General features: G+C 71.2%; 38 protein-coding genes and 1 pseudogene. 37 read left to right on the top strand and 2 right to left on the bottom strand.

What is annotated here, in order from left to right:
* The 3 genes from rho to prmC all read left to right on the top strand — a co-directional run.
* Positions 1-2,035, top strand: a 2,035-nt coding sequence (gene rho / locus HWD93_RS12080; protein WP_261646945.1) for a transcription termination factor Rho, incomplete at its 5' end; no start/stop codon positions are given.
* Between the two features lie 3 nt (positions 2,036-2,038).
* On the top strand, positions 2,039-3,121 hold the full coding sequence (gene prfA / locus HWD93_RS12075) for a peptide chain release factor 1 (RefSeq protein ID WP_070416296.1): 1,083 nt from the start codon (positions 2,039-2,041) through the stop codon (positions 3,119-3,121).
* A 20-nt stretch (positions 3,122-3,141) separates the two neighbouring features.
* Entirely contained in the window at positions 3,142-4,029 is an 888-nt protein-coding gene (gene prmC, locus HWD93_RS12070; RefSeq protein ID WP_071296353.1) for a peptide chain release factor N(5)-glutamine methyltransferase, read from the top strand.
* Between the two features lie 33 nt (positions 4,030-4,062).
* On the opposite strand, the gene HWD93_RS12065 is transcribed toward prmC, so the two are convergent.
* Positions 4,063-4,710, bottom strand: coding sequence for an HAD family phosphatase (locus HWD93_RS12065; protein WP_254790918.1), 648 nt, complete (start codon positions 4,708-4,710; stop codon positions 4,063-4,065).
* Positions 4,711-4,747: 37 nt separating this feature from the next.
* Here HWD93_RS12065 and HWD93_RS12060 point away from each other — a divergent pair, with 37 nt between their 5' ends.
* The 23 genes and pseudogenes from HWD93_RS12060 (at position 4,748) to HWD93_RS11955 (ending at position 32,556) form a co-directional block, all read left to right on the top strand.
* Entirely contained in the window at positions 4,748-5,422 is a 675-nt protein-coding gene (locus tag HWD93_RS12060; protein ID WP_070416294.1) for an L-threonylcarbamoyladenylate synthase, read from the top strand.
* Positions 5,419-6,645 (top strand): MraY family glycosyltransferase, encoded by a 1,227-nt coding sequence (locus tag HWD93_RS12055; RefSeq protein ID WP_070416293.1) that lies wholly within the window; start codon positions 5,419-5,421, stop codon positions 6,643-6,645. The genes HWD93_RS12060 and HWD93_RS12055 overlap by 4 nt, the downstream gene beginning before the upstream one ends.
* Positions 6,642-7,121: a hypothetical protein gene (locus HWD93_RS12050; RefSeq protein ID WP_229085036.1), complete on the top strand. Its 480-nt coding sequence runs from the start codon at positions 6,642-6,644 to the stop codon at positions 7,119-7,121. The genes HWD93_RS12055 and HWD93_RS12050 overlap by 4 nt, the downstream gene beginning before the upstream one ends.
* A 104-nt stretch (positions 7,122-7,225) precedes the next feature.
* On the top strand, positions 7,226-8,086 hold the full coding sequence (gene atpB, locus HWD93_RS12045) for a F0F1 ATP synthase subunit A (protein WP_374115161.1): 861 nt from the start codon (positions 7,226-7,228) through the stop codon (positions 8,084-8,086).
* Between the two features lie 67 nt (positions 8,087-8,153).
* Positions 8,154-8,390 (top strand): ATP synthase F0 subunit C, encoded by a 237-nt coding sequence (gene atpE / locus HWD93_RS12040; RefSeq protein ID WP_070416292.1) that lies wholly within the window; start codon positions 8,154-8,156, stop codon positions 8,388-8,390.
* Between the two features lie 9 nt (positions 8,391-8,399).
* Entirely contained in the window at positions 8,400-8,963 is a 564-nt protein-coding gene (locus HWD93_RS12035; protein WP_070416291.1) for a F0F1 ATP synthase subunit B, read from the top strand.
* 2 nt (positions 8,964-8,965) lie between these two features.
* A complete protein-coding gene (locus HWD93_RS12030) occupies positions 8,966-9,760 on the top strand; it encodes a F0F1 ATP synthase subunit delta (protein WP_070416290.1) in 795 nt (264 codons plus the stop codon).
* 107 nt (positions 9,761-9,867) lie between these two features.
* Complete coding sequence (atpA, locus tag HWD93_RS12025) at positions 9,868-11,496, top strand: F0F1 ATP synthase subunit alpha (RefSeq protein ID WP_070416289.1); 1,629 nt, start codon at positions 9,868-9,870, stop codon at positions 11,494-11,496.
* On the top strand, positions 11,497-12,399 hold the full coding sequence (locus HWD93_RS12020; RefSeq protein ID WP_070416288.1) for a F0F1 ATP synthase subunit gamma: 903 nt from the start codon (positions 11,497-11,499) through the stop codon (positions 12,397-12,399).
* Between the two features lie 47 nt (positions 12,400-12,446).
* Positions 12,447-13,901 (top strand): F0F1 ATP synthase subunit beta, encoded by a 1,455-nt coding sequence (gene atpD, locus HWD93_RS12015; protein WP_022905457.1) that lies wholly within the window; start codon positions 12,447-12,449, stop codon positions 13,899-13,901.
* A gap of 1 nt (position 13,902) precedes the next feature.
* Positions 13,903-14,166, top strand: coding sequence for a F0F1 ATP synthase subunit epsilon (locus HWD93_RS12010; protein WP_022905458.1), 264 nt, complete (start codon positions 13,903-13,905; stop codon positions 14,164-14,166).
* Complete coding sequence (locus HWD93_RS12005; protein WP_306577246.1) at positions 14,163-14,936, top strand: YaaA family protein; 774 nt, start codon at positions 14,163-14,165, stop codon at positions 14,934-14,936. The genes HWD93_RS12010 and HWD93_RS12005 overlap by 4 nt, the downstream gene beginning before the upstream one ends.
* A 109-nt stretch (positions 14,937-15,045) precedes the next feature.
* Complete coding sequence (locus HWD93_RS12000) at positions 15,046-15,603, top strand: hypothetical protein (RefSeq protein ID WP_261646944.1); 558 nt, start codon at positions 15,046-15,048, stop codon at positions 15,601-15,603.
* Positions 15,604-15,657: 54 nt separating this feature from the next.
* Entirely contained in the window at positions 15,658-16,566 is a 909-nt protein-coding gene (locus tag HWD93_RS11995) for a hypothetical protein (RefSeq protein ID WP_261646943.1), read from the top strand.
* A 3-nt stretch (positions 16,567-16,569) separates the two neighbouring features.
* Positions 16,570-17,391, top strand: coding sequence for a PP2C family serine/threonine-protein phosphatase (locus HWD93_RS11990; RefSeq protein WP_070416284.1), 822 nt, complete (start codon positions 16,570-16,572; stop codon positions 17,389-17,391).
* A gap of 129 nt (positions 17,392-17,520) precedes the next feature.
* On the top strand, positions 17,521-18,933 hold the full coding sequence (locus HWD93_RS11985; RefSeq protein WP_071296246.1) for a serine/threonine-protein kinase: 1,413 nt from the start codon (positions 17,521-17,523) through the stop codon (positions 18,931-18,933).
* The gene (locus tag HWD93_RS11980) at positions 18,930-24,782 is read left to right on the top strand and encodes an Ig-like domain-containing protein (RefSeq protein ID WP_261646942.1); all 5,853 of its coding nucleotides are present in this window, start codon (positions 18,930-18,932) and stop codon (positions 24,780-24,782) included. The genes HWD93_RS11985 and HWD93_RS11980 overlap by 4 nt, the downstream gene beginning before the upstream one ends.
* Before the next feature lie 98 nt (positions 24,783-24,880).
* Complete coding sequence (locus HWD93_RS11975) at positions 24,881-25,852, top strand: MoxR family ATPase (RefSeq protein ID WP_070416281.1); 972 nt, start codon at positions 24,881-24,883, stop codon at positions 25,850-25,852.
* Positions 25,849-27,264 carry a DUF58 domain-containing protein gene (locus tag HWD93_RS11970; protein ID WP_261646941.1) on the top strand — a complete coding sequence of 472 codons (1,416 nt, stop codon included), beginning with the start codon at positions 25,849-25,851 and terminating at the stop codon, positions 27,262-27,264. The genes HWD93_RS11975 and HWD93_RS11970 overlap by 4 nt, the downstream gene beginning before the upstream one ends.
* The gene (locus HWD93_RS11965) at positions 27,261-29,759 is read left to right on the top strand and encodes a DUF3488 domain-containing protein (RefSeq protein WP_261646940.1); all 2,499 of its coding nucleotides are present in this window, start codon (positions 27,261-27,263) and stop codon (positions 29,757-29,759) included. Before HWD93_RS11970 ends, HWD93_RS11965 begins: the two co-directional genes overlap by 4 nt.
* Positions 29,756-29,824 (top strand): annotated as a pseudogene (locus HWD93_RS19635) (zinc-ribbon domain-containing protein); the annotation flags it as partial. The gene HWD93_RS11965 and the pseudogene HWD93_RS19635, both read left to right, overlap by 4 nt.
* 3 nt (positions 29,825-29,827) lie before the next feature.
* Positions 29,828-31,597: an FHA domain-containing protein gene (locus HWD93_RS19515; protein ID WP_261646939.1), complete on the top strand. Its 1,770-nt coding sequence runs from the start codon at positions 29,828-29,830 to the stop codon at positions 31,595-31,597.
* A gap of 98 nt (positions 31,598-31,695) precedes the next feature.
* On the top strand, positions 31,696-32,556 hold the full coding sequence (locus HWD93_RS11955) for a hypothetical protein (RefSeq protein ID WP_261646938.1): 861 nt from the start codon (positions 31,696-31,698) through the stop codon (positions 32,554-32,556).
* Between the two features lie 32 nt (positions 32,557-32,588).
* Here HWD93_RS11955 and HWD93_RS11950 read toward each other — a convergent pair whose 3' ends face one another.
* Positions 32,589-33,581, bottom strand: coding sequence for an asparaginase (locus HWD93_RS11950; RefSeq protein WP_071296251.1), 993 nt, complete (start codon positions 33,579-33,581; stop codon positions 32,589-32,591).
* A gap of 33 nt (positions 33,582-33,614) precedes the next feature.
* Between HWD93_RS11950 and HWD93_RS11945 the strand changes: the two genes are divergently transcribed.
* The 11 genes from HWD93_RS11945 to HWD93_RS11895 all read left to right on the top strand — a co-directional run.
* Positions 33,615-34,091, top strand: a complete 477-nt coding sequence (locus tag HWD93_RS11945) for an OsmC family protein (RefSeq protein WP_254789568.1) — start codon at positions 33,615-33,617, stop codon at positions 34,089-34,091.
* Between the two features lie 6 nt (positions 34,092-34,097).
* Complete coding sequence (locus HWD93_RS11940; RefSeq protein WP_261646937.1) at positions 34,098-35,069, top strand: FKBP-type peptidyl-prolyl cis-trans isomerase; 972 nt, start codon at positions 34,098-34,100, stop codon at positions 35,067-35,069.
* A gap of 2 nt (positions 35,070-35,071) precedes the next feature.
* Positions 35,072-36,157 (top strand): 1-deoxy-D-xylulose-5-phosphate reductoisomerase, encoded by a 1,086-nt coding sequence (gene dxr, locus HWD93_RS11935; protein ID WP_261646936.1) that lies wholly within the window; start codon positions 35,072-35,074, stop codon positions 36,155-36,157.
* 127 nt (positions 36,158-36,284) lie between these two features.
* Positions 36,285-37,619 carry an RIP metalloprotease gene (locus HWD93_RS11930; protein WP_175496072.1) on the top strand — a complete coding sequence of 445 codons (1,335 nt, stop codon included), beginning with the start codon at positions 36,285-36,287 and terminating at the stop codon, positions 37,617-37,619.
* A gap of 35 nt (positions 37,620-37,654) precedes the next feature.
* Entirely contained in the window at positions 37,655-39,100 is a 1,446-nt protein-coding gene (locus HWD93_RS11925; RefSeq protein ID WP_092386971.1) for a cytosine permease, read from the top strand.
* Positions 39,097-39,657 carry a cysteine hydrolase family protein gene (locus HWD93_RS11920; protein ID WP_261646935.1) on the top strand — a complete coding sequence of 187 codons (561 nt, stop codon included), beginning with the start codon at positions 39,097-39,099 and terminating at the stop codon, positions 39,655-39,657. Before HWD93_RS11925 ends, HWD93_RS11920 begins: the two co-directional genes overlap by 4 nt.
* A 74-nt stretch (positions 39,658-39,731) precedes the next feature.
* The gene (ispG, locus tag HWD93_RS11915) at positions 39,732-40,862 is read left to right on the top strand and encodes a flavodoxin-dependent (E)-4-hydroxy-3-methylbut-2-enyl-diphosphate synthase (RefSeq protein WP_070419067.1); all 1,131 of its coding nucleotides are present in this window, start codon (positions 39,732-39,734) and stop codon (positions 40,860-40,862) included.
* Between the two features lie 210 nt (positions 40,863-41,072).
* The gene (locus HWD93_RS11910; RefSeq protein WP_071296257.1) at positions 41,073-42,824 is read left to right on the top strand and encodes a proline--tRNA ligase; all 1,752 of its coding nucleotides are present in this window, start codon (positions 41,073-41,075) and stop codon (positions 42,822-42,824) included.
* A gap of 173 nt (positions 42,825-42,997) precedes the next feature.
* Positions 42,998-43,993 carry a transcription termination factor NusA gene (nusA, locus tag HWD93_RS11905; protein WP_070416270.1) on the top strand — a complete coding sequence of 332 codons (996 nt, stop codon included), beginning with the start codon at positions 42,998-43,000 and terminating at the stop codon, positions 43,991-43,993.
* Positions 43,994-44,059: 66 nt separating this feature from the next.
* The gene (locus HWD93_RS11900; protein WP_083403468.1) at positions 44,060-44,377 is read left to right on the top strand and encodes a YlxR family protein; all 318 of its coding nucleotides are present in this window, start codon (positions 44,060-44,062) and stop codon (positions 44,375-44,377) included.
* 74 nt (positions 44,378-44,451) lie between these two features.
* A partial coding sequence (locus HWD93_RS11895; protein WP_261646934.1) for a translation initiation factor IF-2 N-terminal domain-containing protein occupies positions 44,452-45,233 on the top strand: 782 nt, incomplete at its 3' end.

The following is a 45,233-nucleotide window of genomic DNA, read 5'->3' as shown; positions in this document are numbered from 1 at the left end:
GGAGGATGCGCGCCCCACGCGCGAGGCCCCCCCCGCGGGCCGCGCCGCCCCCGCGGCCGGGCCCCCCGCGCCGGCCCACCCGACGCTGCCGGAGCCGACCGAGGCACCCGCTGCCGAGGCCCCCGCCGAGCAGCCGGCGTCCTCGCGGGCCCGCCGTTCGCGCCGTGCCTCGTCCGGCGGCACCGTGAGCGCCGCGCCGACCTCGGCCGCCGAGCACACCAACCACGGTCAGACCGGCACCGAGGACCTCCTCGCCGGGCTCGACCAGGTCCGCGCCGAGAAGGACGCCCAGGAAGCCGCGCAGACCGGCGGCCAGCGTCGTGGCCGCGGGCAGCGCGACCAGCAGAACGGCCAGCAGGCCGAGCGCACCGAGCGCTCCGAGCAGACGTCGGACCAGGCCGAGCAGCCGACCCAGCAGGACGCCGCGGGCGACCAGCAGGAGCAGTCCGCGCACGGCACCGAGTCGGGCGACCAGAACGACCAGCAGGGCGAGGGCGGCTCGCGCCGCGGTCGTCGCAGCCGTGGTCGCGGTCGTGGCCGTGGCCAGAACGCCGAGAACGGCGAGCAGGGCGGCGACCAGAACGGTCGCGACAACGCCCCGAAGACCGACGCGGCCCAGAAGAACGGCCAGAACGGCCAGGGCCAGCAGGGCGACCAGAAGAACGCCCAGCAGGACGACAAGAACGAGCAGAAGCAGAACGGCCAGCAGCAGAGCGGCCAGCAGAAGCAGCAGAGCCAGCAGGGTCAGCAGAAGCAGCAGCAGGCCCAGCCGAACGCCGACGAGACCGAGGGCGGCCGCAGCCGTCGCCAGCGTGACCGCAAGCGCGGCCGCGGCGGGCAGAACGACGAGTTCGAGCCGGAGATCACCGAGGACGACGTCCTCATCCCGATCGCGGGCATCCTCGACGTCCTCGACAACTACGCCTTCGTGCGCACGACCGGCTACCTGCCGGGCCCGAACGACGTCTACGTCTCCCTCGGCCAGGTGAAGAAGTACCACCTGCGCAAGGGCGACGCGGTCGTCGGTGCGATCAAGCAGCCGCGCGACAACGAACAGCAGAGCCGCCAGAAGTACAACGCGCTCGTGAAGGTCGACTCGGTCAACGGGCAGACCGCCGACGAGGCCGCCGCGCGCGTCGACTTCCAGGACCTCACCCCGCTGTACCCGAACGAGCGTCTCCGCCTCGAGACCGAGCCCTCGAAGCTCAGCACGCGGATCATCGACCTCGTGTCGCCGATCGGCAAGGGCCAGCGCGGCCTGATCGTCTCCCCGCCGAAGGCCGGCAAGACGGTCGTGCTGCAGGCCATCGCCAACGCGATCGCGAAGAACAACCCCGAGGCGCACCTCATGGTCGTCCTCGTGGACGAGCGGCCCGAAGAGGTCACCGACATGCAGCGCACGGTGAAGGGCGAGGTCATCGCCTCGACCTTCGACCGTCCGGCAGAAGACCACACCACGGTCGCCGAGCTCGCCATCGAGCGTGCGAAGCGCCTCGTGGAGCTCGGCCACGACGTGGTCCTGCTCCTCGACTCGATCACCCGTCTGGGCCGCGCCTACAACCTGGCGACGCCGGCCTCCGGTCGCGTCCTCTCCGGTGGCGTCGACTCGTCGGCCCTCTACCCGCCGAAGCGCTTCTTCGGCGCCGCGCGCAACATCGAGGACGGCGGTTCGCTGACCATCCTCGCGACGGCGCTCGTCGAGACCGGGTCGAAGATGGACGAGGTGATCTTCGAGGAGTTCAAGGGCACCGGCAACATGGAGCTCCGCCTCAACCGTCACCTGGCCGACAAGCGGATCTTCCCGGCCGTCGACGTCAACGCGTCCGGCACCCGTCGCGAGGAGCAGCTGCTCTCCGCCGACGAGGTCAAGATCACGTGGCGCCTGCGACGTGCCCTCGCCGGGCTCGACCCGCAGCAGGCCCTCGAGATCGTGCTGCGGAACCTCAAGGAGACGCAGTCGAACGTCGAGTTCCTGGTCCAGGTGCAGAAGTCGGTCCCCACGACCGGTGGGCACCACAACGGTCACCAGGAGTAACGCGTGTTCGAGTCGGTGGCAGGGCTGCTGGCGGAACACGAGGACCTGACGCAGCAGCTGTCGGACCCCGCGCTCCACGCCGATGCGGCCCGGGCGAAGAAGGTGAACCGGCGGTACGCCGAGCTCAACCAGATCAAGTCCGCGTACGAGTCCTGGAAGGCGGCGGGGGACGACCTCGCCGCCGCCCAGGAGCTCGCGCGTGAGGACGAGGCGTTCGCGGACGAGGTCCCGGCGCTCGAGGAGCAGCTGTCGGAGCGCCAGGAGCGTCTCCGCCGGCTGCTCATCCCGCGCGACCCCGACGACGGGCGCGACGTGATCATGGAGATCAAGGGCGGCGAGGGCGGCGAGGAATCGGCGCTCTTCGCGGCCGACCTCCTGCGCATGTACTCGCACTACGCCGAGTCCAAGGGCTGGAAGATCGAGATGCTCGAGCGCACCGAGTCCGACCTCGGTGGCTACAAGGACGTCCAGGTCGCGATCAAGTCGAACGCGACCGATCCGTCCCAGGGCGTCTGGGCGCACCTCAAGTACGAGGGCGGCGTGCACCGTGTGCAGCGGGTGCCGGCGACCGAGTCGCAGGGGCGCATCCACACCTCGACGACCGGCGTGCTCGTCTTCCCCGAGGTCGACGAGCCCGAAGAGGTCCAGATCAACCAGAACGACCTCAAGATCGACGTCTACCGGTCCTCCGGCCCCGGGGGACAGTCCGTCAACACGACCGACTCCGCGGTCCGCATCACCCACCTGCCCACGGGCATCACGGTCGCGATGCAGAACGAGAAGTCGCAGCTGCAGAACCGCGAGGCCGGCATGCGCGTGCTGCGTGCCCGCATCCTCGCGCGCCAGCAGGAGGAGCTCGACGCCATCGCCTCGGACGCGCGCAAGTCGCAGATCCGCGGCATGGACCGTTCGGAGCGCATCCGCACGTACAACTTCCCGGAGAACCGCATCGCGGACCACCGCACCGGGTACAAGGCGTACGACCTGGACCGCGTCATGAACGGTGCGCTCGAGCCCGTCATCCAGTCCGCCATCCAGGCGGACGAAGAGGCACGACTGGCCGCCATCGGCGACCAGGACGCGTGAGCGACGTCCCCTCGGACGGCCTGGAGGCGCGACCCGCCTCCGACACGCCCGTCGCGTTCGCCGCGGACCGCCTCCTGCGCGAGGCGGCCGCGGCGTTCGACGCGGCCGGCGTCCCGACCCCGCAGGTGGACGCGGAGCTGTTGCTCGCCTGGGCGACCGACACCTCGCGCGGCGCCGTGCAGGCCCGGGCGATGACCGGCGGCGCGATCGCCGCCGAGCACGTCGAGCGCTTCCGGCACGCCGTCGCCCGACGCGCCACCCGCGAGCCGCTCCAGCACATCACCGGCGAGGCGTACTTCCGGGCGCTGACCCTGGCCGTCGGACCCGGCGTGTTCGTGCCGCGGCCCGAGACCGAGGGCGTCGTGCAGTTCGGCATCGACGCACTCCGCGCGGTGCCCGTGGCGTCCCCGGTCGCCGTCGACCTCGGGTCCGGCAGCGGCGCGATCGCCATCGCCATGGACACCGAGGTGCCGAACGCGGTCGTGTACGCGGTCGAACGCTCGCCCGAGGCGCTCCCGTGGACGCGGCGCAACATTGATGCCCACGGCGGGACGGTCCGCCTCGTCGAGGGCGACCTCGCCGACGCACTGCCCGAGCTCGACGGCACGGTGTCGGTCGTCGTGTCGAACCCGCCGTACGTGCCCGACGACGCGGTGCCGATCGACCCCGAGGTCCGCGACCACGACCCGGCCGTGGCGCTCTACGGCGGTCCGGACGGACTCGACGCGGTGCGTGCCCTCGCCGACACCGCGTGGCGCCTGCTCGTCCCCGGGGGAGTCCTCGTCATCGAGCACGCCGAGCCGCAGGGCGCCGGCGTGCGTGAGGTCCTGGCGCGCCGGGGGTTCCGTTCCCCGGAGACGCACGTCGACCTGACGGGACGCGACCGCACGACCACGGCGACGCGCTAGGCGGGGTCGAGCCGCGCCTCCTGGACCCGGTGTCTAGACGCCAGCCGTCTCGTGCTGTTCCGCGACGAAGGCGAGGACGGCCTCGCGCAGGTCGGTGTGCTCCTCGACGAGCACCGCGTGGATGCCGACACTCTGCGCGCCCTCGACGTTGATCGGCATGTCGTCCGCGAAGAACGTGCGCTCGGCGGGCACGCCGTGGTGCTCGAGCGCGCGCCGGTAGACCTCCGGCTCGGGCTTGCGCGCCCCGAAGTTGCTCGTGGTGTCGAGGTGCTCGCCGAAGACCGGCGCGAGGGACGGCGCCCAGCGGTGGATCCACCGGCCGGCCAGCGGTCCGTTGTTCGTCAGGAGGCCGACGCGGCCGTGCTCGCTCGCGACGCGAACTGCCTCGATCCGGTCGGGCAGCTCGGTCATCGCGGCGCCGCGGATCCGCGCCCACTCGGTCTCGGGGACGTCGCAGCCCATGGCCTCGGCGAAGGCGGCGAGGTACTCGTCGCCGTCGGCGTACCCGCCTGCCTCGGCGCGCTGCTCGTTGCCGCAGTCCCACCACCGGCGACGGAGCTCCGCGAACTCGTGCCCGGTGAACTCGGCGAGTGCGGCCATCCGCACCTGCCAGTCGTACCGGACGAGGACCTCGTCCATGTCGAAGAGGAACAGGAGGCGGGGCGCAGGGGACTCGTTCACGATGCCACCCATTGTGTCGCACTATCATCGTCGAGTCATGGCATCCCGATACGACTGCACCGACTCCGACGGGCTCCTGACCGGGATGCGGCTCGCACGTGCCGCACTCGGGCGCGGAGAGCTCGTCGTGGTCCCCACCGACACCGTCTACGGCGTGGCCGCGGACGCCTTCAGCGCGGCCGCCGTCCAGCGACTGCTCGACGCGAAGGGACGCACCCGGCAGTCGCCGCCGCCGGTGCTCATCCCCGGACCGCCGACCCTGGACGCGCTCGCGAGCGACATCCCGCAGCAGGTGCGCGACCTCGTCGACGAGTTCTGGCCCGGCGGCCTCACCGTGATCCTCCGTGCGCAGCCGTCCCTCGACTGGGACCTCGGCGAGACACGCGGCACCGTGGCGCTCCGGATGCCGGACTCGCGGATCGCGCTCGAACTCCTGCAGGAGGTCGGTCCGCTCGCGGTGTCCTCGGCGAACACGACGGGGGACCCGGCCGCGATGGACGCCGACCAGGCCGAGGCGATGCTCGGCGACAGCGTCGCGGTGTACCTCGACGGGGGCTCGCTCGAGCCGCACGAGGGGTTCGCGGAGTCGACCGGTTCGACGATCGTCGACGCCACGGGGCTCTCCGACGGCGGGAAGCTCCGGATCGTCCGCCACGGTGTGATCCCGGACGAGGAGATCACCAGGGTCGTCGGAGCCGACCTCGTCGGATGAAGTACTACCTGCTCGCCGGGGCCATCGCGGCCGTGGTGAGCTTCTGCGTCAGCTGGATCGTCTGGAAGCTGGGGCTGAAGTACAAGTGGTACCCGAAGGTCCGCGAGCGGGACGTGCACCGCACGCCGACGCCCCGGCTCGGCGGCATCGCGATGTACATCGGCGTCATCGTGTCGCTGCTCGCGGCGTGGTTCCTCTTCCCGTCGATCGCCGGTACCGACTACTTCCGCTTGGTGTTCTCCGAGCCGGGTCGTGTGCTGGCGGTGCTCGGGGGAGCGACCATCATCGTGGTCCTCGGCGTCGCCGACGACATCTGGGACCTCGACTGGATGACGAAGCTCGCCGGGCAGATCATCGCCGCGGGGATCCTCGCCTGGCAGGGCGTGGCGATCGTGTCGCTGCCGATCGGCAACACGCTCGGGGTCGGGTCGTCCTACATGAGCCTGATCTTCACCGTGCTGGCGGTGGTGCTCGTCATGAACGCGGTGAACTTCATCGACGGCCTCGACGGGCTCGTCGCCGGCGTGGCGATCATCGCCGGCGGCGTGTTCTTCCTCTACACGTTCTTCATCAACCGCGTGGTCGTGCAGACGGAGTTCTTCTTCAACCTGCCGTCACTGCTCACCGCTGTGCTCGTCGGTGCCTGCTTCGGCTTCCTCATCCTCAACTGGCACCCCGCGAAGCTCTTCATGGGGGATGCCGGCGCCCTGCTCGTGGGCTTCCTGATGGCCACCAGCGCGGTCTCGGTCACGGGCAACATCGACCCGGCTGCGGTGCAGACACGCCAGGCGCTGCTGCCGGCGTTCATCCCGATCCTGCTGCCGTTCGCGATCCTCATCGTGCCGATCCTCGACTTCGGGCTCGCGGTCACGCGTCGGCTCAGTGCGGGCAAGTCGCCGTTCTCGGCCGACCGGAAGCACCTGCACCACCGCCTGCTCGACATGGGGCACTCGCACTTCCACGCCGTGCTCATCTTCTACGCGTGGACGGCCACCGTGGCGATCGGCTGCCTGCTGTTCCTCTTCGTGGACTGGTACTGGGTGGTCGTCTTCGTCGCCGTCGGCTTCATCGTCTGCGCCGTCGCCACCTTCGCCCCGCTCGGCCGCAAACGCGCCGAGTTCGCCGCACAGGTCGCCACCCGGTCCACCGCCGTGGTGGACGCCAGCCTCGACCCGCTCGACCGGGCCGCCAACGACCGCTCGATCCCAGGAGACAACTCGTGACCGCACCGAACGCGCTCGACCACGTCCGGCCGGTGTTCCGCCGCATCATCACCTGGGGCGCGCTCCTGGCCGTCGGACTCGCCGTCGTCGGGGGAGTCGTCGGACTGCTCGTCGCCGGCGGTCCCGGGCTCGCCGGTGGCCTGCTCGGAGCCGTCCTCAGCGTGGTGTTCCTCGGGCTGACCGCTGTGAGCGTGCTGGTGGCGCTGCGCGTCTCCAAGGGGCAGATGATCTCCGGCGCGTTCTTCGGGATCGTGATGGGCACGTGGCTGCTCAAGTTCGTCGTGTTCATCGTCGTGCTCGTCCTGCTGCGCGACCGCGCCTGGGTGGACTTCCCGGTGCTCGCGATCGCGATCATCGTCGGTGTCGTCGGCTCGCTCGTGATCGACGTGGTCGCGGTCGCGAAGGCCCGGATCCCGATCGGGGTCAGCCTCCCCGGAGACTCCGCGTCTCCTGAGAAGGACGCGCCCCGCAACTGAGAGCCCGGGAAGCCTCTCGCACCTGATAGGCTTCTCGGAGTCCGCGTCCGGAGCATTGCTCGGAGCGGACGAGCCTCCACAACGTCCACCATCGCGTGCCATGCGTGCGCGCGCCGACACAGGAGACAGCGCTGCTATCCCACGCTCTTCCCCTGTCCCTCACCGCTGCGGGTAACACCGTTGCGGCGGGGAGCAGCAAGGCCGCCGAGTTCCATGGTCCGTCGATCAACGAGTTCTTCCCGGATGCGATCTTCTTCGCCGGGACGCCCTTCGAGATCGACCGACTCGTCATCATCCGGTTCATCGCCGTCGCGGTCCTGCTGCTGATCGGCATCATCGGGACCCGTTCGCTCAAGCTCGTCCCCGGCCGCGGCCAGGCGCTCATCGAGTACGCGTTCGACGTCGTCCGCCGGAACACCTTCGACAACCTGGGTGAGAAGGACGGCAAGCGGTTCCTCCCGCTGCTGGCCACGATCTTCTTCTCCGTGCTGTTCCTGAACCTCACGGGTCTGATCCCGGGGCTCAACCTGCAGGGCACCAGCCGTATCGCGTACCCGATGATCCTCGCGATCGTCGCCTACGTGGCGTTCATCTACGCGGGTCTGCGCAAGCACCCGGGCACCTTCCTCCGGAACTCGCTGTTCCCGCCTGGTGTCCCGTGGTACCTGTACATCATCGTGACGCCGATCGAGCTCGTCTCGACCTTCGTGCTCCGTCCGGTGACGCTGACCCTGCGACTCCTGATGAACATGGTCGTCGGCCACCTGCTGCTCGTCCTCTTCTTCGCTGCCACGCAGTTCTTCTTCTTCGACGCCTCGCTCGGTTTCAAGGCGTTCGGAGTCGGGACGCTCGCGTTCGGCATCGCGTTCAGTTTCTTCGAGATCCTGGTCGCGCTGCTGCAGGCGTACGTCTTCATGCTGCTGACCGCTGTGTACATCCAGCTCGCGCTGGCTGACGAGCACTGACCAACGACCTGAACTGACCCCCAATACGGCACGGCATCCGCCGGGCCGCATCCTGAAAGGAAAACACGTGGACGCAACGACCGTTCTCGCGGAAATCTCCGGCAACATCGCGACGGTGGGCTACGGCCTCGCGGCGATCGGCCCGGCCATCGGCGTGGGCATCGTCGTCGGCAAGACGATCGAGTCCGTCGCTCGCCAGCCGGAGCTCCAGGGCCGCCTGACGACCCTCATGTACATCGGTATCGCCTTCACCGAGGCCCTCGCCTTCATCGGTATCGCGACGTACTTCATCTTCACCAACTAAGGCCTCTCGATGCAGAACGCACTCATCATCGCGGCCGAGGAGACGCACAATCCCCTCGTACCGCCGCTGTACGACATCGTGTGGTCCGCGGTGGCGTTCGTCGTCATCCTGCTGGTCTTCTGGCGGGTCATCATCCCGCGGATCACGAAGATGCTCGACGAGCGCACCGAGGCCATCGAGGGTGGCATCAAGAAGGCGGAGGCTGCTCAGGAGCAGGCCGCTGCCGCGCTCGACGAGTACAACAAGCAGCTCGCCGAGGCCCGTGCCGAGGCATCTCGCATCCGTGAGCAGGCCCGTTCCGACGCGAACGCGATCGGCAACGAGCTCCGCGAGCAGGCGCAGGCCGATGCAGCACGCATCACCGCCAACGCGCAGGCACAGATCGAGGCCGAGCGTCAGAGCGCGCTCCAGTCGCTCCGGACCGAGGTGGGCACCCTCGCCCTCGACCTCGCCTCCGGCGTGATCGGGGAGTCGCTCAAGGACGACGCCAAGTCGACCGCGGTCGTGGACCGGTTCCTCGCTGACCTCGAAGCCTCGCAGGGTTCGTCGGCATCGTCGGCCGGGGAGCGCTGAGCATGCGCAGCGCCACCAGGGAAGCACTGGCGTCGACGAGGGCGGTGCTCGCCGACCTCGGCGGTGCGGCCGACCTCGCCGCCGGTGCCGAGATCCTCGCCGCAGGGCGTGCGATCGCCGGTGCGCCGCAGCTGCTCGGTCTGCTGTCCGACCCGACGGCCGACCCGGCCGGCAAGAAGGTGGTCCTCGACCGCGTCTTCGCCGGCCAGTCGGCCGCGACGCGTGCGGTCCTGACCGCGGTGGCCGGCTCGCGCTGGTCCTCGCACCAGGACCTGCTCGTCGGCATCGAGGACGCGGGCATCCGCGCCGTCGCCGCCACGGCAGCGTCCGGCACGCCGATCGAAGCCGAACTGTTCTCCTTCGAGACCGCCGTCCGTTCGGACGCCGACCTCGAGCTGGCGCTGGGCACCAAGCTCGGCAGCCCGTCGGAGAAGAGCGCCCTCGTCGAGCGGCTGCTCGGCGGCAAGGCATCGGAGCAGACCATCGTGATCCTGTCGCACCTGGTGCAGCAGCCGCGTGGTCGTCGCATCGGTGAACTCGTCCGCGACGCCTCGCGCATCGTGGCCGAGCAGGCCGGCAAGCTCGTCGCGACGGTCATCACCGCGACGCCGCTCACGGACGGCCAGGCGGCTCGCGTCGCCCGTGCCCTCGCGGAGCAGCACGGCAAGGGCATCAGCATCAACCACGTGGTCGACCCTTCGGTCGTCGGCGGGGTCCGGGTGCAGATCGGCGGCGACGTCATCGACGGCACCGTGTCCACGCGGCTCTCGGAGCTCCGGCTCCAGCTCGCCGGCTAGGCGTACCGTCGAAGCCGCTCCTCCCAAGTCCACAACGGGAACTGCCGAGTCAGGCAGCGTCACCCTCTCGGAGCCGAAGGGCCCCGGAAACCAACAAGGAAAATCCCATGGCAGACATCACCATCAGCCCCGATGAGATCCGTGATGCCCTGAAGGACTTCGTCTCGAACTACGAGCCGACGAAGGCCTCCACGGCCGAGGTCGGGCACGTCATCGACGCCGGCGACGGCATCGCGCACGTCGAGGGCCTCCCCGGCGTCATGGCGAACGAGCTCATCCGCTTCGAGGACGGCACGCTCGGCCTCGCGCAGAACCTCGACGAGGACGAGATCGGCGCCATCGTGCTCGGCGAGTTCGCCGGTGTCGAAGAGGGCCAGGAAGTCACCCGCACGGGCGAGGTCCTCTCGGCTCCCGTCGGCGACGGCTTCCTCGGTCGCGTCGTCGACCCGCTCGGCGCCCCGATCGACGGTCTCGGCGAGATCCCGGCCGAGGGTCGTCGTGCCCTCGAGCTGCAGGCGCCCGGCGTCATGTCCCGCAAGTCGGTGCACGAGCCGCTCCAGACCGGCATCAAGGCCATCGACGCGATGATCCCCGTCGGCCGCGGTCAGCGTCAGCTGATCATCGGCGACCGCCAGACCGGCAAGACGGCCATCGCGATCGACACGATCATCAACCAGAAGGCCAACTGGGAGTCGGGCGACGAGGACAAGCAGGTCCGCTGCATCTACGTCGCCATCGGTCAGAAGGGCTCCACGATCGCCTCCGTCAAGGGTGCGCTCGAGGACGCCGGCGCGATGGAGTACACCACCATCGTCGCCGCCCCGGCCTCCGACCCGGCCGGCTTCAAGTACCTCGCCCCGTACACCGGCTCGGCCATCGGCCAGCACTGGATGTACCAGGGCAAGCACGTCCTGATCATCTTCGACGACCTGTCGAAGCAGGCCGAGGCCTACCGTGCGGTGTCGCTCCTCCTGCGTCGTCCGCCGGGCCGCGAGGCCTACCCGGGTGACGTCTTCTACCTGCACTCCCGCCTGCTGGAGCGTTGCGCGAAGCTGTCCGACGAGCTCGGCGCCGGTTCGATGACGGGTCTCCCGATCATCGAGACGAAGGCGAACGACGTCTCGGCGTACATCCCGACCAACGTCATCTCCATCACCGACGGCCAGATCTTCCTGCAGTCGGACCTCTTCAACGCGAACCAGCGTCCGGCTGTCGACGTGGGCATCTCGGTGTCCCGCGTCGGTGGTGACGCGCAGGTCAAGTCGATCAAGAAGGTCTCCGGCACGCTCAAGCTCGAGCTCGCGCAGTACCGCTCGCTCGAGGCCTTCGCGATGTTCGCGTCCGACCTCGACCAGGCGTCGCGTCGTCAGCTGGAGCGCGGTGCCCGTCTGACCGAGCTCCTCAAGCAGCCGCAGTACTCGCCGTACCCGGTCGAGGAGCAGGTCGTCTCGATCTGGGCCGGCACGAACGGCAAGCTCGACGAGGTCCCCGTGGCCGACGTCCTGCGCTTCGAGTCGGAGCTGCTCGACCACCTGCGTCGCAACTCGGATGTCCTGACGACGCTCCGTGAGACGAACCAGCTCAGCGACGACACCGTCGCCGAGATGACCAAGCAGATCGACGAGTTCTCCAAGAGCTTCCAGACGAGCGACGGCAAGACGCTCGGGTCCGAGCAGTTCGAGGCCGCTTCGGCCGACGACGTCGACCAGGAGCAGATCGTCAAGGGTCGTCGCTAGATGGCAGCGCAGGTCCGGGTCTACCGACAGCGAATCAAGTCCGCGAAGACCACGAAGAAGGTCACTCGCGCGATGGAGTTGATCTCGGCGTCGCGGATCCAGAAGGCGCAGGCCCGCATGGCCGCGTCGGGTCCGTACTCGCGGGCCGTGACGCGCGCGGTGTCGGCCGTGGCGACGTTCTCGAACGTCGACCACGTGCTGACCACCGAGCCGGAGTCGTCGACGCGTGCAGCCGTCGTGCTGTTCACGTCGGACCGCGGCCTGAACGGTGCGTTCAGCACGAACGTCCTCAAGCAGGGCGAGGAGCTCGCCTCCCTGCTCCGCAGCGAGGGCAAGGACGTCGTGTTCTACCTGGTCGGGCGCAAGTCCGTCGGGTACTTCGCGTTCCGTGAGCGCGAGTCGGAGCAGCAGTGGGTCGGCAACACCGACCAGCCGGAGTTCTCGACCGCGAAGTCGATCGGTGACGCCGTCGTGGCGAAGTTCCTGCAGGACACGGCCGAGGGTGGCGTGGACGAGATCCACATCGTCTTCAACCGCTTCCTGAGTCTCGCCACGCAGGAGCCGCAGGTCGTCCGGCTGCTCCCGCTCGAGGTCGTCGAGGGGGTCGAGGCGCCGTCGAACGACGAGCCGCTCCCGCTCTACGAGTTCGAGCCGGACGCCGACGCGGTGCTCGACGCGCTGCTCCCGGTCTACATCGAGAGCCGCATCTTCAACGCCATGCTCCAGTCGGCTGCTTCCGAGCACGCCGCCCGGCAGAAGGCGATGAAGGCGGCGAGCGACAACGCCGACTCGCTCATCCGCGACTTCACGCGTCTCGCGAACAACGCCCGACAGGCCGAGATCACCCAGCAGATCTCCGAGATCGTCGGCGGCGCCGACGCCCTCTCGTCGAAGAAGAAGTAGTCCGCGTCGTTCGCGGACAGTTACCCACCCTCAGGAAGGCACCAGCCATGACCGACACCGCAACCACCGCGGTCGAGACGTCGTCGGCGCCCGGTGTCGGCCGGATCGCCCGTGTCACGGGCCCCGTCGTCGACATCGAGTTCCCGCACGACGCCATCCCCGAGATGTACAACCTCCTGTTCACGACCATCACCATCGGTGACTCGTCGCAGGAGATCGGCCTCGAGGTCGCGCAGCACCTCGGCGACGACCTCGTCCGCGCCATCTCCCTGAAGCCGACCGACGGTCTGGTCCGTGGCCAGGAGGTCCGTGACTCGGGCGCTCCGATCTCGGTCCCCGTCGGCGACGTCACCAAGGGCAAGGTCTTCGACGTGCTGGGCAACGTGCTCAACACCGACGAGAAGCTCGAGATCACCGAGCGCTGGCCGATCCACCGCAAGGCCCCGGCCTTCGACCAGCTCGAGTCGAAGACCTCCATGTTCGAGACCGGCATCAAGTCGATCGACCTCCTCACCCCGTACGTGCAGGGTGGCAAGATCGGCCTCTTCGGTGGTGCGGGCGTCGGCAAGACGGTCCTCATCCAGGAGATGATCCAGCGCGTCGCGCAGGACCACGGTGGTGTGTCGGTGTTCGCCGGTGTCGGCGAGCGCACCCGTGAGGGCAACGACCTCATCGGCGAGATGGAAGAGGCGGGCGTCTTCGACAAGACTGCCCTCGTGTTCGGCCAGATGGACGAGCCGCCGGGAACGCGTCTGCGCGTGGCCCTGTCGGCGCTGACGATGGCGGAGTACTTCCGTGATGTCCAGAAGCAGGACGTGCTCCTCTTCATCGACAACATCTTCCGCTTCACGCAGGCCGGCTCCGAGGTCTCCACGCTGCTCGGCCGCATGCCGTCCGCGGTGGGCTACCAGCCCAACCTCGCCGACGAGATGGGTGTGCTCCAGGAGCGCATCACCTCGACGCGTGGTCACTCGATCACCTCGCTGCAGGCGATCTACGTGCCGGCTGACGACTACACCGACCCGGCGCCGGCGACCACGTTCGCGCACCTCGACGCCACGACCGAGCTGTCGCGTGAGATCGCTTCGCAGGGTCTCTACCCGGCGATCGACCCGCTGACGTCGACCTCGCGGATCATGGACCCCCGTTACCTGGGTGCCGACCACTACGAGACGGCCACGCGCGTCAAGCAGATCCTCCAGAAGAACAAGGAACTGCAGGAGATCATCGCCATCCTCGGTGTCGACGAGCTCTCCGAAGAGGACAAGATCACGGTCGAGCGCGCTCGTCGTATCCAGCAGTTCCTCTCGCAGAACACGTACATGGCGAAGAAGTTCACGGGCGTCGAGGGTTCGACCGTCCCGCTGAAGGACACCATCGAGTCCTTCCGCGCCATCGCCGACGGCGAGTTCGACCACGTGGCCGTGCAGGCCTTCTTCAACGTCGGTGGCATCAACGACGTCGAAGAGAAGTGGGCGCAGATCCAGAAGGAGAACCGCTGACATGGCGGCACTCACCGTGAGCGTCGTCTCGGCCGACCGTGAGGTCTGGTCGGGCGACGCCACCATGGTCGTCGCTCGCACGACGGAGGGCCAGATCGGTATCCTCGCGGGACACGAGCCGCTGCTCGCGACCCTCGCGCAGGGACAGGTCCGCATCACCCGAGCCGACGGCTCGACGGTGGCGGCGGACGCCGAGGACGGCTTCCTGTCGGTCGAGCACGACACGGTCACGATCGTGGCGCGGCAGGCCGCGCTGGCGTCCTGACCGGACTGACCGTCCTCCTCCCGCCTTCGGAGACGAAGCGGGAGGGCGGGGACACGGACCGCACGCTCGACCTGCGTGCGCTGTCGTTCCCGGAACTGGCTGCTGAACGGGCCGCGGTGACCACCGCGGCCCGTTCCGTCAGTTCCGAGGAGTCCTCGGCCCGGACGGCGCTGAAGCTCGGCCCGAAGTCGATCGGGGAGCGGTTCCGCAACCTCGAGCTCGACACGTCGGGCACGATGCCGGCCATCGACCGGTACACGGGTGTGCTCTACGACCCGCTCGGCTCGCTCGACGCGGACGCTGCGACGCGTGCGTGGTGGTTCGAGCACGTGGTCGTGCAGTCCGCGATGTTCGGCCCCGTCCGCGGTGGCGATCTCGTCCCGGCCTACCGGCTCTCCCACGACTCGCGGCTCGGGTCCGTCCGGCTCGCGTCGCACTGGCCGGAGCCGTCCGCCCGGGTGCTCGCGGCACACACGGCGGACGGGCTCGTGCTCGACCTGCGTTCCGAGGGGTACCGGCAACTCGGCCCCGTCACGGGCGCGGTCGTCCCGCGCGTCGTGAGCGTCGACGGTTCCGGCCGGCGCAAGGCGCTGAACCACTGGAACAAGACCGCGAAGGGTCGCCTGGTCGCGCTCCTCGCCCGGACGGGCGCGGCGGCCACGACGACGGCCGAGCTGCTCGACTGGGCCGGCGCGCACGGTGTCGTCCTCGAGGAGCACGACGGCTCGTGGGACCTCGTCGCGGAGAGCCTCGAGCCCGCGACGGTCTGATCCCGGTTCCGCCCCGCTCGTCCTCCACAGGACGGGTGGGGCGGGTCGCGTCCCACAGGTGCCCACGTCGGCGGGTCCAGGAGGCGCGGCGTGCGTTTCGATGACGTGCATGATCCCCGTCACGACACGAAGCCACCCCGACGCCGCAGTGCGCTACCCGCGCGAGATCGCGGCCGCCGTCACCCTCCCCGCCGCCTGCGCGGCCCTCGTCGCGCCCGGCGACGCACCGTCGTCGCGTGGTGCGTCGATCGCGGTCGTCACGGCGTGCGGAGCACTGGCGACCCGGCTCGCGGTGATCCGGTTCCTCGCCGACCCCGGGCCGATCGAGCCCCGTGCGGTGGCCGCCTTCGACCCCTTCTCCGACCCGACACCGCCGGCGCTGTGCGGGTTCGGTCCCGAGCCGGACCGGGCGCGACTCCGGACCGCGGGTGACCGGTGCGCCGATGCCTGGCGGCACTGGCGTGCGGAGGACCCGTCGGCCGACTCGGCTGCCGGCGCCGCGGGGGCGTTGGCCGTGGCGGCGTGGTGCTCCTGGGCGCTCGGGTCCGCCGCGCGGGCACAGACGCGGGCGCAGCACGCCCTCGACACCCGGGCGGACGATCCGTTGGCGGGCCTGGTGCTGCGCTCGGTCCGGGCGGGGAGCGGTCCCGCGTGGGACCGTGGATGACGGTCGGCGGACAGGATCGTCTACGGTTGTCTCGACCACGCTTGGAGGGCTCGGGTGCGCGACGACGACATCGACGACACGGTCGTCCGTCGACCCTGCGCCGCCGCGTCCCACGAACCGGTGCACGCGTCGGTGGACGACCTGTTGGGCGACACCGTGATCCGTCCGGTCCCGCCAGTCCCCGGTGCGTCCCGAGTCCCGAGCGCTCCGACCGCCGACTCGGTCGACGACACGGTGATCCGTCCGGTGCCGCCGTTGCCGGCCGCGCCGGTGGTGCACGGCGTCTCGGAAGCGCAGGACGTCGACGACACGGTGATCCGTCCGGTGCCGCCCGTGCCGGGTGCGCCTGCCGCTCCGGCGACCGGTTCCCTCGACGACACGGTGCTGCGGCCCGGTCGCGCGCCGCGCCCGGAGGGCGGGTCGATCGACGACACCGTGGTCGGGGCCCGGACGCACCCCACCACCCAGGACGGGACGCCCGTCGGGGGCGAGCCGCGCCTCCCGTCCGACGTCCCCGCACCGACGACCAGGGTGCCGTCCGTGCGGATCGGTGACCGCGTCATCCGGCTCGACCACCCCGTGATCGTCGGCCGGCGGCCCGCGCTGCCGCGGATCCTGCGCGGTCCGGCTCCCGAACTGGTGTCCGTCCCGTCGTCGAGCGGCCAGGTGTCGTCGTCGCACGTGATGCTGCACGCCGAGGGCGAAGCCGCCGTGGTCGACGACCTCCGGTCCACCAACGGGACCGTCGTGCGGCCCGCCGGGTCGGCGCCGTTCCGGATGCCGGCGGGTGCGTCGAACGTCGTGCTGACGGGTACGGTTGTCGAGATCGGTGACGGCAACGTGATCGAGGTCCTCTCGCCACACCTGCGGGTCGCACCGTCGTCGAGGGACCTCCCACCCCTTCCCACGTGGCCGACCGACCCACCCGCCGGCACGCCCCGAACCCCCAGAGAGCGATCCTGAAACGTGACCGAACTCGGCCGAGCAGCGACTGCGCACGCCATCGACGTCCCCGGTGCCGACGGCGCCACCCTGACGCTCTCGTGGGGAGCCGCGACCGACGTCGGTCGGCGCCGTGACCACAACGAGGACAGCTACATCGTCGGGGCGCCGTTCTTCGTCGTCGCTGACGGGATGGGCGGCCACCTCGCGGGCGACCGTGCGAGCGACGCGGTGGTCCGCCGCCTCGAGCAGGCGACGGAGAGCGCGTTCACGACGCGGCAGTCCATCCAGCGGGCGCTCCTGCTCGCCACCGCCGACATCGAGCGCGCAGCGGGCGGCAACGCGATCGGCGCCGGGACGACCGTCACCGGCATCGCGCTCGTCGCCGCGCAGGGACAGCCGGCTGCGCTCGTCTTCAACGTCGGCGACTCCCGGACCTACCGGATCGAGGGCGGCGTCCTCCGACGCGTCACCGTCGACCACTCGGTCGTGCAGGAGATGGTCGACGCCGGCCTCCTCCGCGCCGAGGATGCCGAGCGGCACCCGGACAGCAACGTGATCACGCGGGCCGTGGGCTTCGGCGAACCGCCGGAGCCGGACTGGTGGACCCTGCCGCTCCGTGCGGGGGACCGGTACATCGTGTGCTCGGACGGGCTCACCAAGGAACTCGGCGACGCCGGCATCGCCCGGATCGCCGCACGCGTGCCGGCGGCGCAGGACCTCGCCGAGCGTCTTGTGGGCGACGCGGTCGTCGCGGGCGGTCGGGACAACGTGACGGTCGTCGTCCTCCAGGTGGACGACGCCCCGGACGACGGCGACGTGGAGGACACGCTGCCGCGGCACTGAGTGCCCCCCGAACTGGGGGACGGGTGACCTCGGGCTGCGCGCAGTGTGCGGAATGTCGGTCACCCACGGTTCGTACAATGGCATGGCCGTGACGAGAGAGCTGGCCGCTCGGCCGGGGAGGAGGGGACGATGGCGCGACGCCTGCCGTCCACCCCGCCCGTCATCGCGGGCTTCAGCCCCGTGCACGTCCTCGGTTCCGGTGGCTTCGCGGACGTCTTCCTCTACGAGCAGGACATGCCGCGCCGGCAGGTCGCCGTGAAGGTCCTGCTCGACGAGGTCGTGGACGACCGCGTCCGGCAGATGTTCCAGGCCGAGGCGAACCTGATGGCGCGACTCAGCACGCACCCGTCGATCCTCACGGTGTTCCAGGCGAGTGTGGCCTCCGACGGCCGGCCGTACCTGGTGATGGAGCTCTGCTCGTCATCCCTCAGCGAGCGGTACCGCCGTGAGCCGATCCCCGTGTCCGAGGTCCTCGCGATCGGCATCCGCATCGGATCCGCGCTCGAGACCGCGCACCGTGAAGGCGTGCTGCACCGCGACATCAAGCCGTCGAACATCCTGCTCACGGCGTACGGCAACCCGGTACTGTCCGACTTCGGCATCGCGGCGACCATCGGCGAGGCCGACCCCGACGAGCCGATCGGCATGTCGATCCCGTGGTCCGCGCCCGAGGTGCTCATCGACGAGTCCCGCGGCACAATCCAGTCCGAGGTCTACTCGCTGGCGGCGACGGTCTTCTCCCTGCTCGCGGGCCGGAGCCCCTTCGAGGTCCGCGGCGGCAAGAACGGCGCGGCCGACCTCATGGGGCGCATCGACAAGGGCGGTGTGAAGCCCACCGGGCGGACCGACGTCCCGCCGTCGCTCGAGCGGCTGCTCGCATCCGCGATGTCGCGCAAGGTCGCCGGTCGGCCGTCCACCGTCATGGAGCTCGTCCGTGGGTTCCAGCAGGTCGAGGCCGAGCTCGGCATCCCGCAGACCTCGGCGGACGTCGCGGTCGAGGCGTGGGCCGTCGCGACGCCGACACCGCACGGTGACCGGACGATGATCCGCGAGCTGCAGCCCCCGACCCGCGTGGGTGCACGTCGGCGCACGCGCAAGGCGCTGCAGGGCGGATCGGCGGGGGCCGCGGCGCAGAGCGTCGGCACCGTCCACCGCACCGGCTCCGTCACGCGCGCCCGCCGCCGCACGCGGTCGACGTTGGTCTGGGCGACCTCGATCGCGGTCGTGGTGGTCGCCGCACTCGCCGTCGCCACCGTGCTCGTCATCGGTCGCCTCGGCTCCGGCGCGATCCCGGTGGTCGCCGACGTGCGCGCCGAGCCGTCACCGTCGTCCGTGACCTTCACCTGGGCCGACCCGGGCCTGCGCACGGGGGACACCTACGTCATCTCGTCGAACGGTGCGGCGAGCCAGCAGACCGGCACCAGCTTCGTCGTCTCGGGTCAGAAGGGCGACGAGGAGTGCATCGCCGTCGCGGTCAACCGTGACGGCAAGACCGGGGTCGCGAGCGCCCAGAAGTGCGCCACGATCGGGAGCGCCGGGTGATCCGGGCGTTCCTCGCCAAGCACCGGTCCGCAGCGGTGACGGTCGGCGCCTCGGTCGTCGTCGGCGCGGTCGTCGCCACCGCGGCCATCGCGTCGACCGGGTACCACACGCAGCGGGTCGACCTCGGTGACGGCACCGTGTGGGTGCCGTCCGCCGAGTACGGTGCGGTCGGCCGGGCGAACACCGGGGTCCTGCAGCTCAACACCGCCGTCGAGACCGCGAGCGACGACCTGTCCGTCCTGCAGCGCGGCTCCACGGTCTACAGCGTCGACGAGACGAAGGGCACGGTCGCGAAGGTCGACGTGGCCGACGCCACGGTGGCCGACCCGGTCACGCTGCCGGCCGGGACGCCGCAGGTCTTCTTCGCGGGGTCCACGGCGGTCATCGGCAACGGGGACACCGGCGAGCTCTGGGCGACCCCGGCGAAGGACCTCGGCGAGTTCGACGCGTCGACGAAGGCCGACCTGACGCTCGGCGCCGACGCCGTCTTCGACGCCTCGGACGACCACGTCGCCGTCTACTCGCCGAAGACCGGCACCGCTGCACTCGTCGACGTCGGCACCACGCCGACGGTCGCGAAGCGGTGGACGGTGAAGATGGACCGCGCCGACGACTTCCAGGTCGCGTCCTTCGGGGACCACCTGGCCGTGCTCGACCGCAGCTCGGGCCGGATGTCGGTGGACGGTCGCACGGTCGACCTCGGTGACCGCGTCGGCAGTGCACCCGCCCTGCAGCACTCGACGGACAGCTCGTCCGAGGTCGTCGTCGCCGGCACCGCCGGACTCGTCCGTGTCTCGGCATCCGGCGACGTCAGCAGCACTGCGATGCAGGTCTCCGGTCGTGCTGCACGACCGATGGTCGTCGGCTCCTGCACGTACGCGGCGTGGGCCGGCGGGCAGGCGATCGACACCTGCAAGGGGTCCGGCCTGCAGCGACTCGCGAGCACCGCGGGCACCGGTGACCTGCAGATCCTGCACAACGGCGAGACGGTCGTCGCGAACGACCCGCAGAGCGGGCGCTCCTGGGCGATCGACCGGAGCGGACAGCTCATCGACAACTGGGCCGACCTCATCAAGAAGGACGAGGACCAGCAGCAGGAGCAGGTGTCCGACGACGACCCCGAGGTCGAGAAGGACCAGAAGCCGCCGGTGGCGGTCGACGACGACCTGGGCGCTCGTCCGGGACGCACCACGAGCCTCCCGGTCCTGCTGAACGACTACGACCCGAACGGCGACCCGATCGTCGTGAGCGAGGTCGGGAAGATCGACGACGCCGTCGGCGACGTCGCGATCGTCGGCGACGGCCAGCGCCTGCAGATCACGCTGTCCGGCCGCGCCACCGGGACCGTCTCCTTCCCGTACACGATCACGGACGGCAACGGCGGGTCGGACACCGCCACCGTCCGGGTGACCGTCCGCCCCGACTCCGAGAACGACCCGCCCCGACAGGTCCGCGACACCTCGGCCGACGTCGTGCAGAACGGGCACGTCGTCTCGAACGTGCTCGGCGACTGGGTCGACCCCGACGGCGACCCGGTGTACCTCAAGTCGGCGACCGCGGCTGACGGCGACCGCGTGTCGACGACACCCGACGGGCTGCTGGACTACCGGAACGCGAGCGCGCGGACCGGCGACCGCGCCGTGCAGCTCGTCGTGAGCGACGGGCGTGCGGACGGTCGGGGCTCGGTCACGGTCCACGTGGCGAAGCAGGGCAGCGTGCCGCTCTACGCCGACCCGTTCCCCGTGCAGGGGTACGCGGGCAAGGCGTTCACGGTGGACCCGCTCGACCACGTCCGCGGCGGGAACGGCACCGTCACGCTCACGAGCGTGTCGTCGTCGACCGGCCTCACCGTCACCCCGAGCTACGACTCCGGCACGTTCCGCGTGCAGGGCGCCGGCGCGGGGGACCACCAGCTCGAGTACACCGTGACCGACGGCACGAAGACGACGAGCGGCATCGTGCGCGTCACGATCCTCGCGCCGCCGGACGCCTCGACCGCGCCGATCACGACGCCGAAGACCGTGTTCGTCAACACCCTGTCGACGAAGGACACCGACGTCACCGCCACAGACATCGACCCGGCCGGCGGCGTGCTGCTCGTGACCGCGCTCGACGGTCCGGGCCGTGGATCCGGGGTCGAGGCGAGCATCCTCGACCAGCACACCGTCCGGGTCACGCTCACCGCGCCGCTCGACGGTCCGGTCTCCTTCGGCTACACCGAGACGAACGGACTCGCCTCGGCGACCGGCACGATCACGGTCGTCGAGATCCCCAAGCCGGACCGGATCCAGCCGCCAGTGGCGCAGCCGGACGCCGCGACCGTGCGGGTCGGCGACGTGGCGAACATCGACGTGCTCGACAACGACACCCAGCCCGAGGGGGAGCCGCTCACGCTGCAACCCGACCTCGTGCAGAACGTCCCCGGCGACGGTGGCCTGCTGTTCGTCTCGGGCGACCACCTGCGGTACCTCGCCCCGAAGACCCCGGGCAACTACACCGCCGTGTACCGGGTCGCCGGGCCCGACGGCCAGTACGCCGACGCGACCGTCTCGATCTCGGTGCGCGAGCAGGACGCCGCGACGAACAACCCGCCCGTCCCGCAGACGGTGACCGCGCGGGTCGTCGCCGGGCAGTCCGTCCGGGTGTCCATCCCGTTGAACGGGATCGACCCCGACGGTGACTCGGTGCAGCTCGTCGGTGTCGCGTCGAACCCCGACAAGGGCTCCGTCGCCGACGTGTCGTCCGACTCGCTGACGTACGAGGCCGGCGACTACTCCGCCGGCACCGACGAGTTCACGTACACGGTCGTCGACGCGCTCGGCGCCCGTGCGACCGGCACCGTGCGTGTCGGCATCGCGCCCCGCGCAGAACAGGCGTCGAACCCCGTCGCCGAAGCCGACCACGTGACCATCCGGCCCGGCGGCTCGGTGACCGTGCGGGTGCTGCAGAACGACTCCGACCCCGAGGGTGGCCAGCTCACCGTCACGAAGGCCGAGCCCACCGCCGAGTCGGTCTCCGCCAAGATCCTGCAGAAGCAGCAGATCCGGGTCACACCGCCGAAGACCGCGAAGAACGGCGACTACGCCGTGCTGTACACGGTGACGAACGAGAACGGCGGAGCGAGCACGGCCTTCCTCACCGTCACGGTCGACCCCGACGCCCAGCCGCTGCGGCCCGAGGTCGACGACACCACGCTCGACCTGCAGGACATCCTGCACCGGCAGAGCGTCACGGTCGACGTCCTCGAGAACGTCTTCTTCGCCGAGGGGACCACGGCCGACCTGAAGGTCGGTGTCGTCGACGGCTACGGCGACAACGCCCGCACCACCGACGACGGGCGCATCGTCGTCCGGCTCTCCGACGACTCGCAGGTGATCCCGTTCTCGGTCGCCCGCGTCGACCACCCGGACATCGTGTCCTACGGGTTCATCCACGTGCCCGGCTTCGACGACGCCCTGCCGCAGGTCAACCGGACCGCCGGTGCGATCACGGTGAAGAGCGAGGCGACGGTCCGGATCCCGCTGTCGAAGTACGTCGTCACAGCGAACGGGCAGACCGCCAAGATCACCGACCGCGGCACGGTGAAGGCGACGCACGCGAACGGGCAGAGCCTCGTCGTCGACTCCTCGACGCTGCAGTTCACCTCGTCGAAGCTCTACTACGGGAACGCCTCCATCTCGTTCGAGGTCACCGACGGCTCGAACGCCAACGGCGGCAAGGGACGCGTCGCGACGCTCGTGCTGCCGGTCAAGGTCACGCCCCGGTCCAACCAGCCGCCAGCGTTCACCGGCTCCGCCGTCGACATGCAGCCGGGGGAGTCGCGCGTGATCGACCTCAGCAAGCTGACCGACTACCCGTACCCGCAGGACCTCCCCGAGCTCAAGTACTCCGTCGTCAGCAAGCCGAGCGACGGCACCACCGCCATGATCAGCGGGCAGAACCTGACGATCAAGGTCGCCGACACCGCGAAGAAGAACACGACCGCCTCGATCGGCATCGGGGTCGCCGACGACGCCAACGCCGGCCGGTCCGGGGTCGTGAGCGTCGACGTCGTCGCCTCGACGCGGCCGCTCGTGCAGCCCGGGGCGGACAAGTCCGTCACGAAGCGTGGCCAGACGACCACGATCGACGTCCTCGCCAACGACCAACCGACGAACCCGTTCCCTGGCCAGCGGTTGCGCGTCGTGAACATCCGCGGCCTCGGCGGCGGGCTTCCCGGCGGCGTGACCGTCACGCCGAGCGCCGACAAGTCGCGGCTGCAGGTCAGTGTCTCCGACAGCGCGAAGCCCGTCGACACGCACCTGCAGTACCAGGTCGCCGACGCCACCGACGATCCGGATCGGTACGTGTGGGGCGACGTGACGATCTCGGTGCAGGACGTCCCGGACGCACCCGGTGCTCCCACCCGCACCGGATCGTACGAAGGCGGGCAGGCGACCCTGACGTGGTCGACGCCGCAGGCGAACAACTCGCCCATCACCGGCTACCGACTGCAGGGCACGAACGGGGTGTCGAAGGACTGCGGGACGGCGACGGTCTGCACGATCAAGGGGCTCGACCCGAAGGGCTCCTACCAGTTCTCCGTCGTGGCCACGAACGCCGTCGGCGACTCGGCCGCCTCCGCGAACTCCGCGCCGATCAGCGCCGACTTCGTCCCCGCGCCGCCCACCGGCATCAGCGTCACCCCGAGCAAGAGCACGCCGAACCAGCTTGACGTGACCTGGAACGCGGTCGCGGCGCCGAACAACGGCAGCGCCGTGGACAACTACGTCGTCTCGATCGAGGGGCCGGACCTGTCGACGACCCGCAGCACGGGCACGGCCACGAACACGTCCTTCACGGGGGCGCAGAGCGGGGCGCAGTACACGGTGACGGTGTCCGCCCGGAACGGCGCCGACCGCAACGGGACCGTGGTGCAGTGGAACTCGGCTTCGGCGACCGGCTCCGCCGTGGGCGTGCCGGGCAAACCGACCAACGTCTCCGCCGTGGCGGGGAAGAACCCGGACCGGGACGGCAAGTCGTCGGTCACCGTCACGTGGAGCGCCGCCGACCTCGCCGGCGGGACGAGCGGCTCCTACAACGCGTTCCGTGGCGCGCAGAGCGACTGCACCGCCCGAGGCTCGCTCGGCCAGACGAGTCCCGCGAGTGACTCCGGCGTCGGCGGCGGGACGGCGACCTACTCGGTGACCGTCTGGAACGGCTACTTCTGCAACGCGCAGACGACGACCACCCAGACGTACGAACGTCCTTCGGGTACCTCGACCCCTGCGGTGTTCCTCACGTCGGACAGCTCCTCGACCCCGGACGTGGTCGTCGCCGCTCCGACGACCCCGGTCGACCATTACCAGCTGGAGGTGGGCGGCGCTCCGATCACGCTGCAGCCCGGACAACGGTGGAGCGGGGTGCCCGGTGACGGTGCCCGGAACGTCGCGGTCGCGATGACACTGCGCGCGTGTGGGAGCCCCGGCTCGAACTTCTGCACGACGGACGACGGCTCCTCGTACACCGCGAACATCGCCGCGCTCGACGCGACGTCCTCGGTGACGAGCGCGCAGCTGACCAAGCCGATCACGGTGAGCGGGCCGACGTCCTCGGCGGTGTCCGTGCGGTACACCGCCTACTGGTACTCGACCGACGACGGCAGCGGCTTCCCGCGGACGGACTCGTGGGACGCGGCTGCTGCCGCTCCACAGCCGCCGGACGATCTGCTCTTCACCGCGAAGTCGGTCCGAGTCCGCGCAGAGGTGACCTTCGCCGACAACGGGACGCTGACGACGAACGGCGACTACTCACCGTTGGCAGCCGTCGCTCCGGCGCCCGCTGACTCCGGAAACGCGGCGGGCAACTGAGCAACTCACGGGACACGCCCTACGCTGCCCAGTAGCGCTCGCCCGATCACTTCCCCCGACGGCAACTGACCATCCCCGAGAACGAGGAACGACACCGCATGAGCATGACCCCGGAGCAGGCCACCTGGTTCGCCGACGTCGCAGGCCGCATCGTGACCAACGTCGAGCAGGTGCTCCTCGGGAAGACGTTCGTGATCCGCCTCGCGGTCACGGCGATGCTCAGCGAGGGGCACCTCCTGCTCGAGGACGTCCCCGGCACGGGCAAGACGAGCCTGGCGCGGGCGATGGCCCAGAGTGTGCAGGGCTCGACGAACCGCATCCAGTTCACGCCGGACCTGCTGCCGGGCGACATCACGGGCATCAGCGTCTACGACCAGAAGACCCAGGAGTTCGACTTCCACCGGGGCCCGATCTTCTCGAACATCGTGCTGGCTGACGAGATCAACCGTGCGAGCCCGAAGACCCAGTCGGCCCTGCTCGAGGCGATGGAGGAGTCCGCCGTCACGGTCGACGGCGTGAACCACCGACTCGCGGCGCCGTTCATGGTGATCGCGACCCAGAACCCCGTCGAGCAGGCCGGCACGTACCGCCTGCCGGAGGCCCAGCTCGACCGTTTCCTCATGAAGGCGTCGATCGGGTACCCGGACCACGCCGCGACGGTGAAGATCCTCGAGACGTCGTCGGCGCCGTCGAGTTCGGTGCCGCTCGCGAGTGTCGTGCCCGCGGCGACGATCACCGAGATGGCGACGTTGGCGCGCTCGGTCCACGTCGACCCGGTGATCGCCGACTACGTGGCCCGACTTGTCGACGCCACCCGCTCGGCGAGCGAGGTCCGGCTCGGCGTCAGCGTCCGCGGTGCGATGGGCCTGATGCGCGCCTCCCGCGTCTTCGCGGCGTTGGCCGGTCGCCACTACGTCACGCCGGACGACGTGAAGGCACTCGCGGTGCCGATCCTCGCGCACCGTCTGGTCCTCGACGCCGAGGCCGAGTTCGACGGCGTCAGCGCCACGAGCGTCATCGCACAGCTGCTGGTCGAGACCCCGCCGCCGGCGGACCGGGCCGGGTCGTGACCGACCGCCGGCCCGTCTCGACGCGCTCGCGCCGTCTGTCGTCGACGCGGTCGCGTCGCGGCTCGACGGCCTACGAGCGCACCGGGACGGTCGCCGGCCTCACGAACGTCCGGACGCGCCTGGTGGGCGACCGTGACGGCGTGGCAGCGGACGCGGTCGTCGGTCTCGCCAGGGCCTGGTCGACGGCCTGGAGGCTCGTCAAGCATGGGTGGGCAGAGGTCTCGTCCGTGGTCACAGGCCTCGGGTGGACGGTCGCGGCGCTCACGCTGGTCGCGTTCGTGCTCGGCTACCGGTTCGGCCTGCGCGAGGTCGTCGTCGTGGGTTTCGCGGGGGCGCTCCTCGTCGTCGTCGCTGCGGTCGCGCTCATCGGTCGTTCGCGGCTCGTGATCCGGATGCGCCTGCCGCAGCACCGGGTGGCGGTGGGCGATGCCGCCGGCGTGGTGGTCACGGCGGAGAACCCGGTGCGGTTCCCTTCGGTCCCGACGACGGTCGAGGTGCCGGTCGGGTCCGGGCTGGTGGACGTGGCGATCCCGTCGATCGGCCCGCGGGGCACCTTCGAGCGCGAGGTCCCGGTGCCGACGGTGCGGCGCGGCGTGCTCGACGTCGGTCCGGTGACCGGTGTGCGAGCGGACCCGGTCGGCCTGGTCCGGCGCGAGATCGTCTGGACGGCCCGGGAGCAGGTCATCGTGCACCCGCGGACGATCGCGATCCCGTCGACGAGCACCGGCCTGGTGCGGGACCTCGAGGGGCAGGCGACGACCGACCTGTCGCCGTCCGACATCGCCTTCCACGCCATCCGGGAGTACATGCCCGGTGACGACCCCCGCACGATCCACTGGAAGTCCACGGCGAAGTCCGGTGCGCTGATGGTGCGGCAGTTCGAGGACACCCGGCGGTCGCACCTCGTTGTGGCCCTCGGCCTCTCGCGTGCCGAGTTCGCCGACGACGAGGAGTTCGAGCTCGCGGTGAGCGCGGCAGCGTCGCTCGGCGCACGCGCGATCCGCGACGGCCGCGAGGTCACCGTGGTGGTGTCGGAGCGGACGCCGGAGTTCGCCAAGCGCCCCGTGTACGCCGTGCACCCGCTGCCCACCGTGACGCCCACCCGCCTGCTCGACGACTTCGCGTCCGTCGGACTCGCCGACGCCTGCCTGCCGATCGCCGAGGTCGCGCGCATCGTCGGCACCGACACCGCGGGCATCTCCGTGGCCTTCCTGGTGGTGGGCTCGACGGTCGAGCTGCCGGCGCTGCGACTCGCCGCGACGCGGTTCCCGGTCGGCGTCGAGGTCGTCGCCGTGATCTGCGAGCCCGAGGCTCAGCCCCGGTTCCTGCGTGTGGCGGGCCTGACGGTGATGACGATCGGCTACCTCGACGACCTCCGCCACGCGCTGCACCGATCGGCGTCGGCCGCATGAGCGTCGCAGCGGGCCCGGACACCCGGGCACGGAAGACGGTCCGGCGCGATGCCCGCCGTGTCGCTCGCCGCCTCTCGCCCTTCCGGCTCGTGGGTGGCACGCTCGCGGTGTGGCTGGTCCTCGCCGTCGCGAGCGTCGCCTGGTGGCCCGTCTACCGCGACGACGCGATGATCGTCGCGGCCGTCACCGCGGTGGTGTTCGGCACGCTCGTCGCGCTCCTGGGCACGGTGTTCCGGCTGCCCACCGCGGTCGTCGCCGTCGCCACGGTCGCAGCGTTCGCGCTCACCGGCGTGCCGGCAGCGGTGCCGGGCGAGGCGAGCGGGATCCTGCCGACCGGCCAAGGACTCGTCGACCTGTTCGCCGGCGTCGCCCTCGGCTGGAAGCAGCTGGTGACCATCAGCCTGCCGGTCGGCTCCTACGAGTCGTTGCTCGTGCCGTACTTCGCGACGTTGCTCGTCGCCACGGTGACCGGCGTGAGCGTGGCGACCCGCGCCTCCAGGCAGGAACTCGCCAGCATCCCGGCGCTGGTGGTCTTCGCGGCCGGTGTGGTCGTCGGACCCGGTCGGCTCGACACGTCGATCGTGACGGCCGTCGCGCTCACCGGGATCGCGCTGGTGTGGGCGCTGACGGTGCGGCACGCACGGCGTGCCGTGGCCGTCGCGACGACCATCGGGTCCCGCGTGCCGGTGGCGCGTTCGGTGATCCGGCCGGCGCTCGTCGGGACGGGGACCATCGTCGCCGCGGCGGTCGTCGCGACCGGACTGGGGCTCGTCGCTCCGCCGTCCGTCGCCCGGACCGTCGCCCGGACCGACGTGGCGAAGCCGTTCGACCCGCGGGACTACGTCAGTCCGCTCAGCGGCTTCCGCGCCTACGAGGAGGACACCGCGTCGAACACGCCGCAGCTCACGGTCACCGGGCTGCCGGAGAACGGGTTCGTCCGGATCGCGACGCTCGACACCTACGACGGGGTCGTCTACCGCGTCGGCGGGTCGGACGGATCGACGGCGTCCGGGACCTTCGAGCGCGTCCCGACCTCGGTCGACGTCCGGGGCGTCGAGGGGACGACCGTGCGCGTCGGCGTCCGGGTCGACGGGTACAGCGGGGTGTGGCTGCCGACGGTGGGCGACCTCGAGCGGGTCGAGTTCACCGGGTCCGGCGCCGAGAAGGAGCGCGGCGCGTTCTTCTACAACGGCTCCACCGCGACCGGAGCGGTCGTCGGTGGCGTCCGTGACGGCACCCGGTACGACCTGACCGCCGTCGTGCCGGACCAACCGACGGACGAGCAGCTCGCGTCCGCACGCCCGGGGAGCGCCTCGGTGCCGACGCCGCGGTCGGTCCCCGACGCGGTGCGGGACACGGTGGACGCCTCCGCCGGCGATGCCGACACCGACGGCGCCAAGCTCGTGGCGATGGTGCAGGCGCTCAAGCGCAACGGGTACGTCAGCCACGGCGTCGGCGACGACCGAGCGAGTCGTTCCGGGCACGGTGCCGATCGCATCCAGGAACTCCTGACGTCGCCGCTGATGATCGGCGACCAGGAGCAGTACGCCGCCGCTGCGGCGCTGATGGCGGACCAGCTCGGCTTCCCGGCGCGCGTGGTCATGGGGTTCACCGCCGGCGGCGACGCGGGCGGCGGAGCGGGCCGGAGCGCGACTTCGGGCGGGACGACGACGTTCCGCGGGTCCGACGTCACCGCGCGGGTCGAGGTCGACACGGCGCAGTGGGGGTGGGTCATGATCGACCCGAACCCCGCCGTCCGTGAGATCCCGGACGAGCAGCAGCAGACGCCGCAGCCGGTCACGCGCCCGGAGACGGTCGTGCCGCCGCCCCCGGCGGAGCAGCAGGACCAGTCGCAGCAGGCGCCGCCGCAGAGCGACCGCAACACGCCGCCGGTGCAGCCGCTCTGGTTGCAGATCCTGCTCGCCGTGCTGCCGTGGGCGCTCGGGGTGCTGGGGCTCGCCGCGCTCGTGCTGCTGCCGTTCGGCGTCATCGTGCTGCTCAAGCGGATCCGTCGTCGTCGCCGGCGCCGAGCCCCGACGCCACGCGCCCGGATCGTCGGGGCGTGGGACGAGTACCGCGACGCCCTGGTCGACCGGGGTCACGACGTCGCTCGGGCGGCGACCCGCCGCGAGGCCGTCGTGGGAGCTCCGGGGGAGGGCGGCACCGGACTCGCGGCGTTGGCCGACCGGTCCGTCTTCGGGCCGAGCGAGGCCGACGGCACCGCTGCCGACCGGATGTGGTCGGCGGCGGACGACGCGATCACGAGCCTGCGGGCCGGTCGGACCCGCAAGGAACGGATCCGCGCGGCGGTGTCCCTGCGCTCGCTCCGTGTCGTCGACGCCACCCGGTCTGCGCGGGCATCGGTCGCCTCCGCGGTGACCGCCCGGGGCCGACGCTCCACAGGTGGCCAGGGAGCCGCTGGAGGGCGCGACTACGATGGCGTGCAGGCCGGCGAGCGTCGTGGACGGCCGAGTGAGGACAGGCGGAACACGTGATCAGATGCGAACACTGCGGATCGACGCTCCCGGACGGAGCCATCTTCTGCGGTGAGTGCGGACGCGCCGTGACCGCTGCGGCGAGTCGGCGCCCGGTCGCGACGCCCCCCGTCGAGCAGGCACCGCCGCCGCCGCTCCAGCAGCCGGACCTGCACGGACGCCGCCAGGACCCGGCGGCCGAGGCCTGGCTGCCCGAATCGACCCTCGACCCCGCGACCCGTGCCTGGCTGACGGGCGCGGAGCGTGGTGGCGAGCAGCAGCCCGCGGCCGTGCCGGTCGAGCATCCCGACGACTTCACGCCCCGGACGGCACCGAGCCACGTGCACGGGAGCGGCTCCGGGCTCACCGACTGGTCCGGGCAGCAGCCGGGTGGGGTCGGCCCGTCGGAGCCTGCTCGTCCGTCGGAGCCCTCGCAGCCCTCGCAGCTCGACGAGCCGATCGCTCCGCGCGCGCCCGAGGTGCCGTTCACCCCGCAGCCGTCCGAGCCGCCGCTCGACCCGGACGCGTACCCGTCCGACGCCGACGCGGCGGACCCGAACGCCGTCTCGGTCTCCACTTCGCCAGAGGGAGATGACCCCGAGGTCACCCGCATCGCCGAGCGCCCAGCCGCCCAGCGCTGGGCGCCGCCAGCAGAGCAGGCCGCTGCACCGGCGCCGTCCGGGCCCTCGTGGTGGGTCGGACGATCCACGGCTGCGAACGACTCCGCTGCGGACGCCGCCGACGCGACTCCCGACACCGCCGGTGCTCCGGACGCGGTCGTCTCCCCGCCGCAGCCCGGTGACACCGCGGTCGTCGAGCCCTTGGTCGACCGACGCCCGCCGCGCCCGGCGCCGCTGGTCACTCCGGGCTCGCAGGCGACGACGTGCCACGTGTGCGGGCACCGTCTCGAGCCCGACGACATCTTCTGTGCCGAGTGCGGCGCCGTGCGGCCCGCCGTGACCGCGGCGTTCACCGGACCCATCGTGCCGCTCCCGATGGACCGACCCGACTGGGCGGCGGACGACGCCGCCGAGACTCCCGACGACGCGGTTGAGGCTCCAGACGACGAGCTCACCGACGACGACGCTGCTCCGGACGTCGTGCGTGACGACGATGCGCTGCCGGAGCCTGCGGTCGCCGACGACGGCGCCGCGGGCTCCGAGGGCGCTGAGGGCTCCGCCGGTGTCCTCCCCTCGTGGGTGAACGGTGGCGGCGACGGTGCACCCGCCAGCGACACCCCGCCCCGACCGCGCGGTCTGCACGCGGCCCCGGAGCCCGAGTCACCAGCCGTCGGCACACCCTTCGTCCCGCCCGCTCCCGGTTCCGCGACCGTCCCGTCCTCCGCACCCTCAGCACAGGACAGCGGCGCGATCGGAGTACCGATGGCCGCGCCGCTCCCGCCGCTCCCGCCGCTGCCCGGGGTGGACGACGCCGCGCGCCCGGCACCGTCGACGATCGACGCTCCGACGAGCGCCGACGGCGACCTCGAGGACGACGTCGACGAGACCCGCATCGTCTCCGCGACCCCGACCCACGCACCCTTCGTGCTGCACTTCAGCACCGGTGAGCGCTTCGGCGTGCACGGCACCGGCCTCGTCGGACGACTCCCGCGCCCCCAGCCCGGGGAACGGTTCGACGACCTGCTGACCGTCCACGACCCGGGCAAGTCCGTGTCGAAGACCCACCTCGAGCTCGGGCGCGACGGCGACGACCTGTGGGTGTCCGACCGGTTCTCGGGCAACGGCACCGTCGTCCGGCACATCGACGGGTCGATCCGTCGCTGCGAGCCGGGCCGCCGGTACCGGGTCGAGCGCGGCGCGCGGGTGGACATCGGGGAGCAGTTCTTCCTCGTGCAGTGACGGTGGGGGAGTCCTCCACAGCGGTGTGATCGTCAGCGCTCTCCACAGTTCGGTGGCTGAGCGTCGGTGGCCGCGGGGTCGTGTGGTGCTCTGGAGGCATGACCCCCTTCACCGCCCGCTGCACCCTGGTGGGCGCAGCGGTGGTGCTGCTCGTGGTGGGCCTCGTCGTGCCGGTCGAGTGGCCGTCGCGCGGGGTGCTCCTCGGCGCGGCGGGGTGTTGCGCGGTGCTCGACGTCCTCGTGGTCCGCGCGACCAGGGTCCGTCGCTCCCGCGGCACCGAGTGCGGGGCGGACGTGGCGGACGTGGCGGTCCTGGTGCCGACGTCGTCCGGACCGCCGGGCGCCGAGGACGAGACCGTCGGGACGGGGACGCACCGGCGGCCCATCGTCCTCGGCACGGCGTCCACCGGCCGTGAGCTCGCCGTCGACGACCGCTCGCGGCCCCACATCGTCGTGATCGGGTCCGGCGTGCTCGCGCTGGCGGTGTTCCGAGCCGTCGCGGCGCAGGTCCGTGCCGCGGCTGGTCCGGACGACGAGGTCCGAGCCGCGTGCGGTCCCGAAGCGCGCGCGGTGGTGGCTGCGGGGGCCGATCACTGCCCGGCGATGCCCTCCGGCACGGCCGCCGTCGTGGTCGACCGCCCAGCCCACACAGCGAGCCCCGAGCGCCCACCCCGCGCAGCGAGCCCCGACCGCCCAGCCAGCGCAGCGAGCCCCGACGACTCCGACCGCGCAGGGAGCCCGAACGGCCCAGCCCGCGCAGCGAACCCCGAGCGCCCGGACCGGGCGTGCCCGCCGACCCGCACGACCGTGGTCCTCGTACCCGGCCTCAGCGTCCTGCCCCGGCACTGGGACGTCGCCGTCGAGGTCACCCGCCACGGATGCACCGTCCGACACCCGCACGAACGGCGGGGTACCCCCGTGGCACCGGCACTCCCGCAACTGCAGGACGAACCCGGATGACCCCGGCACAGGGACACCCCGCGAACCTGCCCTCAGCGCAGCCCGGACCCCGCCCGCAGCGTCCCCACCGGCACTCCGCCACCGAGCACCTGCTCGCCCGTGGCCGCCATGACGTCCGCGACCCCCGCCGCGTCCACGATGCCGTTGCGTTCGAGCAGCGTGAGGGCCGCGAGCGTCCCGGACCGCTGCGCGCCGTCGAGGGTCTTGACCGCGACCGCTGCACCACCGGGCAGCCCCATCACCATGACGCCCTCGGCACCGAGCTTCGCCAGCACCCGGAGTCGTTCGATCGTCACCGTGTTCGCCCGTCCGATGCCGTCGATGGCCCAGGGGTGGTCGAGCACCGCATCGGTGAGCGCTGCCGTGTCGGACTCGGCCCGCGCGACGACACCGGCGAAGCCGCGGGCGAGTCCGGCAAGCGTCAGGGGGAACACCGGGGCCCCACACCCGTCGGTCCCGACGACGTCGACGGTCTCGTGGGTGAACTCCTCGACGGTCTCGCGGACGCGCTGCTGCAGCGGGTGCGCCATCTCGAGGTAGGTCTCCTCGTCCCAGCCGTTCACTCGGCACGCCGCGAGCATGCCCGCGTGCTTGCCGGAGCAGTTCATCGCGAGGCGCCTCGGCTCGGTCATGGTGCGGGCGGTGGCGCGGTCGAACGGCATGTCCGGCGGGCAGCCGAGGTCCGACTCGACGTGGTCGTACGACTCGAGCATGTGCAGCGCGATGGCCTGGTGCGCGGGGGTGCCGGCGTGGCTCGCGGTGGTGAGGACGAGCTCCTCGTCGGAGAACACGGCTCCGGCACGGCGGACCGCGAGCGCCTGGAAGGGCTTCATCGTGGAGCGGGGGTAGACGCTGGCCTGCACGTCACCGACGGCGTCGATCACGGTGCCGTCCGCGGCGACGACGACCCCGGCACCGACGTGTCGGCTCTCGTCGAACCCGTTGCGGTCGAGGACCGCCAGTTCGACCGACCCCTCGGCGGTGAGAGGATGGCGGTCAGTGTGGACGTCGGAGAGCACCGTCATGCCGCAATCGTACTGATCTTCGAGGAGCCCACCGTGTCCGACCACTCCTACGAGGTCTCCGTCCACTGGACCGGCGACCGCGGCACCGGAACGAGCGGCTACCGCGACTACGGGCGCGACCACGACGTCCGCGCCGCGGGCAAGCACGACATCGAGGGCTCCGCCGACCCGACGTTCCGCGGGGACCGCGACCGCTGGAACCCCGAGGAGCTCGTCGTCGCGTCCCTCGCTCAGTGCCACATGCTGAGCTACCTCCACGTCGCCGTGACCGAGGGCTTCACCGTCGTCGACTACGAGGACCGCGCCACGGCCAGCCTCAACCTCAACCGCGACGGCTCCGGGGAGCTCACCGAGGCGACGCTGCACCCGGTGGTCACCATCCTCGAGGCGGACCGCGTCGCCGACGCCGAGGCCGCCCACGCCACCGCGAACAGCCTCTGTTTCATCGCACGCTCGGTGGCCTTTCCTGTGCACCACGTCCCGCACACCAAGGTCCGTGCGGCAGACTAGGTCCTCGTGAAGCGTCTGCGTCTCCTCCCGATCGCCCTCGTCCCCGCCGTCGTGCTGGGACTCGCCGCGTGCTCCGGATCCGGGTCGAGCGACTCGACCGCCACCCCGAGTGCGTCGTCGAGCGCGACCGCCGCGGCCATCACGTCCTGCCCCGACCCGGGTTCGGCGTCGAAGGCGATCACGGTGTCCGGTGCGTTCGGCGGCAGCACGGCACCGACGGTGAAGTTCACGGGCGGCCTCACGGCGAGCAAGCCCCAGGCGAGCACGGTCGTGCGCGGCAAGGGTGCCTCGCTGGACGAGGGCGACTACGCGCAGGTCTCGTACAGCGTGTACCAGGCGTCGGACGCGAAGAAGCTCGGCACGGTCGGCTTCGACCAGGGCAACCCGCAGGTCCTCTCGGTGGGCGGTTCGGGCTTCGGCGCCCTCCTGGCGTGCTCGAAGGTCGGTGACCGCATCGCGGCGGTCGGTCAGTCGTCGGCGCTCGGCTTCAACACCGGCGGCGAGATCGTCGTCGTCGCCGACGTCGTGGCGCAGACCCCGACGAAGGCCACCGGGAAGGCCCAGGAGCAGGACCCGAAGCTCCCGACCGTGCAGGACAAGGCGGACGGCGAGCCGGAGATCACCATCCCCAAGGGCGTCGCGGCACCGTCGAAGACCACGCCCGAGGTCATCAAGCAGGGCACCGGCGACGTCATCGCCGACGGCGACACCGCACTCGTGCAGTACAAGGGCGTCGTCTACGACACCGGCAAGGAGTTCGACTCCTCCTGGTCGAAGGGCGTCCCGACGACCTTCACCATCTCCGAGGGCTCGCTCATCAAGGGCTTCGTGACCGGGCTGGTCGGCCAGAAGGTCGGCTCGCAGGTCCTCATCGTCGTCACGCCGGAGGACGGCTACGGCGCGAACCCGCAGGAGGGCTCGGGCATCCCGAAGAACGCCACGCTCGTCTTCGTCGTCGACATCCTCGCCAAGGGCTGACCGTGCGCCAGAAGCGGCGCATCGCGATCCTCGGCAGCACCGGCTCGATCGGCACCCAGGCACTCGACGTCGTCGCCCGCAACCCCGACCGCTTCGAGGTCGTCGGCCTCACCGCCGGCAGCAACCGCGCCGTGGTCGCCGAGCAGGCCGCACGCTTCGGCGTCCGTGACACCGCCTTCGGCACCGCGGACACCGAACGCCTGGTCCGCAGCGTCGAGGCCGACGTCGTCCTCAACGGCATCACCGGGTCGGTCGGCCTCGGCCCCACCCTGGCCGCGCTCGAGTCCGGCGCCACGCTGGCGCTGGCGAACAAGGAGAGCCTCATCGTGGGCGGCCCGCTCGTGCAGGCCGCCGCTGCACCCGGCCAGATCGTCCCGGTCGACAGCGAGCACTCCGCCATCGCCCAGGCGCTCCGCTCCGGCACGACGGACGAGGTCCGCCGGCTCGTGCTCACCGCGAGCGGCGGCCCGTTCCGCGGGCGATCGCGCGCGGACCTCACGGACGTCACCCCGGCCGAGGCGCTCGCCCACCCGACGTGGGACATGGGCCTCGTGGTCACGACGAACTCCGCGACGCTCGTCAACAAGGGCCTCGAGGTCATCGAGGCCCACCTGCTCTTCGGCGTCCCCTACGACCGCATCGACGTGACGGTCCACGCGCAGTCGATCGTGCACTCGATGGTCGAGTTCATCGACGGCTCGACGATCGCACAGGCGTCGCCGCCGGACATGCGGCTGCCCATCGCCCTCGGTCTCGCGTGGCCCGACCGGGTCCCGGGCGTCGGGGTGCCGCTCGACTGGACGACGGCGAGCACCTGGACGTTCGAGCCCCTCGACGACGAGGCCTTCGGTGCGGTCGCCCTCGCGAAGCGCGTCGGGCAGCTCGGGGGCACGTTCCCGGCCGTGTTCAACGCGGCGAACGAGCAGGCCGTGGCCGCGTTCCACGCGGGAGCGATCGGGTTCCTCGACATCGTCGACACGGTCGAGCGCGTGGTCGACGAGCACACGGCGGGGGAGCCCTCCCTCGAGGGCGTGCTGGCAGCGGAGCGCTGGGCGCGCACCGCGGCCGACCGCATGCTGTCCCGCTGAGGCGAGTCGCGCCTCCCGTCCGTCAGCACGGCTGCGGGAGCAGACGGACCGGGCGGTCCAGGAGGCGCGGCGCACCTCCCAGGGTGCGCTCGGCTCGGTCATGGGAACCGTCCCGTACCCTTTCCCGGTGACCGTCGAAACCGTCCTGCTCTTCGTCCTCGGCGTGGTCGTCTTCATCATCGGCCTGCTGGTCTCGATCGGACTCCACGAGCTGGGGCACCTGTCCTTCGCGAAGCTGTTCAACGTCAAGGTGACCCAGTACTCACTCGGCTTCGGCAAGGCGATATGGTCGTTCAGGCGGGGCGAGACCGAGTACGGCATCCGCCCGATCCTGCTCGGCGGCTACATCTCGATGGTCGGCATGCTCAAGCCGCGGGCGTCCGGGCGACCGAGTGCGATCACGAACACGGGCATGTACGGCGCCTTCGTGCAGGACGCACGGCAGGCGAGCGCCGAGCAGATCGCGGACTCCGGCGGCGACGACTCGCGTGCGTTCTACCGGTTGACCCCGTGGAAGCGGATCATCGTGATGGTCGCTGGTCCGGCGATGAACCTCGTGATCGGCATCGTGCTGTTCGGGGTGCTGCTCGTCGGGTTCGGTGCGCCGACGACCACGTTCACGTCGAGCGTCGACTGCGTGCTGCCGACGAGCCAGGCGACGACGTGCACCTCCGGGGACGCCGTGTCGCCGGCGAAGCAGGCCGGCATCCGGTCGGGCGACGTCGTGCTCTCGGTCGACGGGAAGCAGGACCCGACGATCGCCCAGGTCTCCGAGGTCTTCCAGCGGTCCGCCGGCGAGGACGTCACCGTCGTGGTGTCCCGCGACGGGGCCGAGAAGACGCTGCACATCACGCCGACGACCGCCACGCGGGACGTCTACACCGCCGACGGCACGGTCGCGAAGAACGACGACGGCAGCACGAAGACACAGCAGGTCGGCGTCGTCGGCGTGAGCATCGGCCAGTCGCTCGTCCGGCAGTCGCCGGCCGCGGTGCTGCCGGCCACCGGGGCGCAGATCTCGGCGTCGGCGCACCTCATCATCGACCTGCCGCAGCGGCTCGTCGCGGTGTGGAACGCGGCGTTCGGCTCGCAGGAGCGGTCGCAGGACAGCCCGGTGTCGGTCGTCGGCGTCGGCCGCGCGATCGGCGAGGTCTCGTCGATGAGCGGCGTGCCGGTGGTCGACAAGGCGTACACGATCCTCGGACTGCTCGCCTCGCTGAACATCGGCCTGTTCGTCCTGAACATGGTGCCGCTCCTGCCGCTGGACGGCGGCCACATCGCCGGCGCCCTGTGGGAGGCCGTGAAGCGCCGCTCCTTCACGCTGGTCGGCAAGGCGGACCCGGGGCCGATCGACCTCGCGAAGACGATGCCGCTGACGATGGTCGTCGTGGTCCTGCTCGCCGGCATGAGCGCCCTGCTCATCTACGCCGACATCGTGCGCCCCGTGAACCTGTTCGGGTAGCGACGAGGTCTCGGCCGCGCACTACGCTTTCGCACATGAGCACAGCTCCGGAAGTCCGCACGGTCGAGCGGCAGGGCACCGACGTCATCGCCGAGTCCGACCGGAAGGGACGTCCGAGGGACCTCTTCTGGCCGTGGTTCGCCGCGAACATCTCGGTGCTCGGCCTGTCGTACGGCTCGTTCGTCCTCGGGTTCGGCATCTCCTTCTGGCAGGCCACGATCGTCTCCGTCATCGGGGTCGCGTTCTCGTTCCTGCTGTGCGGGATCGTCGCCATCGCCGGCAAACGGGGCTCGGCACCGACGATGGTGCTCGGCCGCGCGGCGTTCGGCGTCCGGGGGAACCGGCTGCCGGCGTTCCTCAGCTGGATCCTCACCGTCGGGTGGGAGACCGCGCTCGCGTCGGCGGCGGTCCTGGCCACGTCGACGGTGTTCCGGGAGCTCGGGTGGGACGGCGGTGTCCTGACGAAGCTCGTCGCACTCGTGGTCGTCGCCGCACTCGTCGTCGGTGCGGGCATCGCCGGGTTCGACGTGATCATGCGACTGCAGACGTGGATCACGGTCATCACCGCGGTGCTGACGATCGTCTACGTGGTGCTCGCGCTGCCCTCGATCGACCTCGGTGCGATCGCCGCGCTGCCGGCCGGGAGCGCGCAGAACGTCGTCGGCGCCCTCGTGCTCGTGATGACCGGGTTCGGCCTCGGTTGGGTGAACGCCGCCGCGGACTACTCGCGCTACCTGCCACGGTCGGCCTCGACCCGCGGGGTCGTCTGGTGGACCACGTTCGGCGGGGCGCTCGCGCCGATCGTGCTCGTCGTGCTCGGCGTCCTGCTCGCCGGCTCGTCGAAGGACCTCAACACGGCGATCGCCGCCGACCCGATCGGTGCGCTGACGACCGTGCTGCCGGTGTGGTTCCTCATCCCGTTCGCCCTCGTCGCGGTCCTCGGACTCGTCGGCGGTGCGGTGCTCGACATCTACAGCTCCGGACTGGCTCTGCTGAGCGCCGGCATCCGCATCCCGAGGCCCGTCGCGGCCGGGGTCGACGGCGTGTTCATGGTGGCGGGCGCCGTCTACGTGGTGTTCTTCGCCGACTCGTTCATCCAGCCGTTCCAGGCGTTCCTCGTGACGCTCGGCGTGCCGATCGCCGCGTGGTGCGGGATCTTCGTCGCCGACGTCGTGATCCGCCGGGCTCCGTACGCCGAGCGGGAGCTCGAGGACCGCCGTGGCCGGTACGGCGACGTGCGCTGGCTCGCCGTCGGCCTCGTCGTCGTGGGGACCGCGCTCGGCTGGGGCCTGGTGACGAACACGTACGGCGTGCCGTCCTGGCTCAACTGGCAGGGGTACCTGCTCGAGCCGTTCGGTCTCGGCGGGCGAACCGGCGCTTGGGCGTACGCGAACCTCGGGGTGCTCGTGGCGCTCGTCGTCGGGTTCCTCGGCACCCTGCTGTTCGCCCGCGGCTCGGTCCGCCGGCAGGAGCAGGCATGAGCGCGGTCGAGGCCGCCGTCGCCGGGGTACCGGAGGACGCGTGGCTCGTCGTCGTCGACATGCAGGAGGTCTTCACGGGCGAGAGCCCCTGGGCCACCGGGCGCTTCGACCACGCCGCCGCCGGGATCGAGCGCCTGCTCCCGCGGTTCACCGGCCGCACGGTGTTCACCCGCTTCGTCGCTCCGGAGCACCCGCGGGGTGCCTGGGTGCCCTACTACCGGGACTGGTCGTTCGCGCTCGTGCCGCACACCGATCCGCTCTGGGACCTGACCGAACCGTTCGCGACCGCCGCGGCGGACCGACGCGACCCCGTCGTCACCGAGACGACCTTCGGCAAGTGGGGGACGCGCCTCCAGGCCGTCACCGGTGACCACCCGCACCTCGTCCTGGTCGGGGTGTCCACCGACTGCTGCGTCCTGTCGACCGCGCTGGCGGCCGCGGACGCCGGCGCGACGGTGACCGTCGTGGCGGACGCGTGCGCCGGGGCGAGCGACGAGGACCACGAGCGCGCCCTCGCGGCGATGCGGCTCTACGCGCCGCTCATCACCGTCATCTGAGCATCACGCGTGCGCGGGGCTGGGCGTCACCGGGAGCGCGTAGAGTGCACCTCGTGCCTGCAGTGAACCTCGGTCTGCCGAAAGTCCCCGAAACCCTGAGCCCGCGCCGCAAGTCCCGGCAGATCCGGGTCGGCAAGGTGCTCGTGGGCGGCGACGCGCCGGTGTCCGTCCAGTCGATGACCACGACGCCGACGACGAACATCAACGCGACCCTCCAGCAGATCGCCGAGCTCACGGCGTCCGGTTGCGACATCGTCCGCGTGGCGGTGCCGAGCCAGGACGACGCCGACGCGCTGCCGATCATCGCGAAGAAGTCGCAGATCCCGGTGATCGCCGACATCCACTTCCAGCCGAAGTACGTCTTCCAGGCCATCGACGCCGGGTGCGCCGCGGTCCGCGTGAACCCGGGCAACATCCGGAAGTTCGACGATCAGGTCGGCGCCATCGCCAAGGCCGCGAAGGACGCCGGCGTCTCGCTCCGCATCGGCGTCAACGCCGGTTCCCTCGAGCCGAGCCTGCTGCAGAAGTACGGCAAGGCCACGCCCGAGGCGCTCGTCGAGTCCGCCGTGTGGGAAGCCTCCCTGTTCGAGGAGCACGACTTCCACGACTTCAAGATCTCGGTCAAGCACAACGACCCGATCGTCATGGTGAAGGCCTACCGGCAGCTCGCCGCGGCGGGGGACTGGCCGCTGCACCTCGGCGTGACCGAGGCCGGCCCGGAGTTCCAGGGCACCATCAAGAGCGCCACGGCGTTCGGCATCCTGCTGGCCGAGGGCATCGGCGACACCATCCGTGTGTCCCTCTCCGCCCCGCCCGCGCAAGAGGTCAAGGTCGGCCTGCAGATCCTGCAGTCGCTCAACCTCCGCGAGCGCAAGCTCGAGATCGTCTCGTGCCCCAGCTGCGGCCGGGCCCAGGTCGACGTCTACCAGCTGGCGAACGACGTGACGAAGGGGCTCGAGGGCATGACCGTGCCGCTCCGCGTCGCCGTCATGGGCTGTGTCGTGAACGGCCCGGGCGAGGCGCGTGAGGCCGACCTCGGCGTCGCGTCCGGCAACGGCAAGGGGCAGATCTTCGTCAAGGGCGAGGTCATCAAGACGGTTCCGGAAGCCGAGATCGTCGAGACCCTGATCACCGAGGCGAACCGTCTCGCCGACGAGATGGGGCCGGCGGCCGGCACCGGCAAGCCGCTCGTCGTCACGTCGTAGGCGCGCGCGCGCGGGCGCGGGCGCGCAGCGCCCGCAGCGCTTTTGTGAGCAGAAGAGGTCGGGTCGCGCGAACGCACCCGACCTCTTCTGCTCACGAAGTGCCGCACACCGGACCGAACGCAGGACGGGAGGCGCGGTGCCAGCCCGCACCGCGCCTCCCGACCGCAGACGCCCGCCGCACCCACTCCCACGCGCCGCTAGGCTTGCCCCGTGGTCACACGGCTTTCGCATCTGTTCCTCCGTACGCTCCGCGACGACCCCTCCGACGCCGAGGTGACGAGCGCGAAGCTCCTCGTCCGCGCCGGCTACGTCCGTCGCCAGTCCCCGGGGATCTTCGCGTGGTTGCCGCTCGGTCTGAAGGTCCGCGCCCGCATCGAGGCGATCATCCGCGACGAGATGGTCGCCGCCGGCGCGCAGGAGGTCCTGCTCCCGGCGCTCCTGCCGCGCGAGCCGTACGAGGCGACGAACCGCTGGACCGAGTACGGCGACGGCATGTTCCGCCTGCAGGACCGCAAGGGTGCCGACTACCTGCTCGCGCCCACGCACGAGGAGATGTTCGCGCTCCTGGTGAAGGACCTGTACGGCTCGTACAAGGACCTTCCCGTCACGCTGTTCCAGATCCAGGACAAGTACCGCGACGAGGCACGCCCCCGCGCCGGACTCCTGCGCGGCCGCGAGTTCACCATGAAGGACGCGTACTCGTTCGACCTCACCGACGAGGGCCTCGAGCGCAGCTACCAGGTCATGCGCGACGCCTACGAGAAGATCTTCGCCCGACTCGGTCTCGAGTACGTCATCGTCAAGGCGGACGCCGGCGCGATGGGCGGGTCGAAGTCCGAGGAGTTCCTGCACCCGATCGGCGTCGGCGAGGACACCTTCGTCCGCAGTGCCGGCGGCTACGCGGCCAACGTCGAGGCCTACGTCACCCCGGTGCCGGACGCCCTGCCGATCGAAGGGCAGCCCGAACCCGTGCTCCTGCCCGCGTCGGACACCCCGACGATCGAGACGCTCGTGGCGCACGCGAACGAGATCGCACCGCGCGACGGCGCCCCCTGGACGGCCGCCGACACGCTGAAGAACGTCGTGCTCGCCCTGACGCACCTCGACGGCACGCGCGAGATCGTCGTCGTCGGGCTCCCGGGTGACCGCGACGTCGACCTGAAGCGCGCCGAGGTGGCCTTCGCCCCGGCCGAGGTCGAGCCCGCCGGTGACGACGACTTCCGCAAGCACACGGGCCTGGTCAAGGGCTACATCGGCCCGCAGGTCCTCGGTGCCGAGAGCACGACGGGCATCCGCTACTTCGTCGACCCCCGCGTGGTCGACGGCACCGCGTGGATCACGGGCGCGAACGAGCGCGGCGTGCACGTCTCCGGCCTCGTCGCCGGTCGTGACTTCGTGGCCGACGGCGTCGCCGAGGTGTCCGACGTCCGTGCCGGTGATCCGGCCCCCGACGGCTCCGGCCCGCTCGAGACCGCGCGCGGCATGGAGATCGGCCACGTCTTCCAGCTCGGCCGCAAGTACGCCGAGGCGCTCGGCCTCAAGGTGCAGGACGAGAACGGCAAGCTCGCCACGGTCACGATGGGCTCGTACGGCATCGGCGTGACGCGCATCCTCGCGATCCTCGCCGAGGCGCACAACGACGAGAAGGGCCTCGCCTGGCCGAAGAACGTCGCACCGTTCGACGTGCACGTCGTCGCGACCGGCAAGGACGAGGTCGCCTACGACCTGGCCACGTCGATCGTCGCCGAGCTCGAGGGTGAGCGGTTCGAGGTCCTCTACGACGACCGTCCGAAGGTCTCGCCCGGGGTGAAGCTGCGCGACGCCGAGCTGCTCGGCATGCCGATCGTCGTCGTCGCCGGCCGCGGCGCCGCCGACGGCGTCGTCGAGCTGTGGAACCGGGCGAGCGGCGAACGCCGCGACGTGCCGGTCGCCGAGCTGCTCGAGGCGGTCCGCGCGATCTAGCGGGTCACGTCCTCGACGTGACGACACGGCGGACGGGAGGCACGGTGCCAGCTGGCACCGTCCCTCCCGTCCGTCGTCCGGCCGGGTCCGTGACCCGCAGTGCGGTAGTCTGGTCGCCGACTTCCGCGCGGTTCCATCCGCGGGAGCGACTCATCTGAATACGGAGGCCCTCGGTGAAGATCGATCTCGCAGTCCTGCGACTCATGGAGCGTGAGCGGGAGATCCCGTTCGACGAACTCGTCCAGATCATCGAACAGGCCATCCTGACGGCGTACCAGAAGCACCGCACCGAGAACGAGGAGCCCGTCGACGCGGACGTCCGCGTCGAGCTCGACCGCAAGTCGGGCGAGGTCTCGGTCTACGTGCCCGAGCGCGACGACGAGGGCACCGTGATCGGCGAGGCCGTCGACCAGCCCAGCGACTTCGGTCGCATCGCCGCGTTCGCCGCCAAGCAGGTCATCAACCAGCGCCTGCGCGACATCGGCGACGACAAGATCCTCGGCGAGTTCCGCGGCAAGGAAGGCGACATCGTCGCGGGCATCGTCCAGCAGGGCCCGAACCCGAAGATGGTGCACGTCGACCTCGGCACCGTCGAGGCGATCCTGCCGCCGGAGGAGCAGGTGCCCGGCGAGGACTACAAGCACGGTGCACGGCTGCGCGTCTACGTGACGAGCGTCGGCCGCGGCATGAAGGGTCCGCAGATCACGGTCTCGCGCACCCACCCCGGCCTGGTGCGCAAGCTGTTCGCGCTCGAGGTCCCGGAGATCGCGTCCGGCGTCGTGGAGATCACCTCCCTCGCGCGCGAGGCCGGCCACCGCACGAAGATCGCGGTCAAGGCGAACGAGCCCGGTGTGAACGCGAAGGGTGCGTGCATCGGCGAGCTCGGTGCCCGCGTCCGTGCCGTGACGACGGAGCTCGGCGCCGAGAAGATCGACATCGTCGACTACTCGTCCGACCTGGCGTCGTTCGTCGCCAGCGCCCTGTCGCCGGCAAAGGTGACGAGCGCCTTCGTGCTCGACGCCTCGACGAAGGCCGTCCGCGCCCTCGTGCCGGACTACCAGCTGTCGCTCGCGATCGGCAAGGAAGGGCAGAACGCCCGCCTCGCCGCGAAGCTCACGGGCGCCCGGATCGACATCCAGCCGGACTCGATCCTGGACGGCGAGGACTGACGGTTTCGCTCGTGGCACGTCCGGTCCGGGCGTGCCGGATCGCGGTCGTCGAGAGGGAGGAGTAAGGTGGTTCCCGTCAGAACATGCATCGGCAGTCGCCGTCGTGCTCCCCGGTCCTCCCTCCTCCGTGTCGTCGCCCTGAGCGACGGTCGTGTCGTGGCGGACCCGAAGGCAGTCATGCCGGGGCGGGGAGCGTGGCTCACCCCGACCGTCGAAGCACATGATCGGGCCGTCAAGCGCAAGGCGTACCGCCGGGCGCTCCGGCTCGATCATGAACCGGACACGTCCGCGGTGCGTGACTACCTCGAAGCGCTCCGGCGCCCCGAACCACAGGCACGCGACCAGGACATGACAGAACAGGCTGAACGGCTTATGGACAACTGATGAGCGGCTCGAAATGAGACCCGTCATCCATTGAGTCCTGCCCCTCCACGGGGTGGGACCCGTGAAGGAGAACAGTGGCAAAACCACGCGTACACGAGATCGCATCCGAACTCGGTGTCGACAGCAAGACCGCAATGGAGAAGCTCAAGGAACTCGGCGAGTTCGTCAAGGGCCCGAGCTCCAGTGTCGAACCCCCCGTCGCGCGCAAGCTCCGTGCTGCGCTGCAGGCTGACGGCGCCTCGGCGTCGAAGCCCGCTGCGGCACAGACCCCGAGCGCGCCCGCCAAGACCGCGGCGCCGAAGTCGGGCGCACCGAAGCCCGGCGGCCCCCGCCCGGGTCCGGCCCGTCCGGCACCCACCCCCGAGCCCGAGCCCGAGGTGCAGGCGCCCGCCGCCGACGTGCCGACCCCGGCCGCCCCGAAGTCCGTCGCCCAGCGACAGGCCGAGGCCGAGGCCGCTCGCAAGGCCGCCGCTGCCGAGAAGGCCGCTGCCGAGAAGTCCGGCGACGCCGGCCCCGACGCAGCAGCCGAGCCGAAGGACGACGCCGTCAAGCCCGGCGGCGCTCCGAAGCCCGGTGCCGCAGCCGGCCCCAAGCCGGGTGGCCCGAAGCCGGGCGCACGCCCCGGCAACAACCCCTACGCGTCGAGCCAGGGCATGGGCTCGCGCCCGCCGCGTCCGGGCAACAACCCGTACTCGTCCAACCAGGGCATGGGCCAGCGCCCCGCCGCCGGCGCCGGTGGCGGCAACGGCATCCCGCGTCCGGCCCCGCCGCGTCCGGGTGCTCCCCGTCCGGGCGCTCCGCGTCCCGGTGGTCCCGGGCAGGCAGGCCGTCCGAACGGCTTCGGGCAGCGCCCGGG

The sequence above is a fragment of the Curtobacterium sp. C2H10 genome, assembly GCF_025407985.1.
Classification (GTDB): Bacteria; Actinomycetota; Actinomycetes; order Actinomycetales; family Microbacteriaceae; genus Curtobacterium.
This window is presented reverse-complemented; position numbering and strand designations above follow the sequence as displayed.

Excerpts from the sequence above, each read along its gene's own strand:
- HWD93_RS11955 (WP_261646938.1), top strand. The coding sequence starts at position 31,696 with ATGACCCCCTTCACCGCCCGCTGCACCCTGGTGGGCGCAGCGGTGGTG.
- HWD93_RS11920 (WP_261646935.1), top strand. The coding sequence starts at position 39,097 with ATGAGCGCGGTCGAGGCCGCCGTCGCCGGGGTACCGGAGGACGCGTGG.
- HWD93_RS12030 (WP_070416290.1), top strand. The coding sequence starts at position 8,966 with ATGCGCAGCGCCACCAGGGAAGCACTGGCGTCGACGAGGGCGGTGCTC.
- HWD93_RS11950 (WP_071296251.1), bottom strand. The coding sequence starts at position 33,581 with ATGACGGTGCTCTCCGACGTCCACACTGACCGCCATCCTCTCACCGCC.
- HWD93_RS12055 (WP_070416293.1), top strand. The coding sequence starts at position 5,419 with ATGAAGTACTACCTGCTCGCCGGGGCCATCGCGGCCGTGGTGAGCTTC.
- atpD (WP_022905457.1), top strand. The coding sequence starts at position 12,447 with ATGACCGACACCGCAACCACCGCGGTCGAGACGTCGTCGGCGCCCGGT.
- HWD93_RS11965 (WP_261646940.1), top strand. The coding sequence starts at position 27,261 with ATGAGCGTCGCAGCGGGCCCGGACACCCGGGCACGGAAGACGGTCCGG.
- HWD93_RS12020 (WP_070416288.1), top strand. The coding sequence starts at position 11,497 with ATGGCAGCGCAGGTCCGGGTCTACCGACAGCGAATCAAGTCCGCGAAG.
- HWD93_RS12010 (WP_022905458.1), top strand. The coding sequence starts at position 13,903 with ATGGCGGCACTCACCGTGAGCGTCGTCTCGGCCGACCGTGAGGTCTGG.
- HWD93_RS11985 (WP_071296246.1), top strand. The coding sequence starts at position 17,521 with ATGGCGCGACGCCTGCCGTCCACCCCGCCCGTCATCGCGGGCTTCAGC.
- HWD93_RS12000 (WP_261646944.1), top strand. The coding sequence starts at position 15,046 with ATGATCCCCGTCACGACACGAAGCCACCCCGACGCCGCAGTGCGCTAC.
- HWD93_RS12035 (WP_070416291.1), top strand. The coding sequence starts at position 8,400 with ATGCAGAACGCACTCATCATCGCGGCCGAGGAGACGCACAATCCCCTC.
- HWD93_RS11975 (WP_070416281.1), top strand. The coding sequence starts at position 24,881 with ATGAGCATGACCCCGGAGCAGGCCACCTGGTTCGCCGACGTCGCAGGC.
- HWD93_RS11925 (WP_092386971.1), top strand. The coding sequence starts at position 37,655 with ATGAGCACAGCTCCGGAAGTCCGCACGGTCGAGCGGCAGGGCACCGAC.
- HWD93_RS12060 (WP_070416294.1), top strand. The coding sequence starts at position 4,748 with ATGGCATCCCGATACGACTGCACCGACTCCGACGGGCTCCTGACCGGG.
- atpA (WP_070416289.1), top strand. The coding sequence starts at position 9,868 with ATGGCAGACATCACCATCAGCCCCGATGAGATCCGTGATGCCCTGAAG.